Genomic DNA, 57,671 nt, shown 5'->3' with positions numbered 1-57,671 from the left:
CTTGACCGTATTGGTCAAAACCGCGATATCGATATTCACGTTCCTTACCTGAAAGGCACGTCGCAAGCGATTTTAGCTCGCTGGTTCGACGAAGGTCTGAATGCGTTTGCAGAAACCTGTCCGACAGGTCGTGCGGTTTACGATAAGTACTCTGATGCTCTGATTGAAATTCTGGCATCCGGCGACACTAGCGAACTGGATGAGATCATTGAAGAATCAGCGAAAATGAACAAGCAGCTGAAGTCTCAACTAGAACAAGGTCGTGACCGTCTGCTAGAAATGCACTCTAACGGTGGTGAGAAAGCGCAGCAAATCGTAGAGAAAATTTCCTCGACGGATGGTGATACTAATCTGGTGACGTTTGCACTTTCTCTGTTCGATACGATTGGTCTTAATCAGGATGACAAGGGCGAGAACGCACTAGTAGTAACGCCGTCTGAGCATATGATGGTGCCGAGTTACCCGGGGCTGCCTTATGAAGGCGCGACCATTACTTTTGACCGTGAAACGGCTCTGTCCCGTGAAGATATGCACTTTATCAGCTGGGAGCACCCAATGATTCAAGGTGGTATCGATCTTCTGATGAGCGAAGGTGTCGGTACATCTGCGGTATCCTTGCTGAAAAACAAAGCGTTGCCAGTCGGTACTATTTTGCTTGAGTTGATTTACGCGGTGGATGCGCAAGCACCGAAACGCAGTGGTATTACCCGCTTCCTGCCGAAAACACCGATTCGTCTTATGATGGACGCACGTGGCAGTGACTTATCTTCGCAAGTGGAATTTGAAGGCTTCAACCGCCAGCTTAGTCCGGTAAACCGCCACCTTGGCAGCAAGTTGGTGACGTCAGTACAAAAAGAAGTGCACCGTTTGATTGAAGCGGGCGATGTTCTGGTAGAGGAAAAAGTGGAAGAGGTGCGCAAGCAGGCTCAGCAGGATATGCAGCAAAGTCTGAACTCAGAGCTTGAGCGTTTGCAGGCACTGAAAGCGGTTAACCCGAACATTCGTGATGAAGAGATTGAGGCGATTGAAGAGCAGATCAAAGAGCTTACAGGTTACATCAACCGGGCTCAGGTTCAGTTGGATTCGCTGCGTCTGATCGTGGTCAGCCATAATTAATCTGTTCAGACACTTCACTTAAATAACAAAGGCCTTCGATTGAAGGCCTTTTTCTTTTTCAGCAATCAGTAATGAATTACATTAGCCACTTCCACCAGATAAATACGGCCAGGAAGCCGAACAGGTAAATCAGGCCTGCAATCGATAGCCATTTCAGTTTGCGCCCGACTGCCAGTGGTTTTGGTAAGTCTGTTTTACTCACCAGTATGTAGTTCAGCAACGCGAAGAATGGCGTGGTCATGAAGGCCAGAATCATCGCAAAGTTCAGCATCGGCAATAACGCTGAAGCCCAGAAAATTACAATACCTAATGCCAGTAAAGAAACTGCCAGCATGATAGCCGAGGTTGCTTTTGGATTGGTATCCGGCTGTGAACGCAGCAGGCGCTGAGAGTCTGAAATGACACGTGAGTAACCATCAATAACCGTAATCGTACTACCGAAAATACAGAAGAACGCAATTACGGCAATCAGGTAACGGGACCATTCACCAATGGTTGAGGCGTACAAGCCAACAAGCTGGTGGGAGAAGCCCACACCAGAACTTTTCAGTTCGACACCAGAGCCGTGCAGCATCAGTGAGCCCAGAGACACGAAGACAATCGCCAGTATCGCGGTACCTATGTAGCCGACATTGAAATCAAACAGCGCAGAGCGGGGCGTCACTTCCTGTTCACTCGACTGACGTTTTAACCAGGCTGAGGTTAAACACGAAATTTCGATAGGAGCTGGCATCCAGCCCATGGTAACAACGATAAAGCCTATAGCCGCAATGGTCCAAGGTGAAGGTGGTTCGAAGTTCGCCACTTGTTCAACCGGATTACCGAATGCAATCGCCACGGCAAGCAGGGTGGCGATCGTCAGTACGGACATGATGACTTTAGACAGAGTATCTAGTGCTTTATAGTGACCTGCAAAAAGAATGATCAGGCAGGTTGCTATCACAATAATGCTCAGAGACGCCATCGATAATGAAAACGGAATGAAATAACCGAGCAGACTTGCGCTGAACATCAGTAGTGCGGCTGTATTAATCACTGCAGAAACCACGCTTAAAAACATAAATACCCACAGGTAAGGGCGTCCCAGTTTCGCGTAACCTTCTACCAGTGTTTTGCCAGTGCCCATGGTGTACTGCACGCCTGCCCGGAAGAATGGGTATTTAAAAAAGTTTACCAGCAGGATAAGCACCGCAAGCTGCCAGCCGTAGATAGCGCCAGCTTTAGTCGATGCAACAAGGTGAGAACCTCCGACCGCTGCTGAAGCCATAAGAATACCGGGGCCAAGCGAGCGAAATAGGGCGGATAGTTTGGATTGGGGTGGTGTGGATATGGCAGAATCCATGCTTCGTGTCCTTATTATTTTTTTATTCCCAAGTGATCTTGGGGGAGCACTTCACAGCATTATTTCGTAAGAACGGAGAAGTAATGATGCTTAGCGCAGTGGTAATGTTTTTAAAATGGTGTGTTTGAGCCTGATGTATTTATTTAATTTTTGTCTTATGTAGATACTTCAAGGAGATGAAGCATCAGGAATAGCAGGTCTTCTCTAGCACTCTATAAACTTATGGTTTAGCTTGTCAAACAAATTTCACATGCCGTTAACTTGTGCTTTTGGGGGATTAGTTGAGATTAACTTTGTTTCTGGTTTTTTAGTTTGTAAGTTCAAATAAAATGCGTTTTTTGTAAGGCCTCGCTATAATCGCGGCGTTTTTTATTTTTTAGAGATCCTGCCAATGGCCATGCTTGAATACACGCCTCCGACCGACCCCTGGATTGATATCGTTTTTGAGGATGAGCATATTTTGGCTGTAAACAAGCCATCAGGTTTGTTGTCCGTGCCGGGACGTCTTGCTGAGCATCACGACAGCATGTGGAGCCGCTTGCAAGAGCAATACCCTGATATTCAGGTGGTGCACCGTCTGGATATGTCCACTTCTGGTCTGATGGTATTGGCGAAGAACAAACACGCAGAAAGTGCGTTGAAGAAGCAGTTTCAGTTTAGGTTGACGCATAAGATCTACTATGCCCGTGTATGGGGACATATAGATCAGCAAGAAGGTGAAATTGATTTACCTTTAATCTGTGACTGGCCGAATCGTCCATTGCAGAAAGTCTGCTTTGAAGATGGCAAGCCATCGAAAACCCTGTTCCAGGTCGCTAAACTCGAGCTACATGAAAATGGTGCGAAGACGATGATTGTGCGTCTGTTACCAATTACCGGACGTTCTCATCAGCTACGGGTACATATGCAGGCGCTCGGTCACCCGATTGTCGGAGATGAGTTTTATGCCACAGATGAAGCAAAAGCGTTTTCAGACCGTCTGGAACTGCACGCTGCAGAGCTGAGCTTTTATCATCCGAAAAGTCATTGGTTACGCAGTATTTTTGTCCCTTGTGACTTCTATCCGGAAGCACAAGAGATGATCTTTGACTATTTCGACCCAGCGCGTAAATTACCAGATTATAAAACACTGCCACGTCCATAATTTTTCTTCTAAGGCAGTGAATAAGGAGCCTTTATGTCACTGCCTAAAGTGGTCTTTTTAGACCGAGCCACCATCCCTGCTCATATTCAGGTGCCAAGACCTGATTTCGCCCACGAGTGGGTTGAATACGATTTAACTTCTCCCGAGCAAGTTGTTGAGCGGCTGTCTGGCGCCGAGATTGTTATCAGTAATAAAGTCATTCTGGATTCGCAAGTTTTGGCTCAATTGCCTGAGCTGCGTATGGTCGCAGTAGCGGCAACCGGCTTTAATAACGTTGATGTGGATTACTGTGCCAATAACAATATCGCTGTGGCGAATGTACAGGGATACGCAACTCGCTCTGTCCCTGAGCATGTGATTGCGATGTTGTTTGCTTTGCGCCGCAACCTATTTGGTTATCATCAAGATATTGCCGCTGGGGAATGGCAGCGTAATAAGCAGTTCTGTTTTTTCACCCATTCTATTGGCGATATTGGCGGCAGCACGTTAGGTGTGATTGGCAGTGGTACGCTCGGCCAGGCAACCTCTCAACTGGCTAAAGCGTTGGGAATGAACGTACTGTTAGCGGAGAGAAAAGGCGCGACTGAGTGCCGACCGGGTTATGTTCCGTTTGAGGATGTGCTCAAGCAATCGGATGCGATTACCCTGCATTGCCCTTTAAGTGAGCATACGCGTGATCTTATTGGCGAAACTGAGCTTCGGATGATGAAGCCGACCGCTATCCTGATTAATACCGGACGTGGCGGTTTAGTTGATGAACAGGCAATAGTTGATGCGCTGAAAGCTGGTGAGATCTCTGCCGCGGGTTTTGATGTGTTTACCCAAGAGCCGGCAGACGAAAGTAATCCACTGATTGCCAACATGAGTATGCCTAACCTGCTGTTAACGCCGCATGTTGCGTGGGGCAGTGATTCTTCAATACAGGGACTGGCAGAAATCCTGATTGAAAATATTAATGCGTTTAAACGTGGCGAGCACGTTAACCGCTTAGTTTAAAGACAAGATCACAGAATAATAAAAAAGCAGACCGAGAGGTCTGCTTTTTGCCTAAGTCTTTGCGAAAAAGGATTAAATATCTTCTTCGCTCAGTGCCTTAAGAATCTGGAAAATTTCACGGTACGCTTTTGCCGGTTTTCCTGATTTTTTCTCTTTTGCTGCCTGACGGGCGAGTTGGCGCAGGCGCTGACGATCTGCGTCCGGATACTGTTCCACCACATCGTCAATTGCACTGTCACCTTCATCCACTACGCGTTCACGCAATACTTCAAGTTTGTGAAATGCAGCCGTTAGCTGAGAGTGCTTGTTACGAATTTTGTCCAGCGCCGCCTGGATTGGTTCTGGATCTTCATAACGCATCAATTTACCGATACGTTGCAACTGACGACGACGCGCCTCGTTTTTAAAGCGTTGTGCGTCAGCAATTGCTTCGCGCAGGTCTTCGCTCAATGGAAACTTTTCCAGAACAGAAGGCTTTAAGCCTACAAGTTCTTCACCCAGCTTTTGCAGCTCTTCCATGTCGCGCTTCATCTCGGATTTACTTACCCAGATGATCTCTTCTTCTGGTTCCCATGGCGCTTTTTGATTCTTACGTGCCATTTCAGTTACCTGTATTTGGATTAATATTATGACTATTTTAACAAGAATCGTGGGGAGAAAGCGAAATTCTTGTTATTCTATTATGCATTGAAGACAAGATGTGAAAGACAATGGATATTAAACAGCAGGTTGCAGAGCAACGTACCGAGCTAGAACAAGCCGTCGCAAGAGCTTTGAAGCTGGCGTCAGCGAAGTCTGATGCTGCAGAAGTCGCAATTACTAAAAGCACCGGATTGAGTGTATCTACCCGTATGGGAGATGTAGAAAATGTCGAATTCAACAGCGATGGAGCACTTGGTATTACCGTTTACCGTGGCCAGCGTAAGGGCAGTGCATCCACATCTGATTTGAGTGAGGCAGCGATTGAACAAACGGTGAGTGCTGCGCTGGATATCGCCAACTACACATCTGAAGACCCATTCGCAGGCCCTGCAGCGAAAGAGTACATGGTTGACTCGATCCCTGATTTGGACCTGTTCCACCCGGATTCTCCTGATCCTGATTACGCGGCTCAAATCGCTATTGCAGCAGAAAAAGAAGCGCTTAGCTACGACAGTGCCATCAAGCAAAGCGATGGTGCAAGCTACGACAGCCACTATGGTGTAAAAGTTTATGGTAACAGCCATGGCTTGTTAGCCAGTTATGCATCGAGTCGTCACAGCACCAGCTGTTGCGTTATTGGCGTGGGTAAGAATGGTGAGATGGAGCGTGATTACAGCTACACTGTAGCGCGTCATCGTGATGATCTCTGGACGCCTGAAACGGTAGGTCGCAAAGCTGCGGAAAACACCATTAATCGTCTGGATGCGCAGCGACTAAAAACGGGTCACTATCCGATCATGTTTGCTGCAGACGTTGCGACTGGCTTGATTGGTCATCTGGTGATGGCAATCAGTGGTGGTAACCTTTACCGTCAATCTTCTTTCCTTCTGGATCATCTTGGTAAACAAATTCTTCCGGAGTGGTTTAACATCACTGAGCGTCCTCATGTGTTGCGGGGCCTGGCATCAAGCCCGTTCGACAGCGAAGGCGTTTACACGCAAGATCGTGAAATTATTACTGACGGTGTATTAGCAAGTTACCTGCTAACTAGCTATGCAGCGCGTAAAATGAAAATGGAGCCAACCGGCCATGCTGGTGGAATTCATAACTGGTATATCAAATCGACTGGTCAGAACTTTGAGCAGATGCTGAAAGAGCTTGGTACGGGCTTATTGGTTACTGAAGTGATGGGGCAAGGCGTGAATGTGGTTACCGGTGATTACTCACGTGGCGCTGCCGGATTCTGGGTTGAAAATGGTGAAATTCAGTACCCTGTGTCTGAAATTACCATCGCAGGTAATTTAAAAGAGATGTTTAACAAAATCGTTGCCGTGGGCAGCGATGTGGAAACGCGTTCTCAGATTCAGACCGGCTCCATTTTACTCGATCAGATGAAAGTCGCGGGCGAATAATCGAATCAGTTTCAAATGCAAAAAAGCCTGATGATGACATCAGGCTTTTTTAATATTTGCGTTTTGTTATTCGCGTATGGTGACTTTAGATCATGATGGTCGCTAGTCCGAGGAATACCGACAGACCAATAACATCAGTTATGGTGGTTAAGGCCATACCTCCTGCCAGAGCGGGATCAATATTCATCTTTTTCAGTAGAATAGGAATACTTACCCCTGCAATCCCTGCAACTAACAGGTTAGTGAGCATGGCGGCAGAGATAATGCCACCAAGCATCCAGTTGCCTTTCCAGGCTACGACGATACCACCGATGATCAGCGCCCACATGATACCGTTGAGTAAACCGATCGCCGCTTCTTTCAATAGCAGTTCACGCTTGTTGGCATCACCGATATGACCTAGAGCAAGGCCACGAATGACCAGTGCTACTGTCTGGTTACCGGCAACCCCGCCCATTGAAGGAACGATTGTCATTAATACTGCTATTGCTGCCATCTGTTCGAGTGTGGCTTCAAACATGTTTGAGACAGATGCAGCTGCAAGTGCAGCAAGTACGTTCGCCCCAAGCCAGACACTACGTTTACGGGCAGATTTAAATACAGGAGCAAAGGTATCCTCATCGTCATCCATACCCGCCATACTCATCATTGAGTGTTCGGCATCTTCACGGATAACGTCGACCACGTCATCGATAGTAATACGACCTACCAAGTGTTGGTTTTCATCCACGACCGGAGCGGAGACCCAGTTGCGGCGTTCAAACAGGCTGGCAACATCAGAATCGCTGGTGTCTACCGTGATGGCCTCATCCGCATCTTCCATGATATCTATAATTTTTACGTCAGGTTGGGTAGTAATCAGCGTCGTAATTGGTAATTCACCAATCAGTTTACTTTCATCGTCAATCACATAAAGCGCATCGGTTGCTTCTGGTAGCTCACCTTTCATACGCAGGTAACGTAAAACTACGTCGACATCGACGTCACCACGAATCGTGATAACGTCGGTGTTCATCAATCCACCAGCGGTATCTTCGGGGTAGGACAGGGCGGTTTCGACACGCAGACGGTCCGCGGAATCCATCTGGGACAAGACTTCGCGTGAGAGGTCATCTGGCAAACTACGCAGTACGTAAGCAACGTCATCGGTATCCATGCCTTCTGTTGCTTCTGCAAGCGCTTCAGGAGCCATTTTGGATACGAGATTGTCTTTAACGTCTTCGTTTAGTTCGTCAAGAATCTCACCATAGTCTTCGGGGTCGGTAAGTTGCCAAAGCACGTCACGGCTTTTACGCGGAGCGGCTTCTAAAAGGTGTGCGATATCCTCAGGTTCCATGTCCTGAAGTTGACGGCGAACATGGACGAAGCGGCCATTTTCTAACGCTTCTGTGACTTCTTGGAGGGCTTGGTGAGCTTGGTCGAACTCTATTTGCTCTGCCATTCGTTCCTCCCAATTCCTGATATTTACAATGCGTTGAATAATAACTTAATTCTAGGCGCCTTTTAATAACAACTTGTGAAACTCATGAAATTATTTACTAAAGGAAAAGAGTTGAGTTAGCAGGTAGGGGACATCTGGCTGAATTAAGCAAGAAGTGTAGTGATAATTGCTTAAATTAACAGTAACTAACTTGGAGTATCGGCAATATTTGGTCGGGGTCTGATAGTGGTTTATTGGTATAAAGTAGCGGACAATTACATCTACAGGAGCAAAAAAGCGAGTAAATCACTCGCTTTCATCAAACTTATCTTCAATGAGCAGACAAACCGCATCAAGTGCTTGTTCAGCCTGGTCACCGGTTGCATGAATCGTGACGTATTGACCCTGAGCCGACTCAAGCATAAGTAATCCCATCACACTGTCGGCGGTGGCGGTTTTATCTTCTTCATTATCTATAGTGACGATAGCTTCAAAGCTTTGTGCCAGTTCTACTAGCTTTACAGCGGCACGTGCGTGCAGACCGAGGCGATTTTGGATCAATACTTTACGACTTAGCTCCACGGTTACTCCTTGGCATTCTTTTCTAATGAGGTGTGACGGATCTGCACCTGATGCCCCTTCGCAGCAAAGTACTCACCGATTTTTTGAGTCAGGTAGACAGAGCGGTGTTTACCGCCAGTACAGCCGATAGCAACCGTGAGGTAGCTGCGGTTGTTTTTTTCGAGTAGCGGAAGCCAGTTCTCTATAAAACTTTCAATCTGATATTTTAGAGAGAGTACGGATTCGTGTTGCTCCAGAAACGCAGCGATTGGTGCATCTAGCCCCGTTAGCGGGCGTAATCCGGGTTCCCAGTGCGGGTTAGGCAGGAATCGCACGTCAAATACGTAGTCGGCGTCGGATGGAAGCCCGTATTTGAAACCAAATGACTCAAACACCATTACCAGTCCCTTGCGATCACGTGCGTCAATTCGCATACGTACAGTCTCACTCAACTCATGAAGAGACTGTCCGCTGCTGTTCAGTATCAGATCCGCATGGACTTTGAGCGGTCTTAAGATTTCTTTTTCCCGCTCGATTGCCTGAGCAAGAGAAAGGGAATGGCTTCCTAGGGATAGCGGGTGGATACGACGTGTTTCACTGTAGCGCTTGAGTAGAGTCTCTTTATCCGCATCTAAAAATAGCATGGTGACGTCGAGCTCTTGTTTGAGCTTTTCCAACGTCCCGGTTAGTTCTTTCAGCTTTTTCGGAATATTACGGATATCGATGCTAACGGCAACATTCTGTTCGCTGTCAGCAACAGACTGAACAAATGCATCGAGTAAGTTGACTGGCAGGTTATCAACACAGTAATAACCTAAATCTTCCAGCACACGAAGTGCCACACTCTTTCCGGCACCAGAATGCCCGCTAACAACGATTAGTCGCATGGTGGTCATCCTGCTTATTGGTGAATCATGATGTCGTAGAGTTCTTGATCACTTTGAGCACTGCGAAGCATTTTCAGTACTTGTTTGTCGCTCAGGCGCTCTGCCATAGAGGCTAGTGTTTTGAGGTGCTCTTTGCATTGTTCTTCAGGAACAAGAAGAGCGAAGAGTAGGTCGACTGGACGGTTATCAATCGCATCAAATTCAATTGCTTCGTCGCATTGAAGAAGCACTGCGACCGCTTTATCGCTTGACTGCATTCTTGCGTGTGGAATGGCAATACCGTTACCGATACCGGTACTGCCCATTTTTTCCCTGTTGAGCATGCATTCGAACAGCTCAGTAGAATCTTGACCCGTGTGATCGGCGACGATTCGGCTGATCATTTCAAGGGCTCTTTTTTTTACTTGTGCAGTGAACTGCACTTTTCGTGCAGTCCAAAGACAGTATTTCGCTAAGTTGCATGATTAATGACTGTTTAGTTTTTCTTTGTGCTTGTTAAGTTGACGAACCAGTTTATCTACCAGCGAGTCGATCGCTGCATACATATTCTCGTCATCTGATGACGCATGGATTTCGCCCTGATTTACGTGGAGCGTAGCTTCCGCGATCTGAGTTAATTTTTCAACTTTTAGTACAACGTGGATCTGATTTATATGGTCGAAGAATCTTTCGAGCTTCTGAAACTTAGTTTGAACATAGTCTTGCATTGAATCGGTAAGATCAACGTGATGGCCTTGAATATTGATTTGCATAGACTTTCCTTTTCAGTTAGTGCCTAAAGTAGGCGTTTTCGCTGACTTGAAGGGGCGATACCCAAGGATTCTCGATATTTTGCTATCGTACGTCTTGCTACCTGAATCCCCTGGTCAGCCAGAAGAGCAGCAATCTTACTGTCACTAAGTGGCTTAGCCGTGTTCTCTGCAGCGACTAATTTCTTAATGAGTGCGCGAATTGCTGTTGACGAACATTCTCCGCCATTATCTGTACTAACATGGCTGGAGAAGAAGTACTTCAATTCAAAAATACCACGTGGTGTATGCATGAACTTTTGCGTTGTAACACGAGAAATTGTGGATTCGTGCATATCGACCGCCAAGGCTACGTCATTTAAAACCATTGGCTTCATGGCTTCTTCACCATACTCGAAGAAATCTTGCTGATGTTCAACAATACATCTTGCAACTTTGAGTAACGTCTCGTTTCTGCTTTCTAAGCTCTTAATTAACCACTTTGCTTCTTGCAAATTACTGCGGATGTACTGGCTATCGGCACTATTACCTTTACCGAGTTGCGCATACTGTTGATTAACTTTTAATTTTGGAATGCTGTCCGGATTGATAGAAACTGTCCATTTACCGTTGTCTTTGAATACAGACACGTCTGGAATTACATATTCGGTGTCATCAGGAGTGATGCGGCTGCCCGGGCGAGGATCGAGCTGCTGAATAAGTTTCAGTACCTCGCGTAAATCGGCTTCTTTTAACTTGGTTTCTTTGATAACCAGTTTGTAGTCGCGATTGCCCAGTTGATCGATGTGATTGGCTAGGATCATTCTGGCTTCTGCAAGCCACGGCGTATCTTCCGGGAAGGTGGCTAACTGCAGAAGTAAGCACTCTTGCAGATTTCGTGATGCCACACCAAGCGGATCAAACTGCTGAATACGTTTGCGGACTGCTTCTACTTCATCAAGTTCAACATCTTCATTATTGAAGCTTTCATGAATTTCTTCAGGAGAGAGGGTTAAATATCCGTACTCATCAATTGCATCGATGATAGCCAAGGCAATGGTCCGGTCTGTTTCACTGAATGGCGTTAAATCCAGTTGCCATAACAGGTAATCGTACAGTGATTCAGTGGTTTCACCCTGATACACAGGCATGTCATCATCTAAAGCTAAGCCTGTACTACCAGTATTAGCGCTGTAGACATCATCCCATGTGGTGTCTATTTCAAGTTCTGAGCTGATTTCTGATTTTTCAATGATATCAGAACTATCTGGAAGGTCGCTTTCTGATGGTTCGTTTGCACTGTTATTGTCATCAGATCGGTTGTTGTCTGTTGCATGCAATTCTGATTTATCTTCACCGTTAACTAGAGGCTCTTCTTGGCCGTCTTCAACTTCCAATAGTGGGTTTGAATCCAATGCTTCCTGAATTTCTTGTTGAAGATCGAGGGTCGACAACTGCAATAAACGAATCGCTTGTTGCAGCTGAGGTGTCATGGCTAACTGCTGACCTAGCTTAAGTTGTAATGAAGGTTTCATTCAGTGTTACTTACCTTGTAATGCTCAGAATCTTACCGTTCCTAATATAATCATAGACGGAATTGTTCGCCGAGATAAACTTGTTTCACCTGTTCATTGTTGAGAACTTCATCCGGAGTTCCCGATGCAATGAGGTGTCCTTGACTTACGATATATGCTTTTTCACAGACGTCCAGTGTTTCCCGTACGTTGTGATCGGTGATCAGTACGCCCAGACCTCGATCACGCAGATGTTCAATAATTTTTTTGATGTCACCGACAGAAATTGGGTCAACGCCGGCAAAAGGCTCATCCAGTAATATGAACTGTGGATTGGCTGCTAATGCTCTAGCAATTTCTACCCTGCGGCGTTCCCCCCCCGATAGTGCCATGCCTGCGCTGGATCTTATGTGCTGTATGTGGAATTCTTCCAACAAATCTTCCAGCTTATCCTGCCGTTCTTCTCGGGTCATTTCCTCACGCGTCTGCAAAACTGCCATGATGTTGTCTTCAACAGACAATTTACGGAAGATCGAGGCTTCCTGTGGGAGATAGCCGATGCCAAGGCGTGATCGACTGTGCATCGGCAGGATGCTGATGTCTTTGTCATCAATAGTGATGACGCCTTCGTCTCTTGGTACCAGGCCGACAATCATGTAAAAAGATGTCGTTTTACCTGCACCGTTTGGACCAAGTAATCCTACTATCTGTCCCGATTCTACTTCCAGACTAACATCAGTTACGACCTTGCGTTTTTTATAGCTTTTCGCCAGGTTTTTTGCGCTTAATACCGCCATACTATTTCTCTAACTGATTCGGTTGCAAAATGGTTGTCACACGCTCATTTTTAGAGCTGTCCGCAACCAGTTTCTGTTGACCAATCTGGTAGCGGATAGTTGAGCCTTTTATAGTGTTACCTTCCTGAGCTAGCTGGGCCTGACCTTTCATGGTCAGCTCATCGGTAGAGATGCTGTAATCCAGCTCTGTTGCCTGAGCGCTTATCGTTTTACCGTCGTCCATCAGCTGCGAGAATTTTGCTGGTTTACCAAATGCCTGTATCTTATTTATCGTTTCTGTTTTTGGATCGCGGGTTACCACGATTTTATCCGCATCAATATTGATGCTGCCTTGCTTAAGAGATACGTCGCCATCAAAAATAACCTGGTTACTCTTCATATCCACTTGTTGGGTATCCGAGTTAATGTAAACCGGCTGTTGAGTATCCGACTTAAGTGCCAGCGCTTGAGGCGCCGCCAGAATCAATGCCAGTAGGCTAAGGTGTAACGGTTTCATATCGACCTTGAACTTTATCTGTCAGAGTCGCGGTATGCTGTTTTAAGTTGCCTTTCATCGCGCCTCCGGTAGTTTCAAATTGTGCCCCAACCAACATGACCTGTTGATCGGCTTTAAAATCACGATTGGTTAAATCAATGACCAGCTTATCTGTTGCCATAGTGTCAAAGCTTGCTTCAGGTAATAAATTCTGCATTAACACCTTATCATACAACGTTAGCGTTTGGTCTTTATCTAACACGGCTCTTGTTGCTGTTACCTTCCACTCTACGACGCTACCTTCACGGTAAATCATCAATGTCGGGTTGTTAAAAATTGTTGCCCCGCTCTTAGCATAATGATCTAAGTTGTCAGAGCGGATGATGTAACTGCGGACACCATCCTCACCATAGGTGATGTTTTCCAGTCCAGTACCACTGAACATGGGCAGTTCCGTATTTGGTGCTACTTGAATCGTATCTGCGTCTTTAGGTGTTACTAGATAATAAGCACACCATGCGATGATGATAACCAAGAGCAAATAAATAAGGCGAGTAAAACTCATATAATGAAGGCCTATTGTTTAGCTCAGTACGTCCCTGACTATTGCCTTAATCTGCGATTAAATATTGGTGATGATATTACATCACACCAGCTTTTAGTAAATCATGCATGTTGAGTGCGCCAACAACTTTGCCATTTTTGCACAGAATCAATGCGTTGATATTTTTGCTTTGCATAAGGTTTAAACCTTCTACAGCAAGCATGTCCGGCTGGGCAACGGTCGGGCTCTTGGTCATCACTTCGCCGATGGCGGTAGAATGGATATCGATGCGTTTGTCTAACGTGCGGCGTAAATCACCATCCGTAAATATACCAAGCATAGCATCGTGTTCATCGACGATAGCGGTCATCCCCAGTCCTTTTTCCGAAATCTCCAGTAGCGCATCTCGTATAAGTGCGTCGGGAGAGACTTTCGGCAAAGCACTGCCAAAGTGCATGATATCAGACAACTTAAGCAGCAGTTTTCTCCCTAATGCACCACCAGGGTGTGACAGCGCAAAATCTTCTGCAGAAAAACCACGAGCCTGGAGCAACGCGACTGCCAGGGCATCACCCATAACTAAAGTAGCGGTGGTGCTGCTGGTTGGCGCTAAACCAAGCGGGCATGCTTCGTGAGGTACCGTGATTTGCAGGTGCAAATCCGATAACTGTGCCATGCTGGAATCTGGTTTGCCCGTCATACTGATTATTTTGATGTTCAGACGTTTTAGTACTGGAAACAGAGAAAGGATCTCATGGGATTCGCCAGAGTTAGAAATGGCAATCACAATGTCCCCTGCGCTTATCATCCCCAGGTCACCGTGAGCCGCTTCTCCGGGGTGAACAAAAAATGCAGAGGTTCCGGTACTTGCCAGAGTAGCGGCAATTTTATTACCAATATGGCCTGATTTACCCATGCCCATAACGACAACTTTCCCGTTATTGGAAAGTATCAATTCACAAGCTTGTTCAAATTGATCGTCAAAATACTTATCCAGCTCTTGAAGAGCGGCAACTTCAATATCAAGCACTTGCTTAGCAGCCGCGCGAAAATCAAATTGATTGGACATATCAGTGCTCCAATGAGTCTTTATTTATAATTAATGTGATTAGGCGGACATATTCGAGAACAAGTAAACTTGGTAGCCGATAAAGCAGATAAACAGAATTATCCCTTCCAGGCGATTTACACTGCGAGATTTGCCTAAACACATTACGACCAGCAGTAGCGATACAGCTAGCATGACCCAGAAATCACGACCCATTGCATACTCGCTGAGCACTGACGGGTTGATGATGCCGGGAATGCCCATTACGGCGAGTATATTGAATACGTTGGAGCCGATAATGTTACCGACGGCCATGTCATCTTCACCTTTCAGTACACCTGCAAGAGAAGCGGCAAGTTCTGGCAGACTGGTGCCAATAGCGATGATAGTCAGGCCGATCACGAGATCGCTCATTCCGAAATGTTTGGCAATGATAACGGCATTATCAACCAGAATGTTTGCAGCCAAAGGTAGCAGTATCAAGCCGAGGCCAACCCACATACCTGCTTTTGCGTTGCTCACGCCTTCTGGGATTTCAGACTCTTGTTCATCAAGAAAAGCATCGCCAGACTGCTGCTCTTTGCGGCTGATTTGCAACATCGCAAATAAAAATAAGCCGAACAAAACAAACAATAAGATACCTTCGTAAAAGCCAAGGTGATTGTTCCATAGCAGAGCACCAGCAAGCAGAGTAACGGCGATCATCAGCGGCAGTTCACGACGAATGACGCCAGAGCTGATTGAAAGTGGTTTAATTATCGCGGTGATACCTAAAATCAGCGCAATGTTAGCGATATTTGAGCCCAGCACATTACCGACAGCGGTGTCGGTCTTTCCGTCCCATGCTGCGGTAGCAGAAACCATCATCTCGGGCGCAGATGAGCCCATAGCCAGGATAGTCATACCAATTACGAGAGGTGAAATGCCAACGTTGCGTGCGATAGCAGCAGAACCAAAAACAAGTTTATCTGCACTCCAGACGAGTAAAACAAGACCGACGATAAGCAACGCTACGGCTTCGAGCATGATAATTCCTAACTATTAAATAAGAGAAATGAATAACCGCTAATTTTGACCTTTTGCAGCGGAAAATGGAAGATAAACAACAAATAAATTAAAGGTAAGTAACGAAATTGTGTTTAGCGAACATTACAGTTTAAGTGCTGATTCTGGATTAAGATTTAAATGTTGTGGCGGTCTACAGCTATCGTTTAACAAGAATCGATTGAATTTGGTCGGGTTTATTTAATCGAACAGTGCTTTAAATTCGCCGCTAATGTGCTTATGATTGCATCCTTAATTGATGAACCGAAATCGCATTTACACGTAATAGTGTGGAAGTATTTGAGTATGAATCGGCCTGATGAAACTGTGAGCGCTTTTAATGCTCCGACAATTAAAGAGATAATATGTCGAACAACGATTTAGTCACCGTGAACAATCTCTCTTTTTCGCGCGGGAATCGCAAGATCTTTGATGGTATCGATCTGCATGTTCCTGAAGGCAAAGTGACCGCAATTATGGGGCCGTCTGGTATCGGTAAAACCACGCTGTTACGCCTGATTGGCGGTCAGTTGTATCCCGAACAAGGGGAGATCTGGTTTGACGGAGACAACATTCCAAGTCTTTCGCGGAAAAAGCTTTACCATGCCCGTAAGAAAATGAGCATGCTATTCCAGTCCGGTGCGCTGTTCACAGACTTAAATGTCTTTGATAACGTCGCCTTTCCGTTACGCGAACACACGGAACTCTCGGAAGATCTGATTCGAACCATGGTGTTGCTCAAGCTCGAAGCGGTTGGTTTACGTGGTGCTGCCGAGCTTATGCCGAGTGAACTGTCAGGTGGTATGGCTCGACGCGCAGCACTGGCACGGGCAATTGCGCTAGACCCGGATTTGATCATGTACGACGAACCGTTTGTCGGACAAGATCCGATCACGATGGGGGTCCTAGTTGAGCTTATTAGTAACTTAAATCAGGCGCTTGGTTTAACGTCCATTGTCGTTTCTCACGATGTTCCGGAAGTAATGAGTATTGCAGACTGGGTTTACTTACTGGCAGATGGCAAGATCATCGCTTTTGGGACGCCTGAGGAGTTGAGACAGAACCAGGATCCTAGAGTGCAGCAGTTTTTACAGGGCGATGCCGATGGCCCGGTGCCTTTCAGTTACCCTTCGCAAAGTATCGAAAAGGATTTATTTGATGGTCGATAGCTTTATTCAGTTTGTCGCTTCGTTAGGAAAGCGCACATTGGCCATCTGTGAAGCTTTTGGCCGTGCAACGTTGATGCTGTTGGGCGCATTGTTCGCCAAACCTAAACCGAGCAAAAGTTTCCCTTTGCTGATTAAGCAGCTCTATTCCGTTGGTGTTCAGTCTCTTGCGATCATCGTCGTTTCCGGCTTATTTATCGGTATGGTATTGAGCCTGCAAGGTTATGTAGTGCTGGTGGATTACGGTGCCGAGGGCAGTCTGGGACAGATGGTGGCACTTTCGTTGCTCCGTGAGCTTGGCCCTGTTGTTACCGCGTTGCTGTTTGCCGGACGTGCAGGATCTGCTTTGACTGCAGAAATTGGTCTGATGAAAGCGACCGAGCAACTATCCAGCCTGGAAATGATGGCGGTTGATCCTTTGAAGCGAGTTATTGCGCCGCGCTTTTGGGCGGGGGCGATCTCGATGCCTTTACTGGCTATGATTTTCATGGCGGTAGGGATCTGGGGAGCTCAGCTTGTCGGGGTCGACTGGAAAGGGGTTGATCACGGCAGTTTCTGGTCTGCGATGCAATCCTCTGTGGAATTAGGTCAGGACATCGGCAACAGTATGATCAAATGCTTTGTGTTTGCGATTACTGTTACCTGGATTGCCTTGTTTAACGGCTATGACGCTATACCTACCTCGGAAGGGATCAGCCGGGCAACTACACGCACTGTGGTGCATTCTTCTTTAGCAGTACTGGGGCTAGACTTTGTACTGACAGCATTGATGTTTGGGAACTAATCATGCAACAAACACGTAAAACAGAATTATGGGTTGGCAGCTTTGTATTGGCGGGAATTTGCGCAATTCTTGTAATGATTTTTCAAGTCGCTGACGTAAAGAGTATGGGCTCTGGTAATACTTACACCCTTAACGCCAAGTTCGACAATATTGGCAGCTTGAAAGTGCGCTCACCTGTTAAAGTGGGTGGCGTCGTTATCGGTCGCGTAAGTAAAATCACTCTCAACCCTGAAAGCCTATTACCGGAAGTGAGCTTAGCTATCAACAGCGAGTACAACCAGTTTCCGGATACATCGAGTGTTCAGATTCTTACCTCAGGGTTGATTGGAGAGCAATATATCGGTTTTGTGCCTGGCTTCGTATTTGATGACGAAGTGATGCTGGAAGACGGCGATACCATCGAAGATACAAAATCTGCATTAGTACTTGAAGACCTGATAGGTCAGGTACTTTACAGTGTTGGTGGTGGCTCAGATAACTCAAGTAAGGAATAACGATGCTTTCTAGATTACTACTTTCGGTTTGTGCTGTATTTACAGCATTCGGTTTGAACGCGGCAGAAGTGGATAAAACTCAGCCTTATCAGATGATGAGGCAGGTTGCAGAGGTAACGTTTGACCGCTTGAAGAACGAGCAGCCAAAAATTCAGCAAGATCCGAACCTGCTAAAGGTTGTTGTTGAAGAAGAGCTGATGCCTTACGTCAACTACCGATATGCGGCCCTGAAACTATTAGGTCCGAATCTGAAAGGGACAAAACGTGAAGATGTACTCGAGTTTATCGATGCTTTCAGAGGTTACCTAGTTGCGTCTTACGCTCAGGTTCTGACCCAGTACAATGACCAGAAAATAGAGTTCGGTCCCGAACCTAAACTGGATCCGTCGGATCGTATTGCAAGTGTCAAAGTCGATATTATTGATACGCCGCGTCCGAATATCAAACTTGAGTTCAAACTGCGCAAAGATAACAAAACAGATGAGTGGGAAGCGTTCGATATGATTGCTGAAGGCATTAGTCTCTTATCAAGCAAGCAGTCTGAATGGAATACCAAGATCCGCCAGGAAGGTGTGGTGTCAGTAGCAAAAGATCTTGAAAAACTGGCGGCTGAACCGATTCGCTTTGAGGCGAAAAAGTAATGGGACAGTCTGCTTCTCAGTGGAATATGACCGCGGATAGTCTGAAGCTTTCAGGAGCTTTAGACAGAGATTCCGTTCCTTCGTTATGGGATAAAGCGAAGAAATGGCAGCCTGCTCAGGGTGAATTTGAATGCTCCTTACAAGATGTAGAGCGGGTAGATTCGGCCGGGATGGTGATGTTAATTCACTTAATAGAGCATGCAAAAAAGCAAAACTGTCATATAATGCTCAGTTTCGTGCCAACGCAACTACGCACTTTGTTTCAACTAAGTAATGTTGAATCCTTAGTGAACAAGCACATACAGAATTATCAGGGGTAAAATTGTGGACAGCGCAAAAGTACAACAGTTATTAGAAGAGGCACTAAACCTTCAAGAAGTGCATGTAAAAGGTGAAGGTAGCCACTACGAAGTGGTTGCTGTTGATGCTTGCTTTGAGGGAATGAGCCGCGTCAAGAAGCAACAATTAATTTATGCTCCTCTGATGGAATACATCCAGCGTAACGACATTCACGCAGTATCTATTAAAGCGTTCACCCCTGCAGAGTGGGCTCGCGATAAGAAGCTGATGTCGCTTTAAGGTTTATTGATGGAAAAGTTTCGAGTTATTGGGTCTGATAAGCCATTAGTTGGTGAAGTGACCATTTCCGGTGCAAAAAACGCAGCACTGCCTATTTTATTTGCGTCTATCCTGGCTGAAGAGCCGGTAGAGGTGGCTAACGTGCCACACCTTCGTGATATTGATACCACCATGGAGCTGCTAAAGCGTTTAGGCGCAAAAGTCAGCCGAAATGGTTCTGTTCATGTGGATCCTGGTAGTATCAATGAATACTGTGCACCTTACGACTTAGTGAAAACCATGCGTGCTTCAATCTGGGCGCTTGGCCCATTAGTTGCGCGTTTCGGTCAAGGTCAGGTGTCGTTACCTGGGGGTTGTGCTATCGGTGCGCGTCCGGTTGATCTGCACATTACTGGTCTGGAGCAACTGGGTGCAACCATCACTTTAGAAGATGGTTACGTTAAAGCCGAAGTTGATGGTCGCCTGAAAGGCGCGCATATCGTAATGGATAAAGTAAGCGTAGGTGCGACTATTACCGTTATGTGTGCAGCAACTCTGGCTGAAGGCACAACAACGCTGGACAACGCAGCGCGTGAACCTGAGATTGTGGACACTGCTGACTTCCTTAATAAGTTAGGCGCAAAAATCTCTGGCGCTGGTACGGACACTATCACCATCGAAGGTGTTGAGCGCCTTGGTGGTGGTAAGCACAGTGTTGTTGCTGACCGCATCGAGACAGGTACATTCCTCGTTGCTGCTGCGGTATCCGGCGGTAAAGTGGTTTGTCGTAACACCAATGCTCACCTGCTTGAAGCGGTGTTATCGAAACTTGAAGAAGCTGGAGCGCTGGTAGAAACAGGCGATGATTGGATCTCTGTCGATATGACTGATCGTGAATTGAAAGCAGTTAATATTCGCACAGCTCCGCACCCGGGTTTTCCAACGGATATGCAGGCACAGTTTACTTTGCTGAACATGATGGCGAAAGGCAGTGGCGTAATTACAGAAACTATCTTTGAAAACCGCTTCATGCATGTACCAGAGCTGATGCGTATGGGGGCAAAAGCTGAAATCGAAGGTCATACTGTTATCTGTGGTGACGTAGATTCCTTAAGTGCTGCTCAAGTTATGGCGACAGACCTTCGTGCTTCTGCAAGCCTGGTTATTGCTGGCTGCATTGCGAAAGGTGAAACCATCGTTGATCGTATTTACCATATCGACCGTGGCTACGACAAAATTGAAAATAAATTGGCTGCACTGGGTGCAAATATTGAGCGCGTGCGCGCCTCAAGTTAAACTACACGCAGCTGATTTGGATATCAAAAGCCGAAACTCAGGTTTCGGCTTTTTTATATCAATCTCTTTCCTCGAGAAAATTGGCAAGGATTGAGAGAAACTAATAGTTGTATCTGGCAGAAGCCGGTTTCTGGAGAACAAGAATGATTGCACTGTTACGTGTATTTGCTATCGCGATATTCGCTATTGTGATGTTTATTGGTGGTTGTGGTTACTGCCTGTTAAGCCCTCGTAACCCTAAGCACGTTTTCACGTTTGGCCGCCTGTTTGCCAAGATGTCGAGAGTGTTTGGGATTAAGCTTGAACTGCGTCTTCCTGAAGATGCTTACTCTCGTGGTCAGCATGTTTACATCGCGAACCATCAAAACAATTGGGATCTGTTTACGGTATCTGCAGCAGTAACGCCAAAAGTCGTTACTGTTGGTAAGAAGAGCTTAGCGTGGATGCCACTATTTGGTCAGCTTTACTGGCTGACGGGTAATATTTTGATTGACCGTGCTAACCGTTCAAAGGCCAAGGGCACTATTGATCAAGTGGTCAGCAGCATGAAAGAGAGTGAAGTGTCGGTTTGGATGTTCCCGGAAGGTACGCGCTCCCGTGGTCGCGGTCTACTGCCATTTAAAACTGGCGCATTCCATGCGGCGATTGGTGCCGAAGTGCCGATTATCCCTATCGTTTGTAGCTCCACCGATAAACTCAAACTGAACCGCTGGAACAACGGACATGTGATTGTGGAAATGCTGCCACCAGTGAGTACAGAGGGTTACAGCAAAGAAAGCATTCGTGAGTTAGCAAACACCTGTCGTGAGCAAATGAAAGAGAAACTGCTTGCTCTGGATGAAGAAGTGAAACAGCGCAACGCTGCATAGTTTACCTTGTTGAAAAACAATAAAAATTGGGTAGCTCAGGCTACCCATTTTTTATGGAATCAATTTTATTAAGCAATCATTTACGAACGGCGATTGCTTCAATTTCGATACCTACATCTTTTGGTAGGCGAGCAACTTCAACACATGAACGAGCAGGGTAGTTAGCTACCTGGTGCTCATCGAAGAACTTACCGTACACTTCGTTTACAGTGCCGAAGTCGTTCAGGTCTTTAACGAAAACGGTCATTTTTACGATATCAGAAACGGTAAGGCCTGAAGACTCTACCACTGCTTTTACGTTGTCTAGAGACTGACGTGCTTGTTCTGCGATATCTGCAGATACTTCACCTGTCGCTGGGTTAACTGGGATTTGGCCTGAGGTTAGGACCATATTGCCTAGATCTACACCTTGAACATAAGGGCCGATTGCTGCTGGTGCAGACTCAGTGTGAAGTACTTTCGTCATTGTATTTGTTCCATCTGTTTTAGCGAATTAAGAGTCTCAGTGTGCCTCTAAAACCATGACAGGTAAAGTGCAAAATGCCCTGTAAATACAGGGCATTTGAAGTTATTCACTGTTTGAAAACAGCGGTTAATTAACGTTCAGTAACGATTTCTCTGGAGAACACTTTTTCGCAGTACTTACACTTCAGACGAATCTCTTCTTTCTTCTCGAAGACTTTAAAGCTGCTCTCTACAGGTTCATTGTGAGAGATGCAGTTGGTGTTCGGGCACTCAAATACATCGTTGATTTTCTCTGGTAGCTCCAGCGCAAGCTTCTTCACCACTTCGTAGTTCTCGATTTGGTTCACTGTCGCATGCGGTGCATACAAAGCCAGTTTGCTGGCCTGCTCTTCGTTGATGAAGACATTTTCTATTTTCAGCAGGTCTTTATGGCCGAGAGCTGAAGACGGTAAGTTGAGGCCGATGGTCACACGCTGAGATGAGTTGTGCATATCGAACAGCTTTAACACTTTTATACCGATTTGTGCCGGGATGTGGTCGATTACTGTACCGTTTTTGATTGCCTCTACCTGCAATTGAGTTTCTTTAACCATGTCTATTTTCTCCTCGATTACAGTGTTTCGTTCAGAACCAGTGCCAACAGCGCCTGACGTGCGTATACGCCGTTTTGCGCTTGCTGGAAATAGTAGGCATGCGGAGTTTTATCCACGTCCGTTGTGATTTCGTCCACGCGTGGAAGCGGGTGCAGTACTTTTAGGTTCTCGCGCGCATCTTCCAGCATAGCCGCTGTCAGGATGTACGCTGACTTAATATGTGCGTATTCGGACTCATCAAAACGCTCTTTCTGTACACGCGTCATATACAGAATATCCAGTTCAGGAATGACGGTTTCCATGTCGGTATGCAGGCTGTACTCGATTCCTGCCTCATCGAGCTCTTCACAGATATAATCTGGCATTGCCAGAGCTTCTGGGGCAACAAAGAAGAAGCGGATGTTATTGAACTTTGCCAGAGCTTGCGTTAGCGAGTGAACCGTACGGCCGTACTTTAGGTCACCGACAAATGCCACGTTCAGGTTGTCCAGGCGACCTTGTGTTTCTGAAATGGTGTACAGGTCAAGCAGTGTCTGAGTCGGGTGTTGGTTTGCGCCATCGCCTGCATTAATTACAGGTACGCCGTTCGAGAATTCTGACGCCAGACGTGCTGCTCCTTCCTGAGGGTGGCGCATCACAAAAGCATCGACATACGAAGAGATGACTTGTACCGAGTCAGAAAGCGTTTCGCCTTTCTTCGCCAGAGAAGTATTACCATCGTTATCAAAGCCAATGACATCACCGCCGATGCGCTGAATTGCCGTTTCAAATGACAAACGCGTACGTGTTGACGGTTCAAAGAAACAGCTCGCAACGACTTTATTTTTAATAAGTTCTGGTTGAGGTTCCTTTTTAAGGTTTCCTGCTGTTGCGACGATGAGTTCCAGTTCTTCTCGTGAAAGCTCTGGAATAGAGATGATGTGCTTCTGGTAAAGCGAGTTCGCCATGATCTTCTTCCCTATAACAGTGATGACCATCTCCAAAATTAACCTTGAGGAATTTTGGACATAAAAAAACCTCCCAAATAGGGAGGTTTAAAAATCGATAGAATTAACGAAAAAAATACCACGTAAGCGTAGTCGCTTAGTTAGAGCAAATCGCGTTTTTACGTCAGCAATCAGCGTGGTCATTTCGTAATCCTCAGACAAATTGCCGAGCATTATACGCTTAACTTTTGTCAGAGCAAGCGATTACCTCGTGATTTTTGCAACCAGAAGTCGCTAACTACCTAACGTTGCTACCATTACCGCCTTAATTGTGTGCATGCGGTTTTCAGCTTCATCAAATACAATCGAATACTCAGACTCAAATACGTCCTCAGTGACTTCCAGACCTTTCATTCCGTACTTCTCAGCGACTTCTTTGCCGACTGTAGTTTCGTCGTTATGAAAGGCTGGAAGGCAGTGCATGAACTTCACATTTGGATTACCGGTCTGGTTGATGACGTCCATGTTTATTTGATACGGAGTCATCACCGCTACACGCTCATCCCATGCATCGGCTGATTCACCCATCGATACCCAGACATCGGTGTATAAGAAGTCACAACCTTTAACGCCTTCCTCAACGCTTTCCGTACAAGTGATCCTTGCACCTGTTTGCTGGGCGATTTCCTGACAAGTCTCGATAAGGCTTTCTTCTGGCCAGAACGCTTTAGGGGCAACCAAACGAATATCCATGCCCATCTTGGCAGCGCCGACCATGAGAGAGTTACCCATGTTATTACGTGCATCGCCTAGGTACGCAAAGGTGATTTCATGTAATTGTTTGCCTCTAGCGTGTTCTTGCATGGTCAGGAAGTCCGCCAAGATTTGAGTAGGGTGGAACTCATCTGTCAGGCCATTCCAGACTGGAACGCCAGCGTGAGTCCCCAGCTCTTCTACGATTGCCTGACCAAAACCACGGTATTCAATACCATCATACATACGTCCGAGAACGCGGGCGGTATCTTTCATCGATTCTTTGTGACCAATTTGCGAGCCGGAGGGACCGATATAGGAAACTTGAGCGCCTTGGTCAAATGCCGCTACTTCAAACGCACATCGGGTTCGGGTAGAAGACTTTTCAAAGATGAGTGCGATATTTTTACCTTGGAGTCTCTTCTGCTCTGTTCCTGCATATTTTGCTTTTTTCAGCTCTGCAGACAGTTCGAGCAGGAATTGGATTTCTTTGGTTGAGAAATCCAGCAGCTTCAGAAAGTTGCGATTTCGTAAATTGAAAGCCATAGCTCGTCCCTTTGTACGTGTGATTGATTTTGAATCACTGCATTAAAACATATAAATGCTTTTATTGTGAATAATTATTTTAATGAGTTATTAAAAAAGGTTGATGCATTCACATCAACCTTAGTTTTTATTCACTGGATAGAGCCTGAGATCAGATATCGTCTCGCTCAATCGGACAGCTCATACAACGGGCACCACCACGACCACGACCAAGCTCGTTTCCAGGTACAGTTAATACCTGAATACCGGCTTTGTCGTATTTTTCGTTGGTGTATACGTTACGTTCATAACCTATGACCACACCCGGTTTTACGGTCAGTACGTTGTTTGCATCATTCCACTGCTCACGTTCTGCCTCATAGCTGTCACCACCTGTTGTGATGATTTTCAGTTCATCCAAGCCAAGTGCGGATTCAATCGCATGAAGGTAGTTGTGTGAGGCTTCAACATTCATTTCACCGTCAGTACCTTTAGGGGTCAGACGCCATGTATCCAGATCTTTACGCATGATTTCCGGGTATACCGAGAAGGTATCAACGTCCATGTGCGTCATCACCGTATCTAGGTGCATACATGAACGGTGCTTCGGCAGATCAATAGCGATCACTTCAGTTGCCTGGCCAGCTTTAAACAGGTTTGATGCCAGGTTCTCAACACCTTGAGGTGTCGTACGCTCAGACATACCAATCAGAACGGCGCCTTTACCGATAACCAGAACGTCACCACCTTCAACGTTGGCGTTATCGTAGTGCAGATCTTCATCACCAAAGTATTTAATGAAATCCTGACCGGCAAAAATCGGGTGCCAGCGATAAATTGCACGCAAGTGGTTGGTTTCACGCTGACGTGCAGGTTTCATCATCGGGTTCAGAGAAACACCGCCGTATACCCAGCATGATGTGTCGCGGGTAAACAGGTGATTCGGCAGCGGTTCAATAACGAAGTCTAACGGACGTCTCATCTTCGGTAGCATGGAGGACGATTTAATAGGTAGCTCAGAATAAGCCAAACCACCTAATAGTACCGATGCAAGGTGCTCATTATCCATCTCTGAGAAATACACGCGCAGATCACGAGCAAAGGTCGGCCCGTAACGGAAATCAGATATCTGCGTGTTCAGTAGCCACGTTTTTGCTTCCGGAACAGCCAGGGTTTCGACTAGTAAATCGTGAAGCAGGAGTACTTCTACGTCTTGGTCGCGCAGGGTACGAGCGAAAGCGTCGTGCTCTTCTCCTGCCGCTTCTACCGCAAGTACATCATCAAACAATAACTCATGACAGTTTGAAGGTGTTAGGTGGGTTAGGGCGCGCTCAGGGCGATTTAGTAGAACTCGTCTAAGTTGACCAACTTCTGATCCAACGTACAGCTTACTCATTTTGTATCCTTACAGATTTACCAGCCGCTATTTATGACAATCTTATGATTAAGATGCAAATTGGTTAACTTTGATAATATTTTGTTAATTGTTTTATTTTAAATTAAAATTTCATCTGTTCTTGTATTTTATGTAAATATTGGTTTTTTATTCTATTTTTGTGCTTTTGGGTAAAGTGCGTTTTTATTCGATCCACGCAGGATTAATCAAATTACATGCTTAGTGCATAAATTGTGCATATTCATTCCGAAATATGCATTTTTTTGCTTGGCTTTATTCGCTGGTGAAGTTAGAGCAGCGGTTGCTGTATTCAATAAATGGTCATAATCACGCATTGAAAGCCGGATTGCTTGCCCGTCGAGCGAATTAGGATCTTCTGAATATTACAAAAGCCCATTTGTTGTTAATTTTTTGTGACCTTGTGAGGAAGCTTTAATATTTATAAAGGAATAATTGACAACAATCTCTACGGTTTGGTGTTTGTTAGTGGCTTTTCGTCTCAATCCATGCCATATTTCACCGGATCAGAATACCCGGTTAATCAGGGTATCGCGTTTCCATCAAGTAACTAATCTGGAGCCCAAACATGTCTCACGAAGATGAATATCTGTCAGTAGAAGAATTAATTGAGATTCAAAAAGAAGATACTCGCGATATCATCGCAGCATTGTTAGAGGATGGCAGCGATCCGGATTCATTGTATGAAATTGAGCACCACCTGTTTGCTGAAGATTTTGCTACGCTGGAAAAAGCGGTAGTTGAAGCATTTAAGATGGGCTTTGAAGTACTTGAAGCAGAAGAAACCGAAGATGAAGACGGCAATAAGCTACTTTGCTGTGATGCGACCATGGAGTCTGCGCTAGATGCTGAAGCGATTGATGCTCAGGTTGAAAAGCTGGTTCACCTTGCTGAAAAGTATGACATCATCTATGACGGTTGGGGTACCTATTACGAAGGCGAAGACGCGCTTTACCCTGACGAAGATGAAGACGAAGAGTAATCGATGAATTTCTGAGAAAGCCAGCGTGTATCGCTGGTTTTTTTGTGTCCTGAAAATGATAACCAGGTGCTTAGCCAGTAATTAACGTTGAGTTTATCAAAGCTCTTTCCCTATAATGCTGGAAAGTTGATCTAGCTCAAGGTTCATATGCAACAATCACTCGCCGGTTTATGGCAAGTCTCTCCACTGACGGATCTCTCCATCCCTCAAGATGACATCACTTTTCCTGCTCCTTTAAGTCAGGCCCTGCCGGATGAGCTGACGGAAGAGGCTATTTGTCAGCAAGAGTGGCATCTGATGCACGATATTGAAGTGGATGAGTCCATGCTGGCATTTCCTGCTGTAGAAATAGTACTAGGCGGCGTGGACTATCATGCTGAAGTGCGCTTGAACGGTGTAGCACTGTTTGACTGTGATGGGACCCAGAACGTATATAAAAAAGATATTCGTCCCTTTATGCAGATGGGGCGTAACCGTTTCGAGATATTGTTCCTGGAGGAAGAAGAGGATTTACTTCTTGAGGAACATCAGCCAGATCTGTGTACTCTTAACAATCAAGAGTACAAGAAAAGTGATGAACGGATGGGCGTGTGGCAGGTGCCTTACCTGCAGTTTATTCGTAATGTCCGTTTAGACAGAGTCGCTACAGAACAGATCTGGCATCACGGTGGCGGTTGTGAGTTTAAAGTTGATTTTTACTATCAGACATTTGCTCCTGGTCTGGTTGCAGCAAAGGTTAAATTCAACGGCATGACTTACCATATTCCAATTGATGTTCGTGCGGATCATGCCAGTGCGTTGTTTCAGATTGATGCGCCAAAATATGCGGATGTTAGTAATCCTGATCCTCGCGATCTGTATCAGTTGTCGGTTGAGTTAGACGGGCAAAGTCAAAACTTTTCAGTTGCATTAAGCCAAGAGCTCTGTGTTACCCATCTGGTCATTTAAAACTATCTTCACAGCGATTTGAGCATTACCACTTCACACGCATCATGCCCTGTTTGTCCAAGCGGGGCATCTAGATGCTCAAAACCTAACTTCTCATACAAACCAATTGCTTCTTTTAAGCACTCGGTGGTTTCCAAATAACACTTCTGATAACCAAGTTGCTTTGCTAATTGCAGACTCAGAGCCACAATACGTTTGGCCAGCCCGTGTCCACGAGTTTGTGGCAAGAAGTACATCTTTTGCAGCTCGCACATGTTAGGTTCTCCTGCCAGTGGCGCAAAACCTCCACCACCAACGATCACACCATTGTGCTCAATCACCCAATACGCTGCGCCTTGTTGGTTGTAGACAGAATACATGTCATCAAGCGTTGGGTCTGCCACGCCATAGCCTTTGTCAGCGGTGAGTCCATACTCTGCTGAGACCTGACGAATGACGCTTGCTATGTTTGGGTTATCTTTTGGTGTGAGAGAGCGGAGAGTGAAGTGTGCTATTTGTTCCATGCTTTGCCTACAAAAATGAGCCCGATAAGGGCTCAATATATGGTGATTAGGCGTGTCGATGCAATCCAAAATGAGGTACTGACATTTGGTTTGCTGACTTACGTAACCAAACTTTCTCGTGGAAGTAGTAAGCGACAGTGTTCAGACTTGGCTCAAGCATCGCCATTACACCACCGATAAATGCGTCACCAGTGAGTAGATAAACCACAGTGAAAGCAACGCTAAAATGAACGGTTGCGAAGCTTGCTGTTTTTAGCTTGGTCATGGTCTGGCGAGCTTTAAGCGCTGGAATGTTTGCCCATGCTTTTTCATGAAAGTAGAAAGCGACCGTATTTACTGAAGGTTCGATCATGGCAATTAAACTACCAATTAGAATGTCGCCAGTAAGCAGGTAAGCGACACTAAAAGCGATAGTAAAATGCAAGGCTGCGAAAGTTAGTGTCTTTTTCATGATAATTACTCATCTTGTTTGTTTCGATGAATATATTATCAATAATAATTCTCATTTGCGCTACTCGGCAATAAATATTAATGTGATAGGTAAAAACTATTAATGAGATTTTTTTCTTGAATTAATCGATACAAAAAAGGTTGGTCATATTGACCAACCTTTTGATTTTTTTGCTTTCTTATTTAAGAGCAGAAGTATTTACATTCCGTTTTAACTCTGGAGGCTAAAGAGCCGCGATAGTGGTCTTCTGCTCTTCTAGTTTAGCCAAGGTCTCTTTGTAACCTTCAAGCTTCTCACGCTCTTTTGCAACAACCGCTTCAGGTGCTTTCGCTACGAAGCCTTCGTTACCTAGTTTGCCTTCGATACGCTTGATCTCGCCGTGTGTTTTCTTGATCTCGCCATCAAGACGAGCAAGTTCTGCGTCTTTGTCGATAAGACCCGCCATTGGGATCATCAGCTCAGACTTACCAACCAGTGCTGTTGCACACGCAGGAGTTTCCTCACCTGTTACAAGAACGCGTACTGCTTCCAGCTTAGCCAGAGACATCAGCACTTGCTTGTTCGCTTCAAGGCGAGCGGCATCTTGTTCGCTTGCTGCTTTGAGCATAACGTCAAGAGGTTTGCCCGGGTTGATGTCGTACTCAGCTCGTAGGTTACGGATGCTGGTGATGAACGCTTTCACCCACTCGATATCGTCTAGCGCTTCCTGGTTGAAGTTCGCTTCGTCGAATTGAGGAAGAGCCTGAACCATAATTGTCTCACCTTCTACACCGTCAACTAGCGGCTTGATGCTTTGCCAGATAGTTTCTGTGATGTAAGGGATCACCGGGTGAGCCAGACGTAGAGTCTTCTCAAGAACCGTGATTAGTGTACGGCGAGTACCACGTTGCTGTGCGTCAGTGCCTTTCCACAGAACAGGTTTAGTCAGTTCCAGGTACCAGTCACAGAATTGGTTCCAGATGAATTCGTAAAGCGTGTTAGACGCCATATCCAGACGGAAGTTGTCGATATGGTTGTTGAACGCTTTCGCTGTCAGTTCAAACTGAGATTCAATCCACTTGTCCGCTAGTGAGTATTCAATCTCACCGCCATTGAAGCCACAATCTTGCTCTTCTGTGTTCATCATTACGTAACGGCTAGCGTTCCATAGTTTGTTACAGAAGTTACGGTAGCCTTCAAGACGCTTCATATCCCAGTTGATATCGCGACCTGTTGATGCCATTGCAGCAAGCGTGAAACGCAGTGCGTCAGTACCGTATGCTTCGATACCGTTTTCAAACGTCTTACGTGTGTTCTTCTCGATCTTCTTCGCTAGCTGAGGCTGCATCATGTTGCCACAGCGCTTCTCAACTAGAGACTCTAGGTCGATACCATCGATCATGTCGATTGGATCAAGGACATTACCTTTCGACTTCGACATCTTATCGCCGTTTTCGTCACGGATCAGACCTGTCACGTAAACGGTTTTGAATGGTACTTGTGGCTTGCCATTTTCGTCTTTCACGAAGTGCATGGTCATCATGATCATGCGCGCAACCCAGAAGAAGATGATGTCGAAACCAGTGACTAGTACGTCTGAAGGGTGGAATACTTTCAGATCGTCAGTTTGTTCTGGCCAACCTTGAGTACCGAATGTCCATAGTGCAGAAGAGAACCAGGTATCCAGTACATCTTCGTCTTGGTGCAGTTCAATCACTGATTCTAGGTTGTTGTTGCTACGAACTTCTTCTTCCGTGCGACCTACGTAAACATTACCTTGGTTGTCGTACCAAGCTGGGATGCGGTGACCCCACCATAACTGACGAGAGATACACCAATCCTGAACGTCACGCATCCAAGAGAAGTACATGTTTTCGTATTGCTTAGGCACGAACTGGATGTCGCCGTTTTCTACTGCTTCAACTGCTGTTTTCGCCAAAGGTGCAGTACGTACGTACCATTGGTCAGTTAGCATTGGCTCGATAACCACGCCACCACGGTCACCGTAAGGAACTTGTAGATCGTGATCTTTCACTTCTTCAAGCAGGCCTAGTTCGTCGAAATCAGCAACGATAGCTTTACGCGCCGCAAAACGTTCCATGTTGTGGTATTTCGCTGGAAGTTCAGAGCTGTAGGCGTCGCTTGCTTCGCCGTTTGTGTTGAATACTTCAGCCGCGTCACGGATGTTTGCGTCGAAAGTCAGAATGTTGATCATTGGTAGCTGGTGGCGCTTACCCACTTCGTAGTCGTTGAAGTCGTGCGCAGGTGTGATTTTCACACAGCCAGTACCTTTTTCCATATCGGCGTGCTCATCGCCCACGATAGGGATGCGACGATCAACGATAGGAAGGATGATTTCTTTACCTATAAGATCTTTGTAACGTGGATCTTCTGGGTTAACTGCAACACCCGTATCACCCAGCATGGTCTCTGGACGAGTCGTTGCAACAACGATGTAGTCTTTGCCATCTGCTGTTTTAACGCCGTCTGCTAATGGGTAGCGGAAGTGCCACATGTTGCCTTTAGTGTCTTTGTTCTCTACTTCTAGGTCTGAGATAGCTGTGTGTAGCTTTGGATCCCAGTTAACCAGACGTTTACCGCGGTAGATTAGATCGTCTTCGTATAGACGTACGAACACTTCCTGAACGGCGTTAGATAGGCCATCGTCCATCGTAAAGCGCTCACGATCCCAGTCTACAGATGCGCCAAGACGACGAAGCTGCTTGGTGATAGTGCCGCCAGATTCGCCTTTCCATTCCCAGATTTTGTCGATGAAAGCTTCACGACCGTAATCGTGTTTTGTTTTGCCTTCTTCTGCAGCGATCTTACGCTCAACAACCATTTGAGTTGCGATACCAGCGTGGTCCGTACCTACTTGCCAAAGGGTGTTTTTACCCTTCATACGCTCACAGCGGATTAGAGTATCCATGATCGTATCCTGGAACGCGTGGCCCATATGCAGGCTACCAGTGACGTTCGGTGGCGGGATCATGATGCTGTATGATTCTTTAGTAGTGTCACCGTGTGGCTTAAAGTAGCCTTTTTCTTCCCAAGTCTGATACAGAGCTTGTTCGATTGAAGTTGGGTTGTATGTCTTTTCCATAGCGCTCATTCTTGCTCGTCATATTTGGACTGATAGAGGCGTTAACTGCATTGGCAAACACTGATCAAATATCGTCTGTATTTTCATCGGGATTTGCTTGTTTGTTGCCTAACTTTAAGCCCAACTATTTAGAGGTTGGATTCTGGTTAATGGTAAATCTTAGTCAATCTTTATAAGTGAACTCTCTATAGGGAGAGCTTAACTATAAGGATTGACCATTAAGGATATTCAATTTCTATCGTTTGCAGCTGGTAACCTGCTTGCCGGTAAATTTTATATCTTTCTCTTGCGAGCTGTTTAGCTTTTTCTTCGCAGGGCACGAAGTCTACCACTTGAGCAAACTTGTTCGCAAAGGTTGTCTCATTTTCCGCCAAATTAATTATCAGCTGACGATTCCAGGATGGCTTTACACCCTCGTGACCAATTTCGATATTGGTGGCATATTTCGGCCCTTCACCGACGAGATTATGCGCCATGAACTTGTCTGCATCAATTTGCCAGAAGATCTCCGCAAGTTGTTCTGCATGCGCTTTGTCATTGCAGTTCAGGTAGACTTTAGCGCCTTGGCGGGCAAAGTGCTGAGCTAAAAACACCACATACTCTTTAAAGCCAGCAGTTTGCGCTTGTGGGCTATCTTCTTTAATGATGTAGAAAGTCGCGGTTTGCATCATTCTCTCACTTGGTCTTGTCCTGAAACCTTTAACCCTATGACTCTTTATAAAGAGCAGGGAGATAATAAAAAAGGGCCTTGCGGCCCTTTTCGATATTGTTCAGAAATTATTCTTCTGTCTCTTGGCCGCTGCGGTTCAAAAGGAATTGGACAAGCATTGAGACAGGACGGCCTGTTGAGCCTTTCGCTGCGCCTGACTTCCAGGCGGTACCAGCGATGTCAAGGTGTGCCCAGTTGTACTTTTTGGCAAACTTAGACAAGAAACAACCCGCAGTGATAGTGCCACCAGGACGGCCGCCAATGTTAGCCATATCAGCAAACGGGCTCTTTAGCTGCTCATGGTATTCGTCTGCCATTGGTAGACGCCATGCACGGTCACTTGCCTGCTCAGATGCGTTTACAAGCTCGTGAGCAAGAGGGTTGTGGTTCGAAATTACGCCGCTGATGTGGTGACCAAGTGCAATCACACAAGCACCGGTTAGTGTTGCAACATCTACAACGCAATCCGGTTCGAAACGTTCTACGTATGTCAGTGCGTCACACAGTACCAGACGGCCTTCAGCGTCAGTGTTAAGCACTTCAACTGTCTGACCAGACATGGTTGTTAAGATATCACCCGGACGGTAAGCGTTGCTGCCAGGCATGTTCTCACAGCCAGCCAGAACACCAATTACGTTGATTGGCAGATTGAGTTTCGCTAACGCTTTCATTGTACCGAATACTGATGCAGCGCCACACATGTCGTACTTCATCTCATCCATACCTTCACCAGGTTTCAGAGAGATACCGCCTGAATCGAAAGTCAGGCCTTTACCGACAAGTACGATTGGTTTTGCATCTGAGTCGGGATTACCTTTGTACTCGATGACAGACATCATTGATTCGTTTTTCGAACCGCGACCTACTGCAAGGTACGATGTCATGCCCAGTTTTTCCATCTCTTGCTCACCAATGATTTTAGTGGTGACTGTTTCGTAGTCGTCTGCCAGGCGACGAGCTTGAGAGGCTAGGTAAGCTGGGTTTGCAACGTTTGGAGGCATGTTACCTAAGTCTTTTGACGCTTTAACGCCAGACGAGATAGCAAGACCATGAGTGATTGCTTTTTCACCCAAGTTCAATTCACGACGCGTAGGGACGTTGAAAACAAGCTTACGCAGTGGGCGGCGAGTTTCTGGCTTAACGCTCTTGAATTGGTTAAATGTGTAAAGACCATCTTTAGTCGCTTCTACTGCCTGGCGAACTTTCCAGTAAGTATCACGACCTTTAACGTGCAGTTCAGTCAGGAAACATACCGCTTCCATAGAGCCTGTTTCGTTAAGTGTACTGATCGTCTTTTGAATGATTTCCTTGTACTGGCGCTCGCCTAGTTCACGTTCCTTGCCGCAACCGACAAGTAAAACGCGCTCTGACAAAACACCCGGTACTTGATGCAGTAGTAGCATCTGACCCGGTTTACCCTCTAGATCACCACGGCGAAGTAGTGAACTGATGTAGCCGTCACTGATTTTATCAAGTTGCTCGGCTACTGGAGAAAGGCGACGTGGTTCAAACACACCAACAACGATACAAGCGCTACGTTGTTTCTCTGGACTGCCACTTTTTACACTGAACTCCATGCGTACTCCTACATCCTGAAGACAAATTGCTCTAAATGTTAGATAATGCGTGCTTACTTGTTGAAGTTTAGCTCTTGGCCCATATGCAGAGCTAATTAAGCGACTAACATTTAGTTTATAATTTTTAAAAAAATAAATGGTTCAACGGGAAACTATAGTGATTCGACCAAAAAAACAAGTTTTGTATAGGTAATTTCAGCGTGATTATTGTTAGATATTTGATCCGCGAAACACTCAAGAGCCAATTTGCGATATTTTTCGTACTCTTTTTAGTGTTTGTGAGCCAGAAATTCATCAGCGTACTGTCTGATGCTTCTGACGGGGATATTCCGGCTGGATTGATCTTCTCTATTGTTGGTTTGAACATGCCGGCAATGGGTTTATTAATGCTACCGCTGAGTTTGTATATCGGGATACTGATCACTTTTGGTCGTTTGTATGCGGAGAGCGAAATTGTCGTTATGAACGCCACGGGCATCGGGAACAAGTTTCTGGTGCAGGCAGCGCTTTACTTAGCATTGATCACTTCAGGTGTCGCGGCTTTTAACGCTTTGTGGTTATCCCCATGGTCGCAAGAAAAGGTTGAACAACTTTATGAGCAAGTTGCAGCAGAAAACAGTGTTGATCTGCTACAGAAAGGCCAGTTCCAGGGGACACCGGACGGCTCTTCTGTCGTATTTATTGATGATATTAAAAACAGCAAGGTAAGTAATGTTTTTGTCGCTCAGATGCGTCCGAGAGATTCAATCCTTCCTAGTGTGATGTTTTCTTCTTCCGGAGAAGTGAAGGAACTGTCAGATGGTCGCCAGATCATTACCATGAAAGAAGGGACTCGATACGAAGGTATTCCGACTCGCGTCGAGTACATGGTGACTAAATTCGATGAGTACGAAGGGCTTATCGGCCAGCGTAAAGTGAAGAAAAAAGGTAGGGATTGGGAAGCTTACCCGACGGCTGATTTAATTGGTCATCCTGATCCGGAAGCGCAGGCAGAGTTGCAATGGCGAATCTCATTGTTTATCTGTATTCCACTGTTAACGATGTTGGTCATTCCTCTGTCTGCTGTTAACCCGCGTCAGGGACGCTTCGCAAAAATGGGCCCTGCAATACTGATTTATCTGGCTTATTTCCTTGCTATTAGTGCGACAAAATCAGCATTAGAAGACAGCACGATACCAGCTGTGGTCGGTATGTGGCCGATTAACGTGATGTTGCTGATAGTGGCTGTTCTGGCCAATATGATGGACAGTATTCCTGCCCGAAGAATGAAAGAAAAATTCCGTAAGAAGAGGCTCGCGTAAGCTGTGTTCAAAATCTTAGACCTATATATTGGTAGAACCATTATTTCTACTACGACCTTGGTTTTGGCAACATTCGTTGGCTTATCTGGCATCATCAAATACGTAGAACAGCTGCGTAAAGTCGGACGTGGCGTCTACGATCTTACGCACGCACTTTACTTTGTATTGTTAAGTATTCCGCGTGATATCGAGATGTTTTTCCCAATGGCGGCACTACTGGGTGCTCTGATTGGACTGGGCATGCTGGCATCAAGCTCTGAGCTGGTGGTTATGCAGGCTGCGGGAGTCTCTAAGTTAGATATCGGCACTTCAGTACTGAAAACCGCTGTTCCGCTGATGCTGATTGTCATGGCTCTAGGTCAGTGGGGCGCTCCGGAAGCGCAGAAGATGGCTCGCGACTTACGTACGTTTGCCATATCGGGAGGCAGTATCGTCTCTGTCAGAGCAGGAGTCTGGGCCCGTGATGCCAATGACTTTATTTTTATCGGTAAAGTAGAAGACGATAAGCTCTATGCGTTGAATATGTGGCGTTTCGATGATGATAAGAAATTACAGCAAGTCATTTTTGCTGAAGAAGTGGACTACCAACAAGATAATAACTGGTTGATGCGAGATGTCCAAATCACTGATATGCAAAATGAAACGGCCATCTCCAAGCAAGATTTAGAGCAAATGAACTGGAACACGTCGCTGGCACCAGACAAGCTTGCCGTAGTGACGGTGAAACCGGAAGAGCTGTCTCTGAGTGGTTTACATGATTACGTGAGTTACTTGAAAGCATCAGAACAAGACGCGTCTCGCTATGAGCTGGCGTTCTGGCGTAAGCTGACTCAGCCGATCTCTATCGCGGTGATGATGTTAATGGCGCTGTCCTTTGTATTTGGACCTCTGCGTAGTGTAACGATGGGGGCTAGGGTGCTATCCGGAGTTGTGGCTGGTTTTACTTTCTATATCTCAAGTGAGTTCTTCGGCCCTTTGACGCTGGTATACGGTATTCCTCCGATATTTGGTGCGCTGGCACCTAGCTTAGTGTTCTTGGCTATCGCGGTCTCTTTACTGCGAAGAAAGCTTTAAAGAATAGTTAACCTCAGCTCGGGATAATTTAAGCCAGTCAGCACAGCCCTTTTAGCGCCTAACTGCGTTAAAATCACCGCAATAGACTCGCTATTGACTTGTGATTTTGACTTGTTATCCATCAAAAATTGCTGCACTGACTCATTGAGTTGACTAACTATATGAAAGTTAAGTTTATTAGACTTTCTTATCCCGAGCTGAGGTTAATAAAAAAAGGAAGGCAGTAGCCTTCCTTTTTAATAACTGTCTGATACCTGTAACCTAGTTCGCTTTAGGTAGCACAACCACTTCAGTTTTTGCCCACATATCGTGGAAACCACGTTTCTTCGGGTCAATCGGCACGGTAAGGTTTGCTAAACCAAAGCCTGATGTGGCAAGGCGAATCAATGCCTGAGTCACTGTAATAGGTGCGCCATCTGCTTCGTTACGCACTCTGAGTTTCCAGGCTCGCATACCAAGTGTCTGACCCGCACGAGTCCAGAAAAAAACAAAGAAATAAATCCATACAACCGCTAAGTAGAGCGTAAATATCGGACTCATGACCGGGTGCTTAGATAGCATATCTGCCGCATCGGCATATTCCCCGTAGCTGAGTAACCCGGCGGCATTGAGGGCAAAAACAATCGCCATAACAATACCGGCAGCCATCATTTCAATGGCAAGGACAATTAACGAGTCATAGACCAAAGCGGCTAATCGGCGAAAGAGGCCTGCTGGTGGAAGAGTTGTAGAAGTAGTCATAATTCCATCACTTACCTTAAAAAATTGTGCGTCAGAATATAGATTCCCGTCTCTTGTGAAAAGAGACCTGACGCACAGACTCCCTAATTGTGGTGAAATCTGAGTGGCTTTGCCGCTGAACACTGAGTTACCAGTGTGAATGTGTCAGGATTGTGTTCATATCACTTCGAATGCTTTTAACTCGCTAAAAATGCGCTTTTTGATCGGTTACTAGATTAGCAAGCTGTGAGAGTCGGTGTTTTTCTTCTTCGGTATAGTGTTGATTCATTGAGAGTTCTAATGCTTTCTCTGAAAGTTTTATAGCGGGGCTGGTAAACAGTTTTGGATGCATGTTTGAGAGAGCAAACAATGCTTTTTGTAAACGTATCTGAACCTGGATTTGGGCGGTGCCGTCGTGAGCTATCGGCAAATACACATCATCAAATAGATCCTGACAATTTAATGAGGGGACAAACAACCTTGGAAAGCGAGTTTTGACTGGTGTTTGGCTGGTTAATTCTCCCCACAGTGACAGTGCCCGTATTGAACGTCCTATCACGTCAATGGCAGTACCACTATCATTGACCGCCGGAGATAGAGCTCTTGAGGCAATCTCTGCCAGTACTACCAAACCAAAACGGGGATCTTGGTCGTAAGTGCGTTCTGTCCGGATCGTAAAGGCAATCAAAATATCACTCTCCTCTGGTAATTCACCGCAAACCCATGCGATTGGTTGACCTATGTAGACAAAGCTACCTGGCTGACGCTCGATATAGATTGTGCATTGTCTGTCTTCGGCAACGCTATTGAGATGGTTCATGTCGATATGTTGTAAGTAACCGATCTCTTTGCTGAAAACGGGTTTGCTATCCCGTGGTTTGATTTCGGGATGACTCCAAGGACGCGCTCCGAGCCAGGGTTCATCACCTCGTTTTTGTATCGCATTTAATAAGGCTTCTTCTACTTTTGATGTGGTCTCACTTACTCTGCCAAGTACGGAGAGGTGCTGAATCCAGCGCAGCAGGGTAAGTATGATCATCACTATCACGACCATAGTGACAATGAACAGATAGATACGAGCTTGTTCGTGATAAGCGCCAATACCCAGTGCGATGATCCCTACCAGGCTAAACAGAAATGACCCAAGAAAAGTGGCAAGTGCGTTTTGTGTGGTAGTGTCTTCCATCAATAATTTGGTTGCTCTAGGTGTTACCCCCGCACTGGCCGCACTGTATGCAGAGACCATGATATTGAGTGAAAAAGTGGTTACTGCCAGCATGGATGTCGCAAGAATATTTAGTATGTTATTCAGTAGCTCATAGCTGACGTTTATTGTGGGAGGCAGGGTAAGGTACTTGTTTAAAACGATAGATATCAGAGCAGTTACAATTGCAAGCAAGGCGAAAAAGGACGTACGTACCCAAAGCTTGCGTGTTGTTCGCTTTATTAACCACTGCCATTTAGACTCTGTCATTCTCTGACTCCTATCAATCACTTGCTCGAAAGTGGATAGAAAATTCAAAAAGTTATTATTGTTAAAGCATAGATGAAATTTTATTAACTCTGCTGAGTGATGAGAACAGACGAGTAAGCCGTTTTTAAAATTGTATTGGTTGGATGAGAATTGGTAATTAATCCGTTATCTTAGTTAGTAAGTCTGACAGCAAGTATATAAATGAACGAGGTAGAGCATGATTGTCATCACAGGTGCAAGTAGCGGGTTGGGGGCAGAGCTGGCGAAGCTTTACGATGCAGACGGTGAACTAACCTACCTGACAGGGAGAAGTGAAAGTAAGCTATCAGCAATCACAACCGGACTGCCGAACAATATTGGTCACCAGGCTTGCGACCTCGCATCATATAAAGATGCAGAACATTTATTTGAACAGTTAGAGCAGCTACCCAAAGCCGTGATTCATTGTGCGGGAAGTGGCTATTTTGGACTGTTGGAAGAGCAAGATCCGGAACAGATAAATACCTTGATAAACAACAATCTCAATTCTGCCATTAATGTATTGCGAGAGTCGGTTAAGCGCTATAAAGATGAACCCGTGAATGTTGTGATGATTATGTCGACCGCAGCTCAACAACCAAAAGCGCAAGAGTCAACGTATTGCGCGGTGAAATGGGCTGTAAAGGGCCTGATAGAATCCGTTCGTTTGGAGCTGAAAGGTAAGCCGATGAAAATTATCGCCGTTTATCCAGGCGGCATGGCAACAGAGTTCTGGGAAACCAGTGGCAAGGCTTTGGATACCAGTAGCTTTATGCAGGCCGAAGATGCAGCCCAAATGATTCATGATGCTCTGCTGAGTATTGGCAATGGTTATGTTTCAGATATCACAGTCAATCGATTATAAGCTTTTCGGAGATATAGCTGGTGGCTGTTGTTAATTTCAGTTGTGACTAGATTGAAGTGATGGGACTTGGCGTGGTCACACTTTGTGGCGAAATTATCAGCAAACGATAGTTATTTAAGGTTTTTATGCTTGCGCAGGTTAATAGCTTACGTATAATGCCAACCATCAGAGGGCAATAGCCTGAAGATGCCGGTGTGGTGAAATTGGTATACACGACGGATTCAAAATCCGTTGCCTTCGGGCGTGGCGGTTCAAGTCCGCCCACCGGTACCATACATAGAAAGGTCGCTTTTATAGCGGCCTTTCGTCGTTTTGGGTGTTGATAACTGAGAAGTGTCATTAAGCGTTGCCTTCTAGGTGGCGGCAGGAATGCCTGTCCAATCAACCCGCCCGTCGGTACTATATTCCAAGACAAAGCCGCGACGACAGTCGGGGCTTTGTTGTTTCTGGTATTTGTGAATTCAAATCCAACTTGGCAGCTCTAATGAATGAGAGCTCATTTAATCAGCTGCCGGTATTCTATAGTAAGAAGGTTGCATTTGTATCCGTGTCTCCAGCCACCTTCTTACATGGCTTCGTTTTCTTTTCGCTCACATATTACGTAGTGAGGCTTATTCAAGTTCTACTGGCGGCCTAAATACCATCTCGTGTACAACAACATCTTCTGGTAGCTTCAATAGTCCCATTATTGTGCGGGCAACACTTTGGGGTTGCATGTATTCAGGTCGGCTAGCTGATCTGAAGTTGCTGTCAGTGCCTCCGGGAATCAGGTTTGTTACTTTAATGCCGTAAGGCTGTGCCTCTTTCATTAATACACCAGTAAAGCCGGAAAGACCTTGCTTCATTGAAGTATAAACCGCCATTGTTTCACTAGCTCGCTTGGCAACGGTGCTGGTGACATTAATGATGTATCCCGATTTTTGCTCTTTCATGACTGACAGAGCTTCTCTGCATAGAATTGCCGGCGCTCTTAAGTTTATGGCGTACTGCAGGTCAAGCTCTTCTACAGAAAATTCATCAATAGAACACTTACGGGTGTTCATCCCTGCGTTATTAATCAATATATCCAACCCACCCAGTTCGTCCGTGGCCTGATTGAACATATCAACCACCTGCTGTGAGTCAGTGAGATCATAAGCGCCAAAGTTACATCCGGTAAGTTGGTGTAGTTCGCTTAACTTACTTTTGTTTCGGCCAGTGGCGAAAACATCATGTTGCTCAGCACAGAGTTGTTTGACCAACTCAAAGCCAATACCGCTGCTGGCCCCTGTAACAAGAACTTTCATATAGTGACTCCGTGTTAACGTTGGAAGGATATATAGCCGTCATTATGCCTTGCTTATATAGAAGGATAAATAAAAGCGAGGGCTTTTCGTCTTAATACCATGCACGCTGGATCTGTATTGTGCTCAGAGAGTCATTTCTCTATATCTATTTAGTTAGCCGATGGTGTGTCGTTTGTTTATTGCTAGTTATCCACAGGGTTTTGTGAATATTCTGTACAAATGCTGAGTGTTGTTGTTGGGTAAAATTCAGGTTGGATGGAAAACGCCCACTTAGTATGTTTTTTTAGAAAAAATGCATTTTTAGTGTTGCCAAAGGAAATCTTCTCCCTATAATGCGCATCCACCGACACGGCAGACGCGATAAGGCTTCAGCAAGTCGGAAAGGATAAAAGTTTCTACAAAAAATAAGTTGAATAAAGTGTTTGACACTAACAACTAAATCGCTAGAATGCTCCTCCGCTTTGAGAGAAAAGTTTCTCGAAAAGCAAGCTCTTTAACAATATAGACCTATCAATCTGTGTGGGCACTCGTTGATGATAATCCAATTCGATACTTCGGTATCAAATTAGGTTTCAATGATACGAAGTGACCATTGAATCTTCGGATTCAGCACAGTCAATTCAAACATTACTTTATGTAATGTTCAGTATTCATTGAGCCGAACAAAATCTTAAATTGAAGAGTTTGATCATGGCTCAGATTGAACGCTGGCGGCAGGCCTAACACATGCAAGTCGAGCGGAAACGAGTTATCTGAACCTTCGGGGAACGATAACGGCGTCGAGCGGCGGACGGGTGAGTAATGCCTAGGAAATTGCCCTGATGTGGGGGATAACCATTGGAAACGATGGCTAATACCGCATGATGCCTACGGGCCAAAGAGGGGGACCTTCGGGCCTCTCGCGTCAGGATATGCCTAGGTGGGATTAGCTAGTTGGTGAGGTAAGGGCTCACCAAGGCGACGATCCCTAGCTGGTCTGAGAGGATGATCAGCCACACTGGAACTGAGACACGGTCCAGACTCCTACGGGAGGCAGCAGTGGGGAATATTGCACAATGGGCGCAAGCCTGATGCAGCCATGCCGCGTGTGTGAAGAAGGCCTTCGGGTTGTAAAGCACTTTCAGTCGTGAGGAAGGTAGTGTAGTTAATAGCTGCATTATTTGACGTTAGCGACAGAAGAAGCACCGGCTAACTCCGTGCCAGCAGCCGCGGTAATACGGAGGGTGCGAGCGTTAATCGGAATTACTGGGCGTAAAGCGCATGCAGGTGGTTTGTTAAGTCAGATGTGAAAGCCCGGGGCTCAACCTCGGAATTGCATTTGAAACTGGCAGACTAGAGTACTGTAGAGGGGGGTAGAATTTCAGGTGTAGCGGTGAAATGCGTAGAGATCTGAAGGAATACCGGTGGCGAAGGCGGCCCCCTGGACAGATACTGACACTCAGATGCGAAAGCGTGGGGAGCAAACAGGATTAGATACCCTGGTAGTCCACGCCGTAAACGATGTCTACTTGGAGGTTGTGGCCTTGAGCCGTGGCTTTCGGAGCTAACGCGTTAAGTAGACCGCCTGGGGAGTACGGTCGCAAGATTAAAACTCAAATGAATTGACGGGGGCCCGCACAAGCGGTGGAGCATGTGGTTTAATTCGATGCAACGCGAAGAACCTTACCTACTCTTGACATCCAGAGAACTTTCCAGAGATGGATTGGTGCCTTCGGGAACTCTGAGACAGGTGCTGCATGGCTGTCGTCAGCTCGTGTTGTGAAATGTTGGGTTAAGTCCCGCAACGAGCGCAACCCTTATCCTTGTTTGCCAGCGAGTAATGTCGGGAACTCCAGGGAGACTGCCGGTGATAAACCGGAGGAAGGTGGGGACGACGTCAAGTCATCATGGCCCTTACGAGTAGGGCTACACACGTGCTACAATGGCGCATACAGAGGGCGGCCAACTTGCGAAAGTGAGCGAATCCCAAAAAGTGCGTCGTAGTCCGGATTGGAGTCTGCAACTCGACTCCATGAAGTCGGAATCGCTAGTAATCGTGGATCAGAATGCCACGGTGAATACGTTCCCGGGCCTTGTACACACCGCCCGTCACACCATGGGAGTGGGCTGCAAAAGAAGTAGGTAGTTTAACCTTCGGGGGGACGCTTACCACTTTGTGGTTCATGACTGGGGTGAAGTCGTAACAAGGTAGCGCTAGGGGAACCTGGCGCTGGATCACCTCCTTATACGATGATTACTCACGATGAGTGTCCACACAGATTGATACGGTTTATGTAAAAGAGACGATACTGGGTCTGTAGCTCAGGTGGTTAGAGCGTTCGCCTGATAAGCGAGAGGTCGGTGGTTCGAGTCCACTCAGACCCACCAATTCCTTTTAGGGAGTTGGCATACAGTATCGACACCTTGATGGGGCTATAGCTCAGCTGGGAGAGCGCCTGCCTTGCACGCAGGAGGTCTGCGGTTCGATCCCGCATAGCTCCACCATCTTTAAGCGCATTAGCGATAGTGCTTTTAAAAATGGTTACTTCATTGAAGTGATTAGCTCTTTAACAATTTGGAAAGCTGACAAAATAATCTTTAAGATTATTTGTAAAGTTCTCAAAGTATTCCTAAGGGAATACAACTAACAACACATTCAAGTGTTCTTGGAATTTGAGTCCGGCAAAATCGAAAGCTGTCTCGCTCATTCAAATAATGAGACAGCAACTTTGGTTGTTTAACTTCAATTCGAAACTTCTTCGGGTTGTATGGTTAAGTGACTAAGCGTACACGGTGGATGCCTTGGCAGTCAGAGGCGATGAAGGACGTATTAACTTGCGATAAGCCCAGATTAGGCAGTAAAAGCCACTTGAGTCTGGGATTTCCGAATGGGGAAACCCACTAGCATAAGCTAGTATCGCTGCGTGAATACATAGCGCAGCGAGGCGAACCGGGGGAACTGAAACATCTAAGTACCCCGAGGAAAAGAAATCAACCGAGATTCCGAAAGTAGCGGCGAGCGAAATTGGACTAGCCCTTAAGCTTTATATGCGTTAGACGAACGGTCTGGAAAGTCCGGCGATACAGGGTGATAGCCCCGTAGTTGACAACGCACATTCAGTGAAATCGAGTAGGGCGGGACACGTGATATCCTGTCTGAATATGGGGGGACCATCCTCCAAGGCTAAATACTACTGACTGACCGATAGTGAACCAGTACCGTGAGGGAAAGGCGAAAAGAACCCCTGTGAGGGGAGTGAAATAGAACCTGAAACCGTGTACGTACAAGCAGTAGGAGCAGGCTTTGTCCTGTGACTGCGTACCTTTTGTATAATGGGTCAGCGACTTATATTCAGTGGCAAGGTTAACCATCTAGGGGAGCCGTAGGGAAACCGAGTCTTAACTGGGCGTTTTAGTCTCTGGATATAGACCCGAAACCAGGTGATCTAGCCATGGGCAGGTTGAAGGTTGAGTAACATCAACTGGAGGACCGAACCGACTAATGTTGAAAAATTAGCGGATGACTTGTGGCTAGGGGTGAAAGGCCAATCAAACCTGGAGATAGCTGGTTCTCCCCGAAAGCTATTTAGGTAGCGCCTCGGACGAATACTACTGGGGGTAGAGCACTGTTAAGGCTAGGGGGTCATCCCGACTTACCAACCCTTTGCAAACTCCGAATACCAGTAAGTACTATCCGGGAGACACACGGCGGGTGCTAACGTCCGTCGTGGAGAGGGAAACAACCCAGACCGCCAGCTAAGGTCCCAAATTACTACTAAGTGGGAAACGATGTGGGAAGGCTCAGACAGCCAGGATGTTGGCTTAGAAGCAGCCATCATTTAAAGAAAGCGTAATAGCTCACTGGTCGAGTCGGCCTGCGCGGAAGATGTAACGGGGCTAAGTAGTAAACCGAAGCTGCGGCAATATACTTTTGTATATTGGGTAGGGGAGCGTTCTGTAAGCGGTTGAAGGTGTGTGGTAACGCATGCTGGACGTATCAGAAGTGCGAATGCTGACATGAGTAACGATAAAGGGGGTGAAAAACCTCCTCGCCGGAAGACCAAGGGTTCCTGTCCAACGTTAATCGGGGCAGGGTAAGTCGACCCCTAAGGCGAGGCCGAAAGGCGTAGTCGATGGGAAACGGGTTAATATTCCCGTACTTCTTACAATTGCGATGGGGGGACGGAGAAGGCTAGGTGGGCCTGGCGACGGTTGTCCAGGTTCAAGTGCGTAGGCTTAAGAGTTAGGTAAATCCGGCTCTTTTTAAGGCTGAGACACGACGTCGAGCTGCTACGGCAGTGAAGTCATTGATGCCATGCTTCCAGGAAAAGCCTCTAAGCTTCAGATTGTAAGGAATCGTACCCCAAACCGACACAGGTGGTCGGGTAGAGAATACCAAGGCGCTTGAGAGAACTCGGGTGAAGGAACTAGGCAAAATGGTACCGTAACTTCGGGAGAAGGTACGCTCTCGACGGTGAAGTCCCTCGCGGATGGAGCTATTGAGAGTCGCAGATACCAGGTGGCTGCAACTGTTTATTAAAAACACAGCACTGTGCAAAATCGTAAGATGACGTATACGGTGTGACGCCTGCCCGGTGCCGGAAGGTTAATTGATGGGGTTAGACTTCGGTCGAAGCTCTTGATCGAAGCCCCGGTAAACGGCGGCCGTAACTATAACGGTCCTAAGGTAGCGAAATTCCTTGTCGGGTAAGTTCCGACCTGCACGAATGGCGTAATGATGGCCACGCTGTCTCCACCCGAGACTCAGTGAAATTGAAATCGCTGTGAAGATGCAGTGTACCCGCGGCTAGACGGAAAGACCCCGTGAACCTTTACTACAGCTTGGCACTGAACATTGACCCTACATGTGTAGGATAGGTGGGAGGCTTTGAAGACGGTACGCCAGTATCGTTGGAGCCGTCCTTGAAATACCACCCTTGTAGTGTTGATGTTCTAACGTTGACCCCTTATCGGGGTTACGGACAGTGCCTGGTGGGTAGTTTGACTGGGGCGGTCTCCTCCCAAAGAGTAACGGAGGAGCACGAAGGTGGGCTAATCACGGTTGGACATCGTGAGGTTAGTGCAATGGCATAAGCCCGCTTGACTGCGAGAATGACAATTCGAGCAGGTGCGAAAGCAGGTCATAGTGATCCGGTGGTTCTGAATGGAAGGGCCATCGCTCAACGGATAAAAGGTACTCCGGGGATAACAGGCTGATACCGCCCAAGAGTTCATATCGACGGCGGTGTTTGGCACCTCGATGTCGGCTCATCACATCCTGGGGCTGAAGTCGGTCCCAAGGGTATGGCTGTTCGCCATTTAAAGTGGTACGCGAGCTGGGTTTAGAACGTCGTGAGACAGTTCGGTCCCTATCTGCCGTGGGCGTTGGAGAATTGAAAGGGGCTGCTCCTAGTACGAGAGGACCGGAGTGGACGAACCTCTGGTGTTCGGGTTGTGTCGCCAGACGCATTGCCCGGTAGCTAAGTTCGGAATTGATAACCGCTGAAAGCATCTAAGCGGGAAGCAAGCCTTGAGATGAGTTCTCCCTGATACTTTAAGTATCCTAAAGGGTTGTCGTAGACTACGACGTTGATAGGCAGGGTGTGTAAGCGTTGTGAGGCGTTGAGCTAACCTGTACTAATTGCCCGTGAGGCTTAACCATACAACACCCAAGGGGTTTTGATGGACTCAATGAAAGAACATTGAATGTGTAAGAACGAGAATTAAAAACAGCTTTCCAGATTAAAGAATTTGCTTGGCGGCCATAGCGTTTTGGACCCACCTGATTCCATTCCGAACTCAGAAGTGAAACAAAACAGCGCCGATGGTAGTGTGGGGTTTCCCCATGTGAGAGTAGGACATCGCCAGGCTTTAAATTTGGTTTTTACCTTTTTATAGGTGAAGACAACAGTTGAAAGGGCCCGTTTGAATGACGGGCTTTTTTTAGTCTTAAGGGACATCTTGATGCTGATATAGCTCAGGTGGTAGAGCGCATCCTTGGTAAGGATGAGGTCCCCAGTTCGAGTCTGGGTATCAGCACCATTTACAAACAGAATTTTACTTGGCGATCATAGCACTTTGGACCCACCTGACTTCCATTCCGAACTCAGAAGTGAAACAAAGTAGCGTCGATGGTAGTGTGGGGTTTCCCCATGTGAGAGTAGAACATCGCCAGGTTCTTATTTGACTTTATAGTCTGACCAATGCGGAGCGGTAGTTCAGTTGGTTAGAATACCGGCCTGTCACGCCGGGGGTCGCGGGTTCGAGTCCCGTCCGCTCCGCCACTTATTAGAAAGCCTAGTCGAAAGACTAGGCTTTTTTTCGTTTATGACGCATAGTTTCCCTTTCAGGGAAATCGAGTCCCGGTTGCCTGCAACCCCAGCCGCTACACCACTTATTTTGAAGCCTTGCTAGAAATAGCAGGGCTTTTTTCGTTTATGATACATAGTTTCCCTTTCAGGGAAATCGAGTTCCGCAGGAGGGCTTGTCCGTAGTCTGAGACTCCAGCCGCTTCGCCACTTATTCCAGACCTCAGCAGAAATGCAGGGGTCTTTTTGTTTGTACTGAGTTTGGTTGGCCTTCGACAATGAACCCCGCGTCTGCATGCCTTGCTGTATCGCTATTAATTCCAGAACCAAGCAGAAATACCGGAGATCCTCTTGATTATATTGAGTTAGCTTTCGCCCATGGTTCTCGTTGGAGGAGCTACCTATAGCCTGTGCTCTCAGGTTCTCTGCTACGTATTAGAAAGCTTGGTTGAAGGACTAGGCTTTTGTTGCTTATGCAGCAACGTTTCCTTTTCAAGGAGAACTGCGTTCCAATCGTGTACAGGTCTTATTGTGCGCAGCACGTCCTATCCGCTGAAGAATAGGGGCTTTGTTATATTGCTCTTAGAACATCGCCCTCGGACTATTAGATCTAATTTATCGTTACACCTCTTACAGGCCCATCGTGAAATCATGCTCTATTAGCCTTAAGAGAGTCAGCATTCAGTCTCAAATGAAATGTACTTATTTTGAATCCTCGTGAGTAATATGAAATATCAGGGACGGGAGGTGCTAGATAGAGCTTTCATTAGCTTATAACTTGAAACCAGATCTCTACGGTCAGTCGTAAGGGCGTAACTGTCTAAACCGCTGTTTGTTTATCTGCGGTTATATCTTTGAGTGAATCGCTTATATTGTTCGCTTTAAATAGAGTCAATGCCTTAGCATTTCTTCGAGTAAATCTGATGTGTATTACATGTTGCTTTATAAGGTAGGTAGAAACAGAACATCGGATACTTATTTTTTCTGAGAACCAGTCCTGCTGATTAATGAGTGAAACGTTTTGTCTCCTGACTGATGCAGAACTTACGATTAAAATTAATTTCTTTATTAGTACTGATTCAAACATGTGTTATTTCTTTAAAATTCATCGATAACTTAGCCTTCTTAATATCAGGTGTTCGTATGTTTGATGATTATTCCAGGGGACACAGAGCGAAGCGCTATGGTAGGTTCGCGCGGATGTGAATTCTGAGTCCTTTAAACGTTCTGTATCGCTACCTGAGTGGAGATGCGATTAGCTAGGTTAGTCACTTTGATAAGAATAAATGTAGCTACTGTAGGTCCATTCTGAGGCTGTTGTTTTGGTATGATTATGCACCGGTTAGATTAAATGTGCTTCGTAGTGCTTGAAGAAGGGAGGTTTAATATAACTTTCTTTCAATGGATTAGTGAAATGCTATAGAAAGTGAAGTTGTAAAAATAGCTTTATTATAGAAGAGCCAGCCGAGCTTGGAGTAACTCATGGTGCTTTGTTATTGATTTTGCGTGATGTCAGGATCTTTGAGGTATAAAAAAGCCACATCAAATGATGCGGCTTTCTAAAAGTGGCTCCTCCTGCTGGGCTCGAACCAGCGACCTGCGGATTAACAGTCCGTCGCTCTACCAACTGAGCTAAGGAGGAATTATCTTTTAATATTCTTCTTCGAGAAGAAAGTGGTGCCGACTACCGGAATCGAACTGGTGACCTACTGATTACAAGTCAGTTGCTCTACCTACTGAGCTAAGTCGGCACATTTCGTTAACAAGAAATCATCTTGATAACTAAAAGTGGCTCCTCCTGCTGGGCTCGAACCAGCGACCTGCGGATTAACAGTCCGTCGCTCTACCAACTGAGCTAAGGAGGAATTATTCTTCTTAAAATAAAGTGGTGCCGACTACCGGAATCGAACTGGTGACCTACTGATTACAAGTCAGTTGCTCTACCTACTGAGCTAAGTCGGCGTACCTTATTCTTTTGCTAATTGTTCGTGTCAAGCACCAACAATTATGAAATTGTGGTGCCCGGAGGCGGAATCGAACCACCGACACGAGGATTTTCAATCCTCTGCTCTACCGACTGAGCTATCCGGGCGACGGGATGTATTAAACGGTTTTTCGGCTCACAGGTCAACAATAAAATTTAAATAAAATATCGTTTGATGAAATTGTGCTCGGAGTGGGCTGTTTTTATGCATTTTTGAAATCTACCCACCTTAACTTAAGCGTTTTTTGAGAGGGGATTAGGAGTTTGATGGCAAAATAAGTGCGGCAAAAGCAGAAAGCACGTCCGAAAACGTGCTTTTGATTCACCGATTGACGTTAAACTAGCGCTTTACTGAGAACTTATTCACCCAGCCTTCTAGTTCGTTTGCCAGAGACGTCAAGCTTTGTGTGCTGGATTGGCTCTCTTTAACTACGGAACTTAACTGGTATCCACTTTCTTCAATCAGGTTAATACGTTGTGAGATATCATCACTAACCAGTGTCTGCTCTGCAGCAGCTGTCGCAATTTGCTGGCTCATAGCTGTAATGGATTCTAGTGAGGTGACGATCTGCTGTAGTGCGTCAGAAGCGCTCATAGATTCTGTGACGGTGCTTTCACTGGTTTCTGCACATATCTCCATTGTCTGAATCGCATTGTGGGAGCCGGCTTGTAGATTAGAGATCATATTCTGGATCTCTTTAGTGCTGTCCTGAGTGCGCCCTGCAAGATTACGGACTTCATCAGCCACCACGGCGAAACCTCTTCCTTGTTCACCTGCTCTTGCCGCTTCAATAGCTGCGTTAAGCGCGAGCAAATTGGTTTGCTCTGCAATATCACCAATAACATCTAACACTTTGACGATGTTATTTACGTCCTGGTCTAAATCGGCTACAGCCTGGCTGGCGGTATTTAACTGGGTTGCAAGACCTTGGATATTATCGACAGTACTGCGGATCAGTGACTGGGTCTGCTGACTTTGTTTATCCGCTTCATCCGTACTCTGGGCGGTATCATTAGCCGAACTGGCTACCTGGTTGGCAGAGGAGGCCATTTCCGTCATAGCTGTTGCGATCATGGCTGTTGATTGTTGCTGAGATGAGGTCAGTTCTGCGATGTTCTTAGAGCGTGACTCTACCGCTGTCAGTTCTGAACGTAGGGCATGCATAGATTTATCAAGGTTTGTCACCATTGTAGCCAGCGACTGGCTCATCACCTGCACTGCCTCATAGATGCTGCCTTTTACTGCTACCGTATCGAAACTAGTCTGAATATTCCCCTGTGCGACAGCCTGGACAGCGTTACGTACATCGTTGGGTTCTCCCCCTAATATGCTCAACATCTTACGGATAGCGATGATTAGGCTTGCAAGAATAGCAGATGCAATAACCAGACAGAGCACCAGCTGCCATTGTGCTGTAGCCCAAAAGCGTGCGTTTACCTCATTAAATCCAATGCCGGTACCAACAACCCAGTTCCAATGAGGTGTCTTTGATGCGATCGAAAGCTTTTCTTCAATGCTTCCATCTGCTTGTTTTTGGCTCCAGGTATATTCAACGATCTGACCTGTTTTGGGACCTAAAATATCTAATATTAACTGGCCAACACTATTGTTATTACTGTCTTTGAAGTCGTGGAAACTAGTGCCATGTAATTGCGGGTCAAGAGGCGCAGCGACAAAAACCATGTTTTCATCAGCGACATAAACGTATTCGTTATCTTTATAAATGTTGTTACGAAGTAAGCGAGTGGCCAACGCTTTTGCTTCATCTTCAGGTATCTGTCCACTTGCGGCCATTTTTTCAACTTCAGTAAGAATGCTGTATGCGCTTTTGAACAGCTCAGTTACCCGGGCTTTATTATCGAGGTTACTTGCGACTCGAAGTGTCCACAATCCGGTCGCCGTCAAGGCTAGCAGCGCGAACAGTATGATTGCAGAGAGTAAATAAGCTTGAGTTTTTAGTTTCATATTTGGCTCGAATAATTTTTCATTTGCTATGCAAAGCATGGCTTATAGAGATAATTGAATAGACAGGGCATCTTATTTAAGAAGGACAATTGCGCCTACAGGCACTTGTTTAAATTATGATAGGGATTAAATTTTTAGCGTAAAATAAGTCTATTTGGCGAAGCAGGTTTCATATGCTCTGAAACTAAAAAGAGGAAAAACAAGATGAAGGAGGGAATATGTTGAGATATAAAAAAACCGCATCGAGTGATGCGGTTTTCTAAAATTGGCTCCTCCTGCTGGGCTCGAACCAGCGACCTGCGGATTAACAGTCCGTCGCTCTACCAACTGAGCTAAGGAGGAACTATTCTGTTTGTGTCTTGCAATAAGCAAGCGCACCAAATAATGGTGCCTCGAGGCGGAATCGAACCACCGACACGAGGATTTTCAATCCTCTGCTCTACCGACTGAGCTATCGAGGCAAAAGAATGGTGCCGACTACCGGAATCGAACTGGTGACCTACTGATTACAAGTCAGTTGCTCTACCTACTGAGCTAAGTCGGCACACTTTATTCTTTTTCTCAGAAGAGATGAACTCTTCTTTTTAGAATCTCACCTAAATGAAATCCTAGAAAGTGGCTCCTCCTGCTGGGCTCGAACCAGCGACCTGCGGATTAACAGTCCGTCGCTCTACCAACTGAGCTAAGGAGGAACTATTCTGTTTGTGACTTGCTATAAGCAAGCGCACCAAATAATGGTGCCTCGAGGCGGAATCGAACCACCGACACGAGGATTTTCAATCCTCTGCTCTACCGACTGAGCTATCGAGGCAAAAGAATGGTGCCGACTACCGGAATCGAACTGGTGACCTACTGATTACAAGTCAGTTGCTCTACCTACTGAGCTAAGTCGGCACATCTTATTCTTTTACTAACTGTTCGTGCTAAGCACCAACAATTAAGAAATTGTGGTGCCCGGAGGCGGAATCGAACCACCGACACGAGGATTTTCAATCCTCTGCTCTACCGACTGAGCTATCCGGGCAACGGAGCGCTATTAAACGGATTTTACCGCTTTGCGTCAACCTCTTTTTTCAAATAATTTCAAAAATGTGGTTGTTCGAGCGCTTTTTGTTCAACTGTCGCTACAAAGTTTGCTGGGAGTTAAATTCCTTTTTGAAATTTGTAACTTTTTCTAGGTAACGACGTGCTTCTGCATTGGGATGTTTTTTAGTCAGCGCCCAGTAAACCTGATTGGGTTGCAGAGAGTTCAGGTCTCGCATCGCGCGTTTACGGTCACTGCGATTAAAGGTGTTGAGTACACCGCCAGTTCCGCCGTTGTATGCTGAGATTATGCTGTACTCAAGCGAAGTAGGGTGACTCACATCTCTCAAATAACGGTTCTTCAGGATATAAAAGTAAGCCGTGCCGGTATCTATGTTGTTTTCCGGATTGAACAAATATTCCGGGCTAGGTTGCCCTGAGCGTTTCTTGACTAGTTTGAATACGTCGCGTCCTGCTGTTTTCGGCACGACCTGCATCAGGCCATAGGCATTTGCCCAGCTCACCGCATAAGGGTTAAAGCTGCTTTCTGTTTTTATAATGGCATAAATCAAATCTTCAGGAATATCGTACTTTTTCGACGCACGGCGCACTATATCTGCATACTGATAGCTGCGCTGAGAGAAGTGGTCTTCCACTAATGGAATTTCGACGTAATAGGCTTTTTTGAAGTCAACGTTTTTAGTTTTTATCTGGTTAGCGAGCAGGTAATCGGCAAACCGACTCGCGCGCCACGACCATTGAATTGGCTTTTTATCCTGGTCAACGACCTGTTTATAAAGAAATGGTTGACCTTCGAGTTTGATCTCTTTGGAAGAAAACAAGTCGACGCTGGCAGGATCATCGGGTGTTAACAGGGTAGTTATTATCGCATTTTTAAGGTGCTTTTGGGGTTCGGTAGGTGAGACTGTCTCAATAGTTATGACGCCTTTTTTAAAGTCGACTTCGGCGCGGCTGAGATAGTTGTCGATATACTTAACGTAGTTACTTTTACCCGCATACTTAACTTCTTTTTTCCCCCAACGCTTCTGAATGTTCCCAGAAAAACTGTTGATCAGAGCATCGAGAGCGGCGGTATCTTTTTCAAATTGTCCCGGTAACTCGGCTAAATTATTGGCGAAACGGTTAGTCGGCTCATAATTGACATCATAGAATCTTTCAACGAACTCACGGCTACAACCTGCCATCAAAAGCGCGGCAGCAATTAAGACAATTTTTTTCATAGTTTATTATTGGATGGGATCTGAAGAGAGAATGACACCACAATGTGATGTGTGGTGTCATTGTTTTTGAACAAACTTATTTGATTGAACAAATAGCTTTATTCGCTAGGCGGTGTGTAGCCTTCAATGTGGACTTCTTTGCCTTCAAACAGGAAGTTGACCATTTCGGTTTCAAGCAGTTTACGGTGCTCTGGATCCATCATGTTGAGTTTCTTTTCATTGATCAACATGGTTTGCTTATGTTGCCACTGAGCCCAAGCTTCTTTCGAAATGTTGTCGAAAATGCGTTTGCCTAGTTCACCTGGGTAAAGCTGAAAGTCTAGGCCTTCAGCTTCTTTGTTTAGTCGAGCACAAAACACAGTGCGGCTCATAATGACTCCTTTGTATTCAATTAACGAAGTTCGTGGGGCAGCGCTTCCAGTAATAACTTCACTGGTGCAGCCAACCCTACCTCTTCAGGTTGAGATAAGTTATACCAAAGACCTTTGTTGTCTTCCATTACCACATCGGGTTGCTTTGACAGGTCAATCAAAATAGGTGTGATATCGAGGTGGTAATGACTGAACGTATGGCGGAAAGTGATCAGTGTTTGCTGATCCTTTATGTCTCTAGCCTGAATACCTCTTTGCTCCAACAGCAAGTCAATATCGCTTTCTATATCCACATGTTCAGTTTGCGGGAAACAGAATAACCCACCCCAAATCCCTGTCTGAGGTCTCTGTTCCAGCCATACTTCATGCCCGTTGGCATTATGGTGATGCAGCATAACAAAGCGTGTTTGTTTCACCGGTTTCTCTTTTTTCGGTTTCTTGCCCGGATAGTCGAGTATATTGCCCTTTTTTTTTCGCCACACATAAATCTGCGACAGGGCATAAGCTGCACTTAGGCTTACTGCGTGTGCAAACAATAGCACCCATGTCCATCATGGCTTGATTGTATTTGTCGACATCCGTTTGTGGGGTATGTGCCTCGGCAATCTCCCAAAGCTGGTTTTCCACTTTTTTCTGCCCTGGCCAGCCTTCTACGGCAAAACAGCGGGAAAGCGTTCGCTTGACGTTACCATCTAGAATCGCATGGGGCTGCTTATATACGGATGACAATACCGCTGCAGCTGTTGAGCGGCCAATACCCGGCAGGGCATTCATCTGCTCTATATCCAGAGGGAATTCACCACTGTATTTATAGGCGACCTCTTTGGCCGCTTTATGTAGGTTACGTGCCCGGGCGTAGTATCCGAGACCTGTCCACAGGTGCAGCACTTCATCTTGCTCGGCATTAGCAAGATCGATCACGGTCGGAAAACGCTCCAGAAAACGCTGGTAGTAAGGAATAACCGTGGTGACCTGAGTTTGCTGAAGCATGATTTCAGACAACCAGACACTGTAGGCGGTTTTGTTTTGTTGCCACGGAAGCTCTTTTCTTCCATAAGCGTCATACCATTTCAAGATGGCACTGGCGAAAGGGGTCACGACTTGCTCTGTATTCTATTATTGGTTAGGGGCAAAATTGCACCACAGAATAGGGGATAAGTACAACTGGTAAACTGTGGGGATATTACAGGTGGCATGATCTATAGACTGAGAGCTCAACAAAAACTTGCACCTGGGTAAATTCTTTGGATAATCCCCGCTTTGATTAATCAATGTGCAGGCAAAACCAATGAGTGAAGTAACCACTAACGAATACAACGAAGACGGCAAGCTGATCCGTAAAATCCGCAGTTTCGTTCGTCGTGAAGGTCGTTTAACCAAAGGCCAGGAAAACGCGATGAATGAGTGCTGGCCAACAATGGGTATCGATTACAAAGCAGAACTTCTTGACTGGAAAGAAGTTTTTGGTAACGACAACCCGGTTGTGCTTGAGATCGGTTTCGGTATGGGTGCTTCACTGGTTGAAATGGCAAAGAACGCACCGGAGAAGAATTTCATCGGTATCGAAGTACACAGCCCGGGTGTTGGTGCTTGTCTTTCTGATGCACGTGAAGCGGGTATCACTAACCTGCGCGTAATGTGTCACGATGCGGTTGAAGTGTTCGAACACATGATCCCGAATGACAGCCTGACCACGCTGCAGCTGTTCTTCCCAGACCCATGGCATAAAAAGCGTCACCACAAGCGTCGTATCGTACAGCTTGAATTCGCTGAAATGGTTCGCCAGAAGCTGATCCCTAATGAAGGTATTTTCCACATGGCAACGGACTGGGAAAACTACGCTGAGCATATGATTGAAATCATGAACCAGGCGCCGGGTTATGCAAACATTGCTGAAGAAGGTGATTTCGTACCTCGCCCTGAAGACCGTCCGCTGACGAAATTTGAAGCTCGCGGTCACCGTCTTGGTCACGGTGTATGGGACATTAAATTCAAGCGTACCGCTTAAGGAGTCAGTTGATGTACCACTATGCGATATTAGCGAATCCGGGTCATAACCGTATTTATTTTGATAGCGCAATGACCATCGCATGTTCAGAGCTAAAAGCTATGTTAGCTTCTGAAGGTGTTGAAGTGACTGAAATTGGCAGCAAAGACGTAGGCTTACCTGCGGCACTGGTGTTCTCGTGCGAGGAAGCGCTTAATGAACAACAGTCGCGTAAGATTGCTGCATCTTCTATCTATTACGCGCTGTTCGAAGTGCGTGAAGATGGCTTGCTACGACCAGTTCAGGCGCCTGCGTTCAACACTTTCCCGGAGAGTATGAGCCAGATCCTGCGTTATACCGGTAAAACCAACGAGCAGTTTACCCGCTTGATGGTAAACCTAGGCGTAAGTGCCGCGAATACAGACAGCGCGCAACTGACGTTAATGGATCCGATGTGTGGTAAGGGTACAACACTGTTTGAAGGTTTGATCCACGGTCTGAATGTCGTGGGTGTTGAGATCAACCAGAAATGGGTTCAGGAGATCCAAACCTTCATCGTTAAGTTTATGAAGAACGGTCGCTTTAAGCACAAAGTGAGCAAAGAGAAGCGCACTTCTGGTGGTAAAAAAGTGGCGGATGGTTTCGTGGTTGAGGCGGCAGCGACTAAAGAAGATTACAATCAGGGTAATCTTCAGACAATGAAGCTGTATTCGGCTGATACACGTATCGCAGACCAGGTTGTAAAGAAAAGTTCAGTGGATGTTATGGTGTCTGATTTGCCTTACGGCGTGCAGCACGGCAGTAAGAATGCCAAAGACAGCAAGCTGAACCGCAGCCCACTTGAACTTTTGCAAGAAGCATTGCCTGCATGGAAAGTAGTGCTGAAAAAGCAGGGCTCTGTGGTGTTGTCTTTCAATGAGTTCACACTGAAATGGAAAGATGTCGCGGCACTGTTTGAAGAACAAGGATGGAAGGTGCTTTCAGAAGAGCCTTACATCGGTTATCTTCACCGTGTAGATCAATCTATCAACCGCAATATTATTGTGGCAGTGAAACCATAACCGATACATCGATAACCAATTATTTGAAAAGCCAACACTTAGTTGGCTTTTTTTAGCTCTGAGTTAAATCTCTTTTAGTAAGGTAGTTAATGAAACCGACAGCGGAAATTTTGACAGACATTCTGACTGAAGTTCGACCTTTGATCGGTCAGGGTAAAGTGGCTGATTACATTCCGGCTCTGGCAAAAGTGCCTCATAACAAATTAGGCATCGCGGTATACACCAATCAAGGGGAAGTGATTAAAGCGGGAGATGCCGATGAGCCCTTCTCCATTCAGTCTATTTCTAAAGCCTTAAGCCTGACACTGGCGATGTGCTTGTATAAGCAAGAGGAAATTTGGGCGCGTGTAGGGAAAGAGCCTTCAGGTCAGGCGTTTAATTCCCTCATCCAGTTAGAGGTCGAGCAGGGTATTCCGCGTAACCCGTTTATTAACGCGGGTGCGATTGTCGTTGCGGATCTGCTGCAAAGTCGCTTGTCTGCACCACGTCAGCGTCTGCTTGATTTTGCCCGCCAGCTATCGGGCGACACGCACATCGTTTATGACAAAGTCGTCGCGGCTTCTGAAATGATGCATGGCGACCGTAATGCGGCGATTGCTTACCTGAT

At 46.0% G+C, this 57,671-nt stretch carries 47 protein-coding genes, 17 tRNA genes, 4 rRNA genes and 3 pseudogenes (2 of these 71 cut by a window edge); 29 read left to right on the top strand and 42 right to left on the bottom strand.

The window, feature by feature from the left end:
• A protein-coding gene (gene rapA, locus KHN79_RS12155) for an RNA polymerase-associated protein RapA (protein WP_182010976.1) crosses the window boundary here: on the top strand, positions 1-1,116 show its final stretch. Its footprint begins 1,794 nt before the window's first position; the window shows 1,116 of its 2,910 coding nt (coding positions 1,795-2,910); its start codon lies off the left edge, out of view; its stop codon occupies positions 1,114-1,116.
• Between the two features lie 76 nt (positions 1,117-1,192).
• Here the strand turns inward: rapA and KHN79_RS12150 are convergent, their stop codons facing one another.
• On the bottom strand, positions 1,193-2,458 hold the full coding sequence (locus KHN79_RS12150; RefSeq protein ID WP_182010979.1) for a divalent metal cation transporter: 1,266 nt from the start codon (positions 2,456-2,458) through the stop codon (positions 1,193-1,195).
• Positions 2,459-2,849: 391 nt separating this feature from the next.
• Between KHN79_RS12150 and rluA the strand changes: the two genes are divergently transcribed.
• Entirely contained in the window at positions 2,850-3,602 is a 753-nt protein-coding gene (gene rluA / locus KHN79_RS12145) for a bifunctional tRNA pseudouridine(32) synthase/23S rRNA pseudouridine(746) synthase RluA (protein WP_182010981.1), read from the top strand.
• Positions 3,603-3,635: 33 nt separating this feature from the next.
• Complete coding sequence (locus KHN79_RS12140) at positions 3,636-4,598, top strand: D-2-hydroxyacid dehydrogenase (protein WP_182010983.1); 963 nt, start codon at positions 3,636-3,638, stop codon at positions 4,596-4,598.
• 72 nt (positions 4,599-4,670) lie between these two features.
• On the opposite strand, the gene yjgA is transcribed toward KHN79_RS12140, so the two are convergent.
• Positions 4,671-5,198: a ribosome biogenesis factor YjgA gene (gene yjgA / locus KHN79_RS12135; RefSeq protein WP_182010985.1), complete on the bottom strand. Its 528-nt coding sequence runs from the start codon at positions 5,196-5,198 to the stop codon at positions 4,671-4,673.
• A 110-nt stretch (positions 5,199-5,308) separates the two neighbouring features.
• Between yjgA and pmbA the strand changes: the two genes are divergently transcribed.
• Positions 5,309-6,652, top strand: coding sequence for a metalloprotease PmbA (gene pmbA / locus KHN79_RS12130; protein WP_182010987.1), 1,344 nt, complete (start codon positions 5,309-5,311; stop codon positions 6,650-6,652).
• An 85-nt stretch (positions 6,653-6,737) separates the two neighbouring features.
• Here pmbA and mgtE read toward each other — a convergent pair whose 3' ends face one another.
• The 11 genes and pseudogenes from mgtE to KHN79_RS12075 all read right to left on the bottom strand — a co-directional run bounded on the left by mgtE (position 6,738) and on the right by KHN79_RS12075 (position 15,652).
• A complete protein-coding gene (mgtE, locus tag KHN79_RS12125; RefSeq protein ID WP_182010989.1) occupies positions 6,738-8,093 on the bottom strand; it encodes a magnesium transporter in 1,356 nt (451 codons plus the stop codon).
• Between the two features lie 285 nt (positions 8,094-8,378).
• Positions 8,379-8,654, bottom strand: a complete 276-nt coding sequence (locus tag KHN79_RS12120) for an HPr family phosphocarrier protein (protein ID WP_182010991.1) — start codon at positions 8,652-8,654, stop codon at positions 8,379-8,381.
• Between the two features lie 2 nt (positions 8,655-8,656).
• Complete coding sequence (gene rapZ / locus KHN79_RS12115; RefSeq protein WP_182010993.1) at positions 8,657-9,520, bottom strand: RNase adapter RapZ; 864 nt, start codon at positions 9,518-9,520, stop codon at positions 8,657-8,659.
• Positions 9,521-9,534: 14 nt separating this feature from the next.
• Positions 9,535-9,982, bottom strand: a pseudogene (gene ptsN / locus KHN79_RS12110) (PTS IIA-like nitrogen regulatory protein PtsN).
• Positions 9,983-9,984: 2 nt separating this feature from the next.
• Positions 9,985-10,272, bottom strand: coding sequence for a ribosome hibernation promoting factor (gene hpf / locus KHN79_RS12105; RefSeq protein WP_182010997.1), 288 nt, complete (start codon positions 10,270-10,272; stop codon positions 9,985-9,987).
• A gap of 23 nt (positions 10,273-10,295) precedes the next feature.
• The gene (locus KHN79_RS12100) at positions 10,296-11,783 is read right to left on the bottom strand and encodes an RNA polymerase factor sigma-54 (RefSeq protein ID WP_182010999.1); all 1,488 of its coding nucleotides are present in this window, start codon (positions 11,781-11,783) and stop codon (positions 10,296-10,298) included.
• Between the two features lie 50 nt (positions 11,784-11,833).
• Positions 11,834-12,559 (bottom strand): LPS export ABC transporter ATP-binding protein, encoded by a 726-nt coding sequence (gene lptB / locus KHN79_RS12095; RefSeq protein ID WP_182011001.1) that lies wholly within the window; start codon positions 12,557-12,559, stop codon positions 11,834-11,836.
• A 1-nt stretch (position 12,560) separates the two neighbouring features.
• The gene (gene lptA, locus KHN79_RS12090; RefSeq protein ID WP_182011003.1) at positions 12,561-13,055 is read right to left on the bottom strand and encodes a lipopolysaccharide transport periplasmic protein LptA; all 495 of its coding nucleotides are present in this window, start codon (positions 13,053-13,055) and stop codon (positions 12,561-12,563) included.
• Positions 13,036-13,599 carry an LPS export ABC transporter periplasmic protein LptC gene (gene lptC, locus KHN79_RS12085; protein ID WP_182011005.1) on the bottom strand — a complete coding sequence of 188 codons (564 nt, stop codon included), beginning with the start codon at positions 13,597-13,599 and terminating at the stop codon, positions 13,036-13,038. The genes lptA and lptC overlap by 20 nt, the downstream gene beginning before the upstream one ends.
• Before the next feature lie 76 nt (positions 13,600-13,675).
• The gene (kdsD, locus tag KHN79_RS12080; RefSeq protein ID WP_182011007.1) at positions 13,676-14,647 is read right to left on the bottom strand and encodes an arabinose-5-phosphate isomerase KdsD; all 972 of its coding nucleotides are present in this window, start codon (positions 14,645-14,647) and stop codon (positions 13,676-13,678) included.
• Between the two features lie 39 nt (positions 14,648-14,686).
• A complete protein-coding gene (locus tag KHN79_RS12075) occupies positions 14,687-15,652 on the bottom strand; it encodes a calcium/sodium antiporter (protein ID WP_182011010.1) in 966 nt (321 codons plus the stop codon).
• Between the two features lie 383 nt (positions 15,653-16,035).
• Between KHN79_RS12075 and mlaF the strand changes: the two genes are divergently transcribed.
• From mlaF to KHN79_RS12035, 8 genes are all read left to right on the top strand, one after another.
• Positions 16,036-16,839 (top strand): phospholipid ABC transporter ATP-binding protein MlaF, encoded by an 804-nt coding sequence (gene mlaF, locus KHN79_RS12070; protein WP_182011012.1) that lies wholly within the window; start codon positions 16,036-16,038, stop codon positions 16,837-16,839.
• Entirely contained in the window at positions 16,829-17,620 is a 792-nt protein-coding gene (gene mlaE / locus KHN79_RS12065; protein ID WP_182011014.1) for a lipid asymmetry maintenance ABC transporter permease subunit MlaE, read from the top strand. Before mlaF ends, mlaE begins: the two co-directional genes overlap by 11 nt.
• Positions 17,621-17,622: 2 nt before the next feature.
• Positions 17,623-18,114: an outer membrane lipid asymmetry maintenance protein MlaD gene (gene mlaD / locus KHN79_RS12060; RefSeq protein WP_182011016.1), complete on the top strand. Its 492-nt coding sequence runs from the start codon at positions 17,623-17,625 to the stop codon at positions 18,112-18,114.
• A gap of 2 nt (positions 18,115-18,116) precedes the next feature.
• Positions 18,117-18,755: a phospholipid-binding protein MlaC gene (locus KHN79_RS12055; protein ID WP_182011019.1), complete on the top strand. Its 639-nt coding sequence runs from the start codon at positions 18,117-18,119 to the stop codon at positions 18,753-18,755.
• On the top strand, positions 18,755-19,075 hold the full coding sequence (locus tag KHN79_RS12050) for a lipid asymmetry maintenance protein MlaB (RefSeq protein WP_182011021.1): 321 nt from the start codon (positions 18,755-18,757) through the stop codon (positions 19,073-19,075). Before KHN79_RS12055 ends, KHN79_RS12050 begins: the two co-directional genes overlap by 1 nt.
• A 4-nt stretch (positions 19,076-19,079) precedes the next feature.
• On the top strand, positions 19,080-19,334 hold the full coding sequence (ibaG, locus tag KHN79_RS12045) for a BolA family iron metabolism protein IbaG (protein WP_182011023.1): 255 nt from the start codon (positions 19,080-19,082) through the stop codon (positions 19,332-19,334).
• A gap of 9 nt (positions 19,335-19,343) precedes the next feature.
• On the top strand, positions 19,344-20,609 hold the full coding sequence (gene murA, locus KHN79_RS12040) for a UDP-N-acetylglucosamine 1-carboxyvinyltransferase (protein WP_182011025.1): 1,266 nt from the start codon (positions 19,344-19,346) through the stop codon (positions 20,607-20,609).
• Positions 20,610-20,752: 143 nt separating this feature from the next.
• Positions 20,753-21,478 carry a 1-acylglycerol-3-phosphate O-acyltransferase gene (locus KHN79_RS12035; RefSeq protein ID WP_182011026.1) on the top strand — a complete coding sequence of 242 codons (726 nt, stop codon included), beginning with the start codon at positions 20,753-20,755 and terminating at the stop codon, positions 21,476-21,478.
• Positions 21,479-21,554: 76 nt separating this feature from the next.
• On the opposite strand, the gene KHN79_RS12030 is transcribed toward KHN79_RS12035, so the two are convergent.
• The 5 genes from KHN79_RS12030 to arcA all read right to left on the bottom strand — a co-directional run bounded on the left by KHN79_RS12030 (position 21,555) and on the right by arcA (position 26,136).
• The gene (locus KHN79_RS12030) at positions 21,555-21,944 is read right to left on the bottom strand and encodes a RidA family protein (protein ID WP_182011027.1); all 390 of its coding nucleotides are present in this window, start codon (positions 21,942-21,944) and stop codon (positions 21,555-21,557) included.
• A 130-nt stretch (positions 21,945-22,074) separates the two neighbouring features.
• Complete coding sequence (pyrI, locus tag KHN79_RS12025; protein ID WP_182011028.1) at positions 22,075-22,536, bottom strand: aspartate carbamoyltransferase regulatory subunit; 462 nt, start codon at positions 22,534-22,536, stop codon at positions 22,075-22,077.
• A 17-nt stretch (positions 22,537-22,553) separates the two neighbouring features.
• Positions 22,554-23,483, bottom strand: coding sequence for an aspartate carbamoyltransferase (gene pyrB, locus KHN79_RS12020; RefSeq protein ID WP_182011029.1), 930 nt, complete (start codon positions 23,481-23,483; stop codon positions 22,554-22,556).
• A gap of 273 nt (positions 23,484-23,756) precedes the next feature.
• Complete coding sequence (locus tag KHN79_RS12015; protein ID WP_182011030.1) at positions 23,757-24,761, bottom strand: ornithine carbamoyltransferase; 1,005 nt, start codon at positions 24,759-24,761, stop codon at positions 23,757-23,759.
• A 151-nt stretch (positions 24,762-24,912) separates the two neighbouring features.
• Positions 24,913-26,136 carry an arginine deiminase gene (gene arcA / locus KHN79_RS12010; RefSeq protein WP_182011031.1) on the bottom strand — a complete coding sequence of 408 codons (1,224 nt, stop codon included), beginning with the start codon at positions 26,134-26,136 and terminating at the stop codon, positions 24,913-24,915.
• Positions 26,137-26,722: 586 nt separating this feature from the next.
• Here arcA and rraB point away from each other — a divergent pair.
• Positions 26,723-27,136, top strand: coding sequence for a ribonuclease E inhibitor RraB (rraB, locus tag KHN79_RS12005; RefSeq protein WP_182011032.1), 414 nt, complete (start codon positions 26,723-26,725; stop codon positions 27,134-27,136).
• A 147-nt stretch (positions 27,137-27,283) separates the two neighbouring features.
• Complete coding sequence (locus KHN79_RS12000) at positions 27,284-28,084, top strand: hypothetical protein (protein ID WP_182011033.1); 801 nt, start codon at positions 27,284-27,286, stop codon at positions 28,082-28,084.
• 8 nt (positions 28,085-28,092) lie between these two features.
• On the opposite strand, the pseudogene KHN79_RS11995 reads toward KHN79_RS12000, so the two are convergent.
• The 5 genes and pseudogenes from KHN79_RS11995 to pepA form a co-directional block, all read right to left on the bottom strand.
• A pseudogene (locus KHN79_RS11995) lies at positions 28,093-28,563 on the bottom strand (GNAT family N-acetyltransferase); the annotation flags it as partial.
• A 70-nt stretch (positions 28,564-28,633) separates the two neighbouring features.
• The gene (locus KHN79_RS11990) at positions 28,634-29,038 is read right to left on the bottom strand and encodes a DUF2061 domain-containing protein (protein WP_182011035.1); all 405 of its coding nucleotides are present in this window, start codon (positions 29,036-29,038) and stop codon (positions 28,634-28,636) included.
• 223 nt (positions 29,039-29,261) lie between these two features.
• A complete protein-coding gene (locus KHN79_RS11985; protein WP_182011036.1) occupies positions 29,262-32,120 on the bottom strand; it encodes a valine--tRNA ligase in 2,859 nt (952 codons plus the stop codon).
• A gap of 218 nt (positions 32,121-32,338) precedes the next feature.
• Positions 32,339-32,788, bottom strand: coding sequence for a DNA polymerase III subunit chi (locus tag KHN79_RS11980; protein ID WP_182011045.1), 450 nt, complete (start codon positions 32,786-32,788; stop codon positions 32,339-32,341).
• A 109-nt stretch (positions 32,789-32,897) separates the two neighbouring features.
• Positions 32,898-34,406 carry a leucyl aminopeptidase gene (gene pepA / locus KHN79_RS11975; RefSeq protein WP_182011037.1) on the bottom strand — a complete coding sequence of 503 codons (1,509 nt, stop codon included), beginning with the start codon at positions 34,404-34,406 and terminating at the stop codon, positions 32,898-32,900.
• Positions 34,407-34,606: 200 nt separating this feature from the next.
• On the opposite strand from pepA, the gene lptF reads away from it, so the two are divergent.
• A complete protein-coding gene (lptF, locus tag KHN79_RS11970) occupies positions 34,607-35,707 on the top strand; it encodes an LPS export ABC transporter permease LptF (RefSeq protein WP_182011038.1) in 1,101 nt (366 codons plus the stop codon).
• A 3-nt stretch (positions 35,708-35,710) separates the two neighbouring features.
• Positions 35,711-36,781, top strand: a complete 1,071-nt coding sequence (gene lptG, locus KHN79_RS11965; protein ID WP_182011039.1) for an LPS export ABC transporter permease LptG — start codon at positions 35,711-35,713, stop codon at positions 36,779-36,781.
• 261 nt (positions 36,782-37,042) lie between these two features.
• On the opposite strand, the gene KHN79_RS11960 is transcribed toward lptG, so the two are convergent.
• Positions 37,043-37,522 carry an RDD family protein gene (locus KHN79_RS11960; RefSeq protein WP_182011040.1) on the bottom strand — a complete coding sequence of 160 codons (480 nt, stop codon included), beginning with the start codon at positions 37,520-37,522 and terminating at the stop codon, positions 37,043-37,045.
• Between the two features lie 184 nt (positions 37,523-37,706).
• Entirely contained in the window at positions 37,707-38,975 is a 1,269-nt protein-coding gene (locus tag KHN79_RS11955) for a DUF2254 domain-containing protein (protein WP_182011041.1), read from the bottom strand.
• Between the two features lie 217 nt (positions 38,976-39,192).
• Between KHN79_RS11955 and KHN79_RS11950 the strand changes: the two genes are divergently transcribed.
• Both KHN79_RS11950 and KHN79_RS11945 read left to right on the top strand, forming a co-directional pair.
• A complete protein-coding gene (locus KHN79_RS11950) occupies positions 39,193-39,858 on the top strand; it encodes an SDR family NAD(P)-dependent oxidoreductase (RefSeq protein ID WP_182011042.1) in 666 nt (221 codons plus the stop codon).
• Between the two features lie 188 nt (positions 39,859-40,046).
• Positions 40,047-40,131, top strand: a tRNA-Leu gene (locus KHN79_RS11945).
• 338 nt (positions 40,132-40,469) lie between these two features.
• Here KHN79_RS11945 and KHN79_RS11940 read toward each other — a convergent pair.
• Positions 40,470-41,144 carry an SDR family oxidoreductase gene (locus KHN79_RS11940; RefSeq protein WP_182011043.1) on the bottom strand — a complete coding sequence of 225 codons (675 nt, stop codon included), beginning with the start codon at positions 41,142-41,144 and terminating at the stop codon, positions 40,470-40,472.
• Between the two features lie 672 nt (positions 41,145-41,816).
• Between KHN79_RS11940 and KHN79_RS11935 the strand changes: the two genes are divergently transcribed.
• The 8 genes from KHN79_RS11935 (at position 41,817) to KHN79_RS11900 (ending at position 47,407) form a co-directional block, all read left to right on the top strand.
• Positions 41,817-43,369, top strand: a 16S ribosomal RNA gene (locus KHN79_RS11935).
• Positions 43,370-43,434: 65 nt separating this feature from the next.
• Positions 43,435-43,511, top strand: a tRNA-Ile gene (locus tag KHN79_RS11930).
• Positions 43,512-43,552: 41 nt separating this feature from the next.
• Positions 43,553-43,628, top strand: a tRNA-Ala gene (locus KHN79_RS11925).
• Positions 43,629-43,893: 265 nt separating this feature from the next.
• Positions 43,894-46,785 (top strand): 23S ribosomal RNA (locus KHN79_RS11920).
• A 92-nt stretch (positions 46,786-46,877) separates the two neighbouring features.
• Positions 46,878-46,993, top strand: a 5S ribosomal RNA gene (gene rrf, locus KHN79_RS11915).
• Between the two features lie 96 nt (positions 46,994-47,089).
• Positions 47,090-47,165 (top strand) — tRNA-Thr (locus tag KHN79_RS11910).
• 18 nt (positions 47,166-47,183) lie between these two features.
• Positions 47,184-47,300: ribosomal RNA gene (gene rrf / locus KHN79_RS11905) — 5S ribosomal RNA — on the top strand.
• Together the 16S, 23S and 5S rRNA genes with 4 tRNA genes alongside form the textbook arrangement of a ribosomal RNA operon.
• Before the next feature lie 30 nt (positions 47,301-47,330).
• A tRNA-Asp gene (locus KHN79_RS11900) sits at positions 47,331-47,407 on the top strand.
• A gap of 1,590 nt (positions 47,408-48,997) precedes the next feature.
• Here KHN79_RS11900 and KHN79_RS11895 read toward each other — a convergent pair.
• The 16 genes and pseudogenes from KHN79_RS11895 to mutY all read right to left on the bottom strand — a co-directional run bounded on the left by KHN79_RS11895 (position 48,998) and on the right by mutY (position 55,114).
• Positions 48,998-49,073: transfer RNA gene (locus KHN79_RS11895), tRNA-Asn, on the bottom strand.
• 33 nt (positions 49,074-49,106) lie between these two features.
• A tRNA-Thr gene (locus KHN79_RS11890) sits at positions 49,107-49,182 on the bottom strand.
• A gap of 38 nt (positions 49,183-49,220) precedes the next feature.
• Positions 49,221-49,296: transfer RNA gene (locus tag KHN79_RS11885), tRNA-Asn, on the bottom strand.
• 21 nt (positions 49,297-49,317) lie between these two features.
• Positions 49,318-49,393 (bottom strand) — tRNA-Thr (locus KHN79_RS11880).
• Positions 49,394-49,447: 54 nt separating this feature from the next.
• Positions 49,448-49,523, bottom strand: a tRNA-Phe gene (locus KHN79_RS11875).
• A gap of 232 nt (positions 49,524-49,755) precedes the next feature.
• Positions 49,756-51,381, bottom strand: a complete 1,626-nt coding sequence (locus KHN79_RS11870) for a methyl-accepting chemotaxis protein (protein ID WP_182011682.1) — start codon at positions 51,379-51,381, stop codon at positions 49,756-49,758.
• Positions 51,382-51,647: 266 nt separating this feature from the next.
• Positions 51,648-51,723 (bottom strand) — tRNA-Asn (locus KHN79_RS11865).
• 43 nt (positions 51,724-51,766) lie between these two features.
• Positions 51,767-51,842, bottom strand: a tRNA-Phe gene (locus KHN79_RS11860).
• Between the two features lie 7 nt (positions 51,843-51,849).
• Positions 51,850-51,925: transfer RNA gene (locus KHN79_RS11855), tRNA-Thr, on the bottom strand.
• 72 nt (positions 51,926-51,997) lie between these two features.
• Positions 51,998-52,073: transfer RNA gene (locus tag KHN79_RS11850), tRNA-Asn, on the bottom strand.
• A 43-nt stretch (positions 52,074-52,116) separates the two neighbouring features.
• Positions 52,117-52,192: transfer RNA gene (locus tag KHN79_RS11845), tRNA-Phe, on the bottom strand.
• Positions 52,193-52,199: 7 nt separating this feature from the next.
• A tRNA-Thr gene (locus KHN79_RS11840) sits at positions 52,200-52,275 on the bottom strand.
• Between the two features lie 54 nt (positions 52,276-52,329).
• Positions 52,330-52,405 (bottom strand) — tRNA-Phe (locus KHN79_RS11835).
• A 100-nt stretch (positions 52,406-52,505) separates the two neighbouring features.
• Positions 52,506-53,645, bottom strand: a complete 1,140-nt coding sequence (gene mltC, locus KHN79_RS11830; RefSeq protein ID WP_182011683.1) for a membrane-bound lytic murein transglycosylase MltC — start codon at positions 53,643-53,645, stop codon at positions 52,506-52,508.
• A gap of 98 nt (positions 53,646-53,743) precedes the next feature.
• Entirely contained in the window at positions 53,744-54,016 is a 273-nt protein-coding gene (locus KHN79_RS11825; protein WP_039979927.1) for an oxidative damage protection protein, read from the bottom strand.
• A 20-nt stretch (positions 54,017-54,036) separates the two neighbouring features.
• Positions 54,037-55,114 (bottom strand): annotated as a pseudogene (gene mutY / locus KHN79_RS11820) (A/G-specific adenine glycosylase).
• Between the two features lie 190 nt (positions 55,115-55,304).
• Here mutY and trmB point away from each other — a divergent pair.
• The 3 genes from trmB to glsB all read left to right on the top strand — a co-directional run.
• Complete coding sequence (trmB, locus tag KHN79_RS11815) at positions 55,305-56,024, top strand: tRNA (guanosine(46)-N7)-methyltransferase TrmB (protein WP_182011685.1); 720 nt, start codon at positions 55,305-55,307, stop codon at positions 56,022-56,024.
• An 11-nt stretch (positions 56,025-56,035) separates the two neighbouring features.
• Positions 56,036-57,064 (top strand): DNA methylase, encoded by a 1,029-nt coding sequence (locus KHN79_RS11810; RefSeq protein ID WP_182011686.1) that lies wholly within the window; start codon positions 56,036-56,038, stop codon positions 57,062-57,064.
• Positions 57,065-57,153: 89 nt separating this feature from the next.
• Positions 57,154-57,671: the 5' portion of a glutaminase B gene (gene glsB / locus KHN79_RS11805; RefSeq protein WP_182011687.1), read on the top strand. It continues 403 nt past the right edge of the window; the window shows 518 of its 921 coding nt (coding positions 1-518); the start codon lies at positions 57,154-57,156; the stop codon falls past the right edge of the window.

The sequence above is a fragment of the Vibrio sp. B1FLJ16 genome (assembly GCF_905175385.1).
Lineage (GTDB): Bacteria > Pseudomonadota > Gammaproteobacteria > Enterobacterales > Vibrionaceae > Vibrio.
Note: the sequence above shows the minus strand (reverse complement) of the source record. Positions and strands in the feature narration are given on the sequence as shown.

Excerpts from the sequence above, each read along its gene's own strand:
- KHN79_RS12150 (WP_182010979.1), bottom strand. The coding sequence starts at position 2,458 with ATGGATTCTGCCATATCCACACCACCCCAATCCAAACTATCCGCCCTA.
- rluA (WP_182010981.1), top strand. The coding sequence starts at position 2,850 with ATGGCCATGCTTGAATACACGCCTCCGACCGACCCCTGGATTGATATC.
- KHN79_RS12140 (WP_182010983.1), top strand. The coding sequence starts at position 3,636 with ATGTCACTGCCTAAAGTGGTCTTTTTAGACCGAGCCACCATCCCTGCT.
- yjgA (WP_182010985.1), bottom strand. The coding sequence starts at position 5,198 with ATGGCACGTAAGAATCAAAAAGCGCCATGGGAACCAGAAGAAGAGATC.
- pmbA (WP_182010987.1), top strand. The coding sequence starts at position 5,309 with ATGGATATTAAACAGCAGGTTGCAGAGCAACGTACCGAGCTAGAACAA.
- mgtE (WP_182010989.1), bottom strand. The coding sequence starts at position 8,093 with ATGGCAGAGCAAATAGAGTTCGACCAAGCTCACCAAGCCCTCCAAGAA.
- rapZ (WP_182010993.1), bottom strand. The coding sequence starts at position 9,520 with ATGCGACTAATCGTTGTTAGCGGGCATTCTGGTGCCGGAAAGAGTGTG.
- hpf (WP_182010997.1), bottom strand. The coding sequence starts at position 10,272 with ATGCAAATCAATATTCAAGGCCATCACGTTGATCTTACCGATTCAATG.
- KHN79_RS12100 (WP_182010999.1), bottom strand. The coding sequence starts at position 11,783 with ATGAAACCTTCATTACAACTTAAGCTAGGTCAGCAGTTAGCCATGACA.
- lptB (WP_182011001.1), bottom strand. The coding sequence starts at position 12,559 with ATGGCGGTATTAAGCGCAAAAAACCTGGCGAAAAGCTATAAAAAACGC.
- lptA (WP_182011003.1), bottom strand. The coding sequence starts at position 13,055 with ATGAAACCGTTACACCTTAGCCTACTGGCATTGATTCTGGCGGCGCCT.
- lptC (WP_182011005.1), bottom strand. The coding sequence starts at position 13,599 with ATGAGTTTTACTCGCCTTATTTATTTGCTCTTGGTTATCATCATCGCA.
- kdsD (WP_182011007.1), bottom strand. The coding sequence starts at position 14,647 with ATGTCCAATCAATTTGATTTTCGCGCGGCTGCTAAGCAAGTGCTTGAT.
- KHN79_RS12075 (WP_182011010.1), bottom strand. The coding sequence starts at position 15,652 with ATGCTCGAAGCCGTAGCGTTGCTTATCGTCGGTCTTGTTTTACTCGTC.
- mlaF (WP_182011012.1), top strand. The coding sequence starts at position 16,036 with ATGTCGAACAACGATTTAGTCACCGTGAACAATCTCTCTTTTTCGCGC.
- mlaE (WP_182011014.1), top strand. The coding sequence starts at position 16,829 with ATGGTCGATAGCTTTATTCAGTTTGTCGCTTCGTTAGGAAAGCGCACA.
- mlaD (WP_182011016.1), top strand. The coding sequence starts at position 17,623 with ATGCAACAAACACGTAAAACAGAATTATGGGTTGGCAGCTTTGTATTG.
- KHN79_RS12055 (WP_182011019.1), top strand. The coding sequence starts at position 18,117 with ATGCTTTCTAGATTACTACTTTCGGTTTGTGCTGTATTTACAGCATTC.
- KHN79_RS12050 (WP_182011021.1), top strand. The coding sequence starts at position 18,755 with ATGGGACAGTCTGCTTCTCAGTGGAATATGACCGCGGATAGTCTGAAG.
- murA (WP_182011025.1), top strand. The coding sequence starts at position 19,344 with ATGGAAAAGTTTCGAGTTATTGGGTCTGATAAGCCATTAGTTGGTGAA.
- KHN79_RS12035 (WP_182011026.1), top strand. The coding sequence starts at position 20,753 with ATGATTGCACTGTTACGTGTATTTGCTATCGCGATATTCGCTATTGTG.
- KHN79_RS12030 (WP_182011027.1), bottom strand. The coding sequence starts at position 21,944 with ATGACGAAAGTACTTCACACTGAGTCTGCACCAGCAGCAATCGGCCCT.
- pyrI (WP_182011028.1), bottom strand. The coding sequence starts at position 22,536 with ATGGTTAAAGAAACTCAATTGCAGGTAGAGGCAATCAAAAACGGTACA.
- pyrB (WP_182011029.1), bottom strand. The coding sequence starts at position 23,483 with ATGGCGAACTCGCTTTACCAGAAGCACATCATCTCTATTCCAGAGCTT.
- KHN79_RS12015 (WP_182011030.1), bottom strand. The coding sequence starts at position 24,761 with ATGGCTTTCAATTTACGAAATCGCAACTTTCTGAAGCTGCTGGATTTC.
- arcA (WP_182011031.1), bottom strand. The coding sequence starts at position 26,136 with ATGAGTAAGCTGTACGTTGGATCAGAAGTTGGTCAACTTAGACGAGTT.
- rraB (WP_182011032.1), top strand. The coding sequence starts at position 26,723 with ATGTCTCACGAAGATGAATATCTGTCAGTAGAAGAATTAATTGAGATT.
- KHN79_RS12000 (WP_182011033.1), top strand. The coding sequence starts at position 27,284 with ATGCAACAATCACTCGCCGGTTTATGGCAAGTCTCTCCACTGACGGAT.
- KHN79_RS11990 (WP_182011035.1), bottom strand. The coding sequence starts at position 29,038 with ATGAAAAAGACACTAACTTTCGCAGCCTTGCATTTTACTATCGCTTTT.
- KHN79_RS11985 (WP_182011036.1), bottom strand. The coding sequence starts at position 32,120 with ATGGAAAAGACATACAACCCAACTTCAATCGAACAAGCTCTGTATCAG.
- KHN79_RS11980 (WP_182011045.1), bottom strand. The coding sequence starts at position 32,788 with ATGCAAACCGCGACTTTCTACATCATTAAAGAAGATAGCCCACAAGCG.
- pepA (WP_182011037.1), bottom strand. The coding sequence starts at position 34,406 with ATGGAGTTCAGTGTAAAAAGTGGCAGTCCAGAGAAACAACGTAGCGCT.
- KHN79_RS11960 (WP_182011040.1), bottom strand. The coding sequence starts at position 37,522 with ATGACTACTTCTACAACTCTTCCACCAGCAGGCCTCTTTCGCCGATTA.
- KHN79_RS11955 (WP_182011041.1), bottom strand. The coding sequence starts at position 38,975 with ATGACAGAGTCTAAATGGCAGTGGTTAATAAAGCGAACAACACGCAAG.
- KHN79_RS11950 (WP_182011042.1), top strand. The coding sequence starts at position 39,193 with ATGATTGTCATCACAGGTGCAAGTAGCGGGTTGGGGGCAGAGCTGGCG.
- KHN79_RS11940 (WP_182011043.1), bottom strand. The coding sequence starts at position 41,144 with ATGAAAGTTCTTGTTACAGGGGCCAGCAGCGGTATTGGCTTTGAGTTG.
- KHN79_RS11870 (WP_182011682.1), bottom strand. The coding sequence starts at position 51,381 with ATGAAACTAAAAACTCAAGCTTATTTACTCTCTGCAATCATACTGTTC.
- mltC (WP_182011683.1), bottom strand. The coding sequence starts at position 53,645 with ATGAAAAAAATTGTCTTAATTGCTGCCGCGCTTTTGATGGCAGGTTGT.
- KHN79_RS11825 (WP_039979927.1), bottom strand. The coding sequence starts at position 54,016 with ATGAGCCGCACTGTGTTTTGTGCTCGACTAAACAAAGAAGCTGAAGGC.
- trmB (WP_182011685.1), top strand. The coding sequence starts at position 55,305 with ATGAGTGAAGTAACCACTAACGAATACAACGAAGACGGCAAGCTGATC.
- KHN79_RS11810 (WP_182011686.1), top strand. The coding sequence starts at position 56,036 with ATGTACCACTATGCGATATTAGCGAATCCGGGTCATAACCGTATTTAT.